Consider the following 57,671-nt stretch of genomic DNA (forward strand, 5'->3'; position numbering starts at 1 on the left):
ATGGACGGGAATTTTTATTTATTCACAAAAAATAGAAGTAAGGGTTTTGACGGAACTTTTTTAGTTTTTCAGATTCCAAATAAAGAAGGAGATTTTGAAGCAAAACTGGTAGGTAAATTAAAGCTTGATGGCGGTTACAGTGATGCCGCAATTACTTCTGCAACCATTAACAGTACAAAAGATAAAATTGTTTTGCTTAATCACAAAAATATTCAGGTGCTAACCGGATTTTCACCGAATGATTTCAGTACAACAAAAATTCAGAAAATTTCACTGAATCACAATTCTCAAAAAGAAGCAATTGTTTTTCTTGATGATAAAACATTGCTGATCGCCGATGAAAAGGATAAAAAAACAGGAGGTAATGTCTATAAATTTTCTTTAGAGTAAAAAGCAAATCCGCAGAAAAATTTTCTGCGGATTTTTTGTACTAATTAAATATTTTAATTTGAATTTAAAACGTCATTCCCACACCTCCGGAAATTCTTCCGCCATCGGTTCCGTAGAAATAATTCAATCTTGCAGAGAACATTTCAACGATGCTTAGCCAAAATCCTGCCCCTACTGACTGATGCCATTTTCTGGAATCTTCATTGTCATTCCAAACTCTTCCAACATCGTAACCTAATAAAATTCCCATATTTGCAGGAACAATATTATTTTTTACTCTTCCGAAATCCCAACGAATTTCAGAGTTATTGGTAAAATATGATCTTCCCGAAAATCTTTCGTTTCTGAAAGCTCTCATTCCGTTGTTTCCACCAATTGCTGCTGCCTGATAGAATTCAAAATTATTATTGTTGATCCATCTTCCGTTACTGGAATTGGCAAATACAAAATTTCCTCTTTTATCCAATCTGTGATCTAAAGATAATGTTCCGCTCAAAATCAAAAAGTTTCTGTTGAAATCAGATAAATTCGTTTTCCAGTCGGCATTCACTTTAAATTCCATTCCTAAAGTAGGAAAAGCAGTATTATCTAAATTTTTATAGGCAAATGTGTAATTTGCTCCTCCAAACTGCTGATTGGTAAATACTTCAGGTCTCACGTCTGGAGACACATCCACAAAACGGTCGTCATTTCTCTGAACTTTATTATTTTCAAAAGTTAACTGAAATTGATTAAAAATATTCGACCAGCTCTTTTTGGAAATTGACGGTGCAAAATTGATTTTTGAAATCCTCGCTCTGTTATATTTTCTTTCTACCACTTCCTTATCATAGTCGCTCTCATTAGATAATCCAAAAAAGTTTTCTGCAAATCGTGGCGTAGTAAATCCTGCATCCATGTTAAAATCCCAGCTTCCGATCGCTTTCTTGAAAATTCCTTTATAAGCTGCATTGAAACCACCTGTCGCAGTATAAAAATTAACTTTTAAACTGTGTTTCTGAGTGTAAGGATCTCTGATGAAATTATTCACCGTAAAGTTTGCCAAAACTCCTAAAATTACCCCATCATCCGGATTGTAATCTGCATTCGGGTATCCTGCAAAGAAATTATATTTCGGATGTTTATAGTTATAGGTATTGATGTCATAATCGTCCGAAATATTTTTTGTGGCACCGTGTGTATTATAGGTGTTTTTTTGAGACTTGAAATCGTAAATTTTAATCTTACTTCCGCTCGCAACATTGTAAGTGTCATTATTATAACCTCCAATTAACCGAATATTCATCTTAGGTTTTCCGTCGCCCGAAACTTCATAAATATCGTCATCTTCAAGTCCATAGATCCAAAGTTCTTTTGTTTTGGAATCATCATATGTTTTTTCAAACACCAATTCAGGATTTTCCTGGTTTTTGTCTAATTTATATTGTTTTACATTCACTGTATTTCCTGTTTTTGTAATGACAAATTTGTCAGGATTTACCGTTCCGGCTAACGGAACTTTTTTCTGTAAAACATTATAATATTGAGAAGCGTATGTCTCTAATTTTGTTTTTCTTAATTTTAATTTTCTTTGAATATCTGCAATGGTTGCGTCCTGAACTTCCTTAGGTAAATTAGTGAATGCTTCATCTATATCTTTATCCGTCAGATGTTCCTGAATATATTTTGCCTGGGCAATCCATTCTTCTTCCGTCGCCCCTTTCAGGAAAACCAAATCCATAGGGTAAGGTTCCATCGCCAGCCATTTTACGCTTTTGATATCATCTTTAAAAGTTTTCATGTGGCGGATGGCCGGAATATTCATGATCACTTTGAAGGCAGCACCATCATATTTACTGAATGCCTGATCTCTGTCACGCGGAATCGGTTTGTAAATTGTTTTGTCACCATCCTTATATTCTGCCCATTTCCATTGGTCGGAATGTCTGTCCCAATCGCCAATCAGCATATCAAATATTCTCGCTCTGATATACGTTTCATGATCTACCGAATATTTGTAATTTTTATTAAAATTTTTCAGGACATCATCTGTTGAAACAATATCTTTTGCATTATCTAATGAAGCCAATGTTTTCGGATCAGAAGAAAAACGTTCCTCAATCATGTACATTTCGTCACCATAATTCAAATTATATTCGCCCAAAGCCTGTTGTTTAGGAATATAATACAATCTTGGATTACTGTGGAAAAGATTGATCTTATCTGCCATATTTCCAATCGCAAATGGTGTGAAAGGATGATTGGTGGTATAAAAATCTAATAGAAATTTTTCAGGGAATGTATTGTTAAGTTCATTTCCGAACGTACTTTTCTTGAAAGCCATATTGTTCAGGAAGCGGACAGCGCTTTTCTTAACTCCTCTCATCACAAATTCCTGTCCGTCCTGAGCTTTTAATCGTAAACTGTTTGACTGGTTTCCACCGCCTTCTCTGAATGGGGTATAACCACCGTCAAGAGTAGAAATATTGGCTGTCGGAGCATCGATCTGCATTCCGTAATATTTTCTATAATGCTCTCCCCAAAGCCATCTGTATACTTTTCCTTTTTCTGTTAATTTTTGAGTATAAATTGTTGATGAAACATTTGAAGGTAAAGAACTCGGGTAATTATTGATAAATTCTTTCGGTTTATCTGTCACCTGAATATGTGAAAGTTTTTCTAAATTATCATTCTTTGTCGAAAAATATTCAACATCAGAACTTTGGTCTTTTCTAATATTTAAAACGGCAAAACCGCTTCCTCCGTAGGAAAAATCGGTAGTATGATCTATCGTTGCAGGATCGGTTTTTGAGCCGGCTCCGCTGATAATTTGTCGGATATTTCTTTCCTGATGATATTGTAAATTATGATCGTGCCCCGAAACAAAAATAATATTCTCTTTTTCCTGAACAATACTTTTCAGTCTGTTGGCTAAATCTGCATAATGTTTATTGTTGATGTCTTCAGGATTCGCTCCCGACGCACTTCTTACTACATTAATTAAACTCGCAACACCTGGGACAGGAATTTTGCTTTTTAAAGGAAATAAATTTGACTTTGCAGAATTATAACCTGCGTGAGTTCCGCTGCTGATTACAGGATGATGAAATGCCACGATGATTCTTTTGTCCTGACTTTTATTAACCAAATCTTTAAATTCATCAAAAAAATCTTCACGGGTTTTGATGTCGCAATTTTTATTGATTCCGGGGTATTTATCCCAGTTTACCAACATCCATTCTGTATCAATGACAATCAGTTTGATGTCTTTTGTTAAATTAATATCATCAATCGGGCATGAGTTTTTCGGAAGAAAAGCTTTTTTGTCATTAAAATAATTGATGACAAACTCCTGCTGAGATTTTAAACCGTCTAACCCATTATACCAATCATGATTTCCGGGAATTACCAACGTTTTCCCCTTGAAGTTTTTGGTGATCGCCAATTGGTCTTCAAGCTTTTGTTTTGCTAAAGCATAGTTTTTATCATTCTCTTTCGGCATTCCTGAAGGGTAGATGTTATCTCCCAAAAAGATCAGCATAGAATTTTTGTCGGCAGACTCAAGCTGCTTTTGAAGAAGATCAAGAGTGTGCTGGGATTGTGGTTGATCTGCATTTCCTGCATCACCAATTAAGAAAACTTTAAAATCGGTCTCAGATTTGCCGTCAGAATTTTTTAATTCAGATAAGTTTTTACCCTTTTTTACGTTATATGTTGCGCAGGAATACAGAACTCCGGCAGACAATACTACTCTGAGGATAACAGAAGTATTTTTTAGATTAGTTTTAAAGGATAAATTCATAAATTTACATTAACTAAATTTCAGTGATGAGCATTTTACAAAAAGCCAAAGATTACGTTGAAACCTTATTCAAAGATAAGTTATCTTCAGTATATTTTTATCATAATTTTATACATACTACGTATACGGTGAACAAAGCTGAAGAAATTATGAAAAACACCCCTGTGTCTGGTGAGGATCAGGAAAAAGTCTTATTAGCACTTTGGTTTCACGATACAGGATACATAGAATGTGCCAAAGATCACGAAGAAAAAGGTGTCGATGTTTTGAAAAATTTTCTTCAAAATGAAAATTATTCTGAAAATTATATTGAAGACGTTTCTAAATTAATTCTGGCTACAAAAATCACGTATGAACCCAAGAATCTATTAGAGCAAATCGTAAAAGATGCCGATTGCAGCCACTTTGCGAGTCACGATTATAATGATATTTCTGATGCATTGAGAAAAGAATGGGAACTTACCAACGTAAGATGTTTCTCTAACGACGAATGGAATGAGGGCAATCTTGATATGCTGAAGAATAAGCACAAATTTTACACCGATTATGCTAAACAAAACTGGCAGCCGTTGAAAGAGAAAAATATTAAGAAGATCTCTAAAAAATTGGAAAAAGAAGAGGATAAAAAAGACTCTTCTGAAAATAAAAAAGAGAAAGAAAAGGAGGCAAAACCGGACAGAAGTGTTGACACATTGTTCAGAGTGACATTGAGCAATCATACCAGATTAAGCGATATTGCAGACAGTAAGGCGAATATTTTACTTTCTGTAAATGCAATTATAATCTCCGTTTGTCTTTCCGTTTTAGTTCCTAAGTTAGATACTCCGAAAAACTCACATTTAATTATTCCGAGTTTTATATTGTTGTTATCGGCTGTTTTAACGATCGTATTTGCGATTTTATCAACAAAACCTAATGTTACGAAAGCAAGATTTACGTTACAGGATGTTGCAGACAGAAAAGTAAATCTTTTGTTCTTTGGTAATTTTAATAGTATGTTATTCAGCGATTATCAGGATGCAATGAATATTTTGATTAAAGATCGTGATTATATTTACGATTCTATGGTAAAGGATTTATATTATCTTGGAAAAGTTTTAGACAGAAAATACAAACTTTTATCAATCACGTATCAGATTTTTATGGCGGGAATCATTATTTCGGTATTATCATTCGGATATGCATTTCTTTCACTTTAAACAGTAAACTTAAAATAAGAAAATGATTGTAAGACAGCGTACCAACTGGCTGAGAATGCTTTTTATATGGAAAGGTTCTGTATTAAAGAAAATTGTTGTTCAGCTTGTTACCATTACATTGTTTTCTTTGGCGATTTACTTTTTTAAAGGAAAAATATTTGATTATAAAGTACATCTTAATCCTACAATTTTCACATTAATCGGTTTGGCGTTGGCTATTTTCATGGGATTTTGCAATTTCAAATATTTCCGGTGGTTGCGAGAGAATTTATAATACGCCTTTGCCTTTTGCTTATAGCGTTTTGCTGCATCGAACGGTTTATCTTTATTGCTTTTGGCTGCCTTTTGGGTTAGTTGATTCTTTGGATTGGATGATGCCTTTGATTGTTCTTTTGATAAGCTACACTTTCATTGCGCTGGATGCAATTATTCAGGAGATTGCTGAACCTTTCGGGGAAGAAGACAATGATTTGGCACTTAACAGTATTTGCAGAACCATCGAATTTTCAATTTTTGAACAGGCGGAAATTCCACAGGGTGAACTTATTAAAAAACCGGATTCTTATTTTGTTGATTAATCTTATTAATTGAAACTCTTAATGCTAAAAGTCCTGTAATTCCCTGAAGATCTTCAACTTTTAAAAATTCAATATCATTCATAAGAATTTCTTTTTTCTGCAATTTGTTGATATAATCTAAATATTCTTTTTGATTTTCCATTCCGAAATAGACGATTGTAATTTTCCCAGGACAGGTAATTCTGTCGGTAGAATCTTTTACATGAGCTTTATCCAGACGTTTTTTGATGATTTCATAATAAGAATTATATGCTCCGTCTACATCAAAACGCTTTTCATCCATTCTGAAACGGATGTCTATTTTTTCATTGTAAACAAAAATTAAAGATGCAATATCCATCGCAATCGGAAGTGTTTTCTTAAAAGTCTGAAACTCACGTTCCATCGTGCAGATTGTTTTCAGTTGCCAATATCTCAGTTTATGAACGACCTTTGAATGATAATGAAGATCCGGGGCAATATTTTGTCCGGTATATAAATTGTGCTCCACACCGTCAGATTTAAATCTTTCATAATAATGCGGGAAAATCTGTTGGGCACTTACCTGACCTTCATCTAAAATATCTGCCAGTTTTCTGTTAACCAATGTAATAGAATCATCAAGGCTTTTTCTGTTGGCATAAAAAAGATCATTCTGGGTAAAAACCTGCATAAAGTAATCTTTGATTTTTGCTTTAATCTCACTGGAGGATTTAATTTCCAATTTTGCCTGCAGAAAAGGATGAATTTCATCTCTCAATAATCTTTGAAGGCGCTGTTCTGTATCGGCTTTAATTTCATTATTGAGTTCATTTTCAAAAATTTCCAGTGCGAGCAGATATTTTTCGGAATCAGAATTTATTAATGAAAAAATATTATGAAGACAGTCAATCTGCTGATTAAGATCTTCCAACATGAGGTTAAAACGTTTTTCAGAAGAGGCTCGAATATCGGAAAACCCAAACAGCGGAGTCAGATTTTTAAACAAAATCTGCTTTAAAGTATATATTTTTCTGCCTAAAGATGCGTTAAAATATTTTTCTGCCTCACTGCGGAATTTCCATACCACACTATCGTGAATCGTCGTATATTCCCTTTGAATAATAGCTTCAATCTGATTATTTCTTTCAAAACTAAATCGGTTAAGTGAAAAAATAATGATATCGGCAAAAAATTCCAGTTTCTTGAGTTTTAATCCGTTTAAACTGTTGGGTTCAGGAGATGTAAATTCCATAATAGCCAACAATTCGTTATCCCTCATAATAGGAATCACCATGAAACTGTTGATATTATTTTCTTTCAGAATGCTGAACGACGGCACTTTTTTTATCTCCGAATCTAGATGATCTACGTTTGAGACAACGATGGGGCGGGAATTATAATTGAAATTCTCGAAAGCGGTCTGACGAACTTCTTCATCAAAAGTATTGATCCAGAAATCAAGAATATGGTTGGTAAAAATATTTTCATAAATCGGAAGTTTTTCCAGTCTTTTGTCTTTTTTATTGAAAAACATCAATCCGAAATTAAGTTCGGCAACATCAAAATAAGATTTAAAAATTTCCGTTAAATTTCCGTCAGGAATGAGGTTTTCAGGATCAATTTTAATCATGCTCGATTTCAGATCTGATAAAGCTACTTCGGCAGTACAATCTACTAATGAAATAATGCTGAAACCACTCAAAATCCATGACTTTGACGGGAAATATTTTTTCCAAAGTTTAATGTCATCCAGGTTTTCCAACAGCATTTCCAGAATATCATCATCCGGAATTTTTGCATCTTCGGTAGGGTAGACATCACTGAAATCTGAATTTACCGTGATTTTATAATGCTTCATAATTCCCTGTTTATTGGGAATGTCATAATAAAACGGAATAAAAGTTTTGATGTCTTTTTTGAAATAAGCCTGTAAAATCAAACAGCAACAGAAAACATAAAATTCATCGTCGTCGATATTTCTTAATTCTATTTCAAAATCTTTTCCGGCATCTTTTAATATGTTTTTAAATCTTTCGGTGTAATTAAAAGTAATATTCGAAAGCGGAATACTTGCTGCTTTAATTTCGTTGTTGGTGAGGCCCGTAGGGAAAAGGTCTGCCAGTAAGAGTTTGATGAGGTCTTCATATTTATCCAACAGACTTAAATCCTGAAATCCATCTCTGAGCTCCTGGAAATTCTTTGTTTTGTCAATCAGAGATTTAGCATAATTTACACGATATTCTAAACGGTCGTTATATCGGATATGTTCCAACACATCCAAATACTTTTTGAATGAAATGTAAACCTGAAAGGGGGAGTCTCTTTTGTAGATATTCGACAAAACTAAAATTTCAAGTAAAGTTATGAAAAATGCGGGATTTTTGGCGATTCTTTTTACAGCTTATAGTTGAAAAATCGCAATTAAAGATGTAATTGCGATAGGAAGTGTCTGTATTTATTTGTATAAATTTATTATTTCCTTAATAATAAAGATTATTGTCTTGCATAATAACCTCTAATGATTCATCCAGATAACGAAGTGAATCTTTTTTAATAGTACCGTCAGGCTTTATACTCATTTCTAAGTATGAAATTATATTAACGGATTTTTCAAAATCTGATGGAAAATAATTTATTTGCCAAATTTTATTGTTTTTTTTATCAAAAAAAGATAAACAATTATATTTTTCGTAATTTTTGCCTGAAATATTTCTATAAAAACGGATAGAATCTATTTTCTTATTCTTATTAAATGTATAAAGGTTAATTTTTAAGTTGTCTTTACTGCTTAATTTTTCATTTATAATTTTTATTGAAATATCATTAGATAAACTAATTCTATTCTCATCATATGTAGAATAAAACTTTTTATACTTTTCGTTTTTTTTGTTTAAAATTGAATACGTATCTCCATGAACTAAGGTTTTAAAATAGTTTTTCTCGGATAAAGTAGAATCTCCTAAATAGCTATTTTGTTGATTAGAAAATACAGTTTTTTTTTTCTTAGTACAGCAAATATTAAAAATTGTTAATAAAATAACAGTTAAAAGTGAGTACTTAATTTTTTTGAAAAGTTCCATTATTTGAAATTTTATAAGAATTATATTTTGAGTTTTGGGTTGAAAGTTCATCAACGATAAAATCTTTTATGTAGATATTATTAGCATTATCTAGATAAAAGAATCTCTTGTAGCTTTGAATGTCGTCATAATTATTGTAATAAATAATTTTAAAATCTATAGGATTTTTAAATTTATCGAATGTTATTAAAGATAAATAATCAAATGATTTTTTATTATTTTCACCGACTAAAAATGATTTGTATTTATTGCCATTTTTATAAAGTTTCAAAGTAAAATTGGGTTTATTAGATAATGTACTAATATAATAAGCAGAATCCAATACTACAGAATTATCGTAAAGCTTTAACAAGCCATTAGTTTCTTTGTGAGGGAGTTTAATACTATGATTTGTTTTATCTAAAATTAAAGAATTGTAATACTGATTGGCGTTTTTTTCAATAAAATAAAACATTGAATCATATCCTGTCTTTGATATTTTGTTGATGGTAAAATGAGGATTTGTATCATCTAATTCTTGTAAATTATCCCATATCTCTGGAAAATCAAAATCTTTTATTTTTTCATCTCCAATTGGAAGGTGGGATATACTTGTAGAATCTTCAATCTCTTTTTTAGTTTGGAAGTTTTTTTTATTATAATCTTGTTGTATATCATCTTTTTTACAACAGTAATTAATCAATACAATCATTAAGTATATTAAACATTTTTTCATATTATTCTTTTATTATAATTACAATATTTGAGTCAAAGTCACCAGCGTGTAAATGATCCTCATGTCCTCTAGAATATTTTGTTCCAATCAAATTTGGATACCATCCTGAACCACCACGATAGATATTTTTAAAATTAAAACTTTTAAATGCATTTACTTTTTTTTGTTCTAAAGCTAAAGTTGGAAAATATGCAGTATCGGCACTGTCACCGTTAGGGTGAGTTACACTAGGATAACTTGTTGCATCTTCAAAGCACATTCCTGTACATAAAACATCAGTCCTATTAAGTGCTGCAAGGGCTCCTAGGAATGCTGCGTAGCTTTCAGGATTGCAATACCTCCTTTGTGAGTTTTTAAAGGAATAAAAAATTCTTACATTATCTTTTTCGTAACTTAAACTATCTTTCATTCTCACGAGTTCAACCTTTCCTATGCCTTTCGGATATTTTTTAAATCCATAACCCGTACCTTCTACGCAAATATCTCCATTTGCATAAACGTATGCTGTTCTTGCATTACCGCCTTGGGGATATGAGTATGTTTTAATATAACCTCTGGGGATTGAGTTAATAGTAGACCCATTTTGTCTTTTATTAACAGAAATAAAATCAACCATACAAATTTCATGTTCATTATTATTTATATCATAATATAAATATTTGTACATCCCTTCATATCCTGATTTAATATTTTTTGGTATATATTTCTCAATTTTACCGTTGTGATATATATTAAATGTTGCAATGTCTTGAGCATTTTTTGATTTCATGGCTTGGTTTCCATGAAATTTTTCATAAATGAAAAATCCTGTTTTTAATAATTTATAGTTAGCTTGTCTTTTTGCCCATCCATTTGGCATATCGGTATCTTTATTTCTCCCATTTAGAAGAACAGATATTAGCTCTAAATATTTATCTCCAAATTCAGCCAATTCATTAAGTGATTTTCCAGAAGTTTCTTTTCCCCATCGATCAACAGCCTCAGAAGGCGCATTTGGCATTTTCTTATTGACACTCCAAATCCAAGCTCCGCTATCAATGCAGTAATTAACATCATTAGCAACTATATTTGGATTTCTTACAATATTTTGATCGTTTTTATAATCAGCGTAATTTTGGTAGGGACCAGGATTATTGTATAATCCTGTATTATTTTTAATTCCCGTAAGTTGTAACAATCCTCTTCCTTTATAGATACTTTGACTGGAAGCATACTGTCCGGCTGTTTCTTCAGAAAGGCTGAATGTCCCTGTTTCTTCTGTTACTTGTGCCAGAAAATGCATCTTTTGAGCACAAGTATTTATTTTATATTTCTTAAAAGCAGAATTAAGAGCATTTGTTAATTTTGAAAAAGACTTATCGCTGATATTACATTCTGCCCTTCTTCCACCTCGTAATACCTGACCTTCCCAAATAATTTCAGAGCCTTTTAATAGCTTTACAAATTTTTTGACATCAGCTTCTGTAAAATCTTTATTACAGAAACATTTACTTTCTTTGTCCTTCAATATTTCCTGCTTCTTCACTCCCGCAGTACTCACCGCGGTTTTCAGTTTTGTTAAAATTGCATCGTCTCTCAAATTCAGGACAGAAGATTTTACACTTTGTGCCGAGTATTCAATTTCTATAAAATATTGCTGTCCGTAGAGATCGCCTCCTTTTTCCCGCATTTTATCTGTAATTGTAATCTTACACAAGCATACATCACTTGTTAAGGTTACATTTTGCTCATATACCAAATCATCAAAAGTGTCATCTTCAAAAAGGTTCAGTTTTACAGTTTTTCCTTTCATTCCCTGAGATCGTATCTTCGCATAGAAAGGAACTCCCATCTGTAGATATTGTATGGGCTGCTGAGCTAAATTTACGAAATGTGTACTTAATATTTTTCCTTTAGGATCCGGAGCTTTTGTTTTTGCACCGGCCGTTATCGGAGCTTTAAAAGTATCTTTTTTAGGTTTTACGGGAGGTGGGATAGGTCTTTTGTTGGGCTGTTGGGGTTTCTGTGGAACTCTTTCAGGATATTGAAGTTCATATGCTCTCTGGATTGGATTGTCATTTGGGTTTTTGATATTAATATTTTTACTTTCTCCGGCTATTTTTCCGTAATAATCTACGGTTACATAATATTCGTGGTTTTTACCTTCGCTTTTATCTCCTTTGGCGACCTGCATATCTGCAATTCTGGAAGCCATTATAAAGTGCCATATTAAATTTTACTTCGGCTTTTCCTTCCATAACAGTATTCGAAAGTGGAATAGGATTAATCTTGTTGATTTGATTAATCTCATCATGCCCTCCTCCAATTGCATCATCTTCCCAAAGTGTGAAATAAATTGTTTCTCCCTCCATATCATTGCAATGTGCTCTTGCGATGATGGTATCGGCATAGTTTAATGGTTTGGTGATTTTATTATAATTTTTATCAAATAACGAAACAGAATTTACTTTTGGATTTCCCGCCCGTTGAGGTTTAATAATAAGTTCTCCTTTGCTGTTTCCTCGTGTTACGACAATTTTTAAACCTTCTCTTGCGGCACTGCTTTGCTTGAAATTAAAAGAAACCGTATCACCGATTTTCGTGTTTCCATTGGTTTTTCTCCATCTTCTTTTTTCCAGAACAAGGATTTCCCAATGCGCTTTTTCAGTGGAAATAGGGGAGAGCGGATTCTGTATTACTGTATTAAGTCCTACAGGAAAAATACTGTAAAAAGTTTCTTTTCCAATGATGGGATTTGTGCTGCCTGAAATAACTAAGTTTATCATTTTTTGTATTTTTAAGAATATAAATCGTCTTCCTCAAGTCTGTTATTAAATTTTCGAAGATCCACCAGTGGATTTATATACCCGTGAATCTTCTCATCAACATTTTTAAAATTCTGTTTGCTCAGTTCAGATCGCTGCCCGTGATCCATTACCTTTATTTTTCCTCCGGCGGAGCATTGAAGTTCTGAGATTTCCGTAAGTAGAGCATTATCTAAAACTTTTACGTCTTTATAGATTTTCTTCCATTTTCCGGCTGCTGCAAAGGTGCAGGGTTGGTTATTCTGTAACGAGCAGTTTCCAAATGGAACCGCAGGAGGATTGAAAAGCACATCATTTTCCGTAACGGCAAGAAAATCATCCGAAGCATTTTCATTATTGATATAATGCTTCCTGTGACTGGTCACTTTAAATTGTGGGAATTTTGTGCCTTTATCACAAATGGCTTTTCCTTTCTGGATGACAAAAAGTTTTCCGTCATGTTCGTCTGCAGATTTTTCTTTGGATTCTTTTTGATCTTCTTCAGCGGTTTTTTCCTGCTCAGAATCCGGATTTTTATTTTCGAGCGAAAACTCTTTGATGTCTGCTTTTGTTTCTTCTGCCTTCTTTGCATACTCTGCGTACTCTGCATTGATGAGGTCTACCTCATGAGGTTCAGGGATTGTCAAAATTATTCCTTCTTTGATTTCATTTCCGATTCCTCTTTCAATCGGACCTTTGAAGTTGTGAAAAATTTTGAGGGAATAGGCATTGGGTAATCCTAATCCTTCGGCAAGGGAAGATAAAGTATCGCCTTTTTTAACTTGATATTCTTTCATTTGTGTTGTATGTTTTTCAAGTATTTAAATTATTTCATCTCTATTTTAATCTCTCTGCGGTCTTTCATGTTATATAAATATGATTCAAAAGTTACGTGAGCTTGACGCAGTATTTTATCATTTTTCTCTAAATTGTAACTGGCTGTAATTTCCGATTCCAATAATTCATTTTCATTGTGCTGATTTGAACTTGGTTTTATGTGATTGATGATTTCCTGCTGACTTCGGGAGTCTGTGCATTGAGAATGCTGATTAATACAAATTTTATGATCATCTACGCTGATAGAATATTGACTTTGAAATAATATCAGATGCTCTGTCAGCCTTTCATTGATTTCCACATTTCCCTGATGGAATTTTTTGAAATAAGAAGCAAAAATAAATTGTAGAAAGATATCTCTGTTAAAAGTTTCAATCAGTTCTTCCCGTACATCCATGGAATCATTTACATCATCAATATAATCTAAAGAATAAGAATCCTGGTACTCATGTTGTAGCTTTTGTCTGATTTTTTTCCAGTTATTCAGAATTTGTCTGTAATTGCTGAGGTTCCTGATCTTTCCTTTTTCATCAATTTCAAATTCAACAGGAAATAAACATTGTGTACATTTTGATGCGAGTTCATATATCTTTAGATCAGGTTGTTCTCCATTCACGGAAATTAGTTTTTTATGATACGAAAAAACATAATGCTGTTCTTGTTTTCCCAAATATTTCAAATGAACTTCAATATGGCTTTCATTATTAAGATCATCATCAGAAAAATCTTTAATATTAATAATGAAATGATGATTGATCTTTACAAAATGGGGAAGAAGTGTATTGTTCTCTATTAATGAATTGGCCAGGAAATTTTTTTCTTCAATACGTTGATTTCTGATTTGAAGGATTTTTTCAATCTCTTTCCGGTTGGGAACAAAAATTTCCTGTCCGGCTAAAAGAATTGTGTCCAAATGGTTGGCATTTTTAGGAACATTCTGATAATGATAATATTTTAAAATTTCAACATCTGGGATGTGGTACATTGCTGCGATTTGCTTCAATGTTTCCCCAGGTTTTACAATATGAGTCTGCAAAAAGAAGTTCATACGGTAAATATTTTCAATGAAGATGGTACAAAGACAGCAATAGAAATATTGCTAATTGGAAAGAAAAGAAAATCCTTCCGAGGGAAATTATTTTTCATTGTGTTGTGTTTTGTAAATCAAAATTAAAAAATTAAATCAGATATACAAGACGATATCACAAAAAAATGTTCAGGATTGGATATAATTAAATAAAAAAAGCACAACATTTCTGCTGTGCTTTATATTTTAAAATTCAAATTTTACAATCCGAAAACTGTCGAAAATAAATCAGGTGCAACACCTAAAATGATAAGAGAGGCGATAACGAAAACTCCAACAATATTGTAAGTTAATGTTACTTTTTCTGAAGATTTGAATGTCGTTTCTTTAAAGAAAAACATAGAGATAATTAATCTCAAATAGTAAGCAATTGAAATAGCAGATCCTAAAACAGCAACCAATACTAAGAAAGTACCGTTTGTAGATTTCATTGCCTGAGCAAATAAAGAGAATTTACCCATGAAACCAGCAGTTAACGGAACTCCCGCCATGGAAAGCATAGAGATTGCTGCTACCGTTGCCAATAAAGGTTCTGTTTTTGCCAATCCTTTAAATGCTCCGAAAGAAGTCTCTCTTTTTAGCTTTTCAACATAAATTAAACACATGAAAACGCCTATTGTTGATAAAGAATACGCAAATAAATAAAATGCTAAACTGTATGTAGAAAGGCTTGTCATTCCGAAGAAAACCAACCCGATATATCCTGCGTGAGAAACTGAAGAGTATGCCAACATTCTTTTCGCATTTGTCTGAGCAAGTCCCATTACGTTTGCCAAAAGCAATGTGATAATTAAAAATACTCCGAAAACATTGATCCATTCACTTGTAACTCCAGAGAACCCGATGGTCATTAATCTGAATAATGCGAAAAATCCTGAGATTTTCACCACACTTGCCATAAAAGCTGTGATTAATGAAGGCGCACCGAAATATACATCAGGACTCCACATATGGAAAGGTGCTAATGCCACTTTGAATGCCAATGCACAAAGAATTAATAAAACTCCCAAAATGAACATAACATTTTTAGGGTTTGAGACTCCGAAATTCTGAATGGTATATAAATCAAAACTTCCTACACTTCCGTAAATAAATGCAATACCAAACAACAGGAAACCTGTCGCAAATGCACCCATCAGGAAATATTTTATAGAAGCTTCGTTTGATCTAAGATCAGTTTTGTTAGCTCCCGCCATTACATATAGAGGAATAGAAAGAATTTCAACTCCCAGGAATAGCGTTACCATATTTTGGTATCCGAAAAGGATAATTCCGCCACAAAGCGCAAAAAGCATTAATGCGTATAATTCTGACTGGTGGCTTCTGTGGTTGCTGAATGCAAAACCTCCCAAAAAGAATAGTAATAATGTCGTTACGATGGATACTTTGGTAAACAAAGCCGTATTTGCTGTATATTCATACATATGTCTGTACTTTTCGAAAAAAGCAAGTTCTGGCATGAAACTTACACATAATGCGATGATTAATCCCAAAATTCCAATGTATCTTGCGAATTTCCCTTGTTCAAAAACTCCTGAAAATAACGCAACAACTGCCGTTAGGAAAACAATAATTAAAACACTCATAATATAGATTTGAGATGTGAGATTTGAGACATTAGATAAAAATTCTGATTGCTCATTTCCTAATCTGCTAATTTTTTAATTTTTAAATCTTTTAATTTTAACTGGCCATTGATAGGTAAATAAACTTCACAGAATTATGCACCATATCGATGATCGGCTGTGGAAAAATACCAAATACAATCACAAAAACCGCTAAACTTGCCAATACAGAGAATTCTACAGCAGATAAATCTTTTGCTGTACTTAATACTGCATCATCACCTTGCCCGAACATTGCTTTACCATAGAATCTCAATAGATAAACTGCGGCAAGAATAATAGTAAGGCCTGCAACTACTGCTGCCAATCCGTTAAAATCATATACAGCTTTCAACAAGATAAACTCTCCCACGAACCCGTTAGTCAATGGAACACCCATTGAACCTAATATAATGATTAAGAATAATACGGCAAACTTAGGAGCTACTTTTGCAAGACCTCCCATCTGTCTGATGTCTCTTGATTTAAATCTTTTGTATAAAATATCACAACAGTAGAATAGACCCACTACGTTGATACCGTGAGCGAAAGTCTGTACCAGCGCGCCTTCAGCACCTTCAAGATTGAAAGTTCCTCTTAAAGTAATCACTGCGGAAGCAAAAATACCTGCTACCATCAATCCAACGTGAGAAAAAGAAGAATACGCAATGATTCTCTTCATATCTGATTGGATGATCGCAATTAATGCACCGTGTACAATGCCTACAATTGCCAAAATAATTACAATCTGTCCCGAAATTCCTGCAATCGGAAGGGGAGTGATTGGTAATAGATAGCGCATAACGCCATATACTGCCATTTTCAACATGATCCCTGATAAAAGCATCGAACCTTGTGTCGGCGAATAGGTATAAGTATCCGGCTGCCAGGTATGGAAAGGAAATACCGGTAATTTCACTGCAAAAGCAAAGAAAATAAACCAGAATACCACAGTCTGTTGCGTTTCGTTTAGCTGAGCATTGTATAAATCAGTTAATGCAAATGATGCAGAGTGATTGTAAACATAAATCAATCCTGCTAACATGAATAATGATCCTACAAATGTATAGACAAAGAATTTCGTAGTGAATTCAAATCTTTTATTTTCCTGACCCCAAAGTCCGGCGATAAACCAGATCGGAATCAACGTTACTTCCCAGAAAATGTAGAATAATAATCCGTCAAGCGAAGTGAAAACGCCTATTAATCCGAACTGCATCAGCAATATCAAACCGTAGAACGTATTTCTGTAGCTTACATTTTCATTAAAAGAAGATAAAATAATGATTGGCGCCAGAATATTGGTCAACAATAACAGCAGCATACTCATCCCATCGATCCCGAAGTGAAGTGTACTTTTGATGAATTGCGACCAAGGGTAAGTGATTTCGTATTGCAGTTTACTGTCTACAGTCGGTTCAAAATTGAAATCCGAAAGAATGTAGAAAGTAAGAAGCATCTGTACCAATGCAATTACCAATGCCAAATATTTGCTGGAATTACTCTTCCATGCAAAAACTAATCCCGAACCTACTAGAGGTAATAGTAATAATGTTAATAATAAACCAGACATTATTGTAATATAAAGTTAACAATCAGTATAATTCCCACCGCTAAAGACATGATCAAAATGTAGTTCTCGACATTTCCGTTTTGAATACGCTTCATAGCTTTTCCGCTGTCTTCAGCGCCTTCACCTACGAAGTCTACAATACGATCAAGAACACCTTTATCAAACATCTTTCCTCCACGTCCTAATCCTTCAACAGTTTTTACAATTAATGCATTGTAAAGTTCGTCAATATATAATTTTTTAGCAGACAGTTTCTCCCATCCTGTGTACAGCTCTTCCGGTAACGCCTGTTTTTTCTTATTAACATACGTATTTTTAACAATGAACCAAACACAGAAGAACATTAAAACAGTTGCTCCTAAAAGTATCATTTCAGTACCAAACGGAACTCCTGAAAGAGTAGTCTCCATTTGATTAAAGCTTTCCTCGGTAAGAACCGGTTTCAACCACTCCATTAATTTTGCGTAATGACCGTGACCGATGAAGTGAGGAAGGTTAATTAAACCACCCAAAACAGAAAGAATAGCCAATACGATCAATGGTAATGTCATATTCGTTGGACTTTCGTGTAAATGGTGTTTTTGATCTTCAGTACCTCTGAACTCTCCGTGGAAAGTTAAATAGTATAATCTGAACATATAAGTTGCAGTTATTGCCGCTAGAATAAATAGCATTACCCAGTAGATAGGGTTTTTAGCGAAAGCTGCTACTAAAATTTCGTCTTTAGAAATCATCCCTGATAATAAAGGGAATCCTGAGATTGCCAATGTTCCGATTAGGAAAGTTGCGTGAGTAATTGGGATATATTTTTTCAAACCTCCCATGAAACGCATATCCTGCTCGTTGCTCATTGCGTGAATTACAGAACCCGCTCCCAAGAATAATAATGCTTTGAAGAAAGCGTGCGTCATTACGTGGAACATAGCTGTAGTATATGCTCCAAGACCTAAAGCGATGAACATAAATCCAAGTTGAGAAACCGTAGAATATGCCAATACTTTTTTGATATCGTTCTGACGTAATGCATAGAATCCTGCCAAAGCAGCCGTTAAGAATCCAATAAATAAAATTCCTCCCTGAACAGTTGGTGCCAACGTAAATAAGAAGTTTGATCTTACTACCAAATAGATACCCGCCGTTACCATCGTTGCCGCGTGAATTAATGCAGAAACAGGAGTTGGACCAGCCATCGCATCCGGTAGCCAAGTATATAATGGAACCTGGGCAGATTTACCCGTTGCACCAATAAATAAACTCGCCGTAATAAAGATAATTACACTTCCGTCTAATTCAAATTTTCCTGCGTTTTCTGCTACTGTAAGGTAATCAACAGCGTTAGTTTGTCCTGCTATCATAAAGATACCAATTAGCAACGCAAGGTCACCAATTCTGTTCATGATGAAAGCTTTTCTTGCTGCTTTACCATATTCTTCGTTGGTGTACCAGAATCCGATCAGTAAATAAGAACACAATCCTACACCTTCCCATCCGATGAATAAGATCAGGTAGTTGCTTCCCATTACCAATAGTAACATGGAGAAGATAAACAGATTTAAATAAGTAAAAAACTTAAAGAAACCTTTATCATGACTCATATATCCGATAGAGTACAGGTGAATTAAAGAACCAATACCTGTAATGATCATAATCATCATTAATGATAACTGATCGATCTGGAATCCGAAATTAATCTGAACACCATTTACTCTGAACCATTCAAAAGCTTTTACGATAACGGGCTGACTTTCAGAATCGAAATTCATAAAAATACTTACAGCAATACAGAAAGGTATAAATACCATTGCTGTCGCCAGACTTCCAACAACTATTTTTGGAAGGCTTTTCCCGAATAAACCGTTAATAAGAAACCCTAAAAGTGGTAAAAGTATTATTGCATATACTAAATTCTCCATTCTTATCCTCTTAATTTATTAAATATACTTACATCAACAGAACGGGTATTTCTATACAGCATCGCAATAATTGCCAAACCTACCGCTACTTCCGCAGCAGCCACCACCATAATGAAGAAAACTAAAAGTTGCCCGTCTCCGTTTCCTTTATACGCTGAAAATGCAGCCAATAAAAGGTTCGTAGAATTTAACATAAGCTCAACACAACCCAAAATAACAATAGCATTTTTTCTCAGCAATACGCCCAACACTCCCAAACAGAATAATACTGAAGAAAGAATGATGAAATAATTCAGAGGGATGCTTTGTATAAATGTATTTACTTCTCCCATAATTTATAAATCTTTTTTACCGATTAGTACCGCACCTACAATACCTGCCAAAATAAGGATGGATGCAAGCTCAAACGGCAAAACATATTCATTAAACAAAAGTCTACCCAGATTTTTCGTAAGACCAACACCGTTGTCTATATTTTCTAAGACAATCTGGTTATCACTTACTCCTCTGAATACGCCTAAAATACCAATTAATAAAAGACCTGCTGTAAAAACTCCAACAAATTTTAAAGTATTGTTCTTCTTACTTTCGTCTTGCTTATTAAGGTTAAGCATCATCAGGATATAAAGGAATAATACCATGATCGCTCCGGCGTAGACAATAATCTGGATAATCGCAAGGAATTGTGCATTCAGAAGAATGTACATGCCTGCTATAGAAAACATCGTAACAATTAATGACAAAATAGCATACAAAGGATTTCTCGCAAATACGAAATACACCGCACTTGCCACTGCTAAAAACGCCACCAAGAAAAATAAAAACTGATCCATTATTTTACCGCATTTTTTTGTTTCTCGGATTGTCTTTCTGTGATATCAATCCTTTGATTTATTTTTTCAACCAATTTATCTTTTCCATAGATGAAAGAACCTCTGTTGGTTTCTACGTCTACTAGTCTGTCGGTAAGGTAGATGGCAGATTTCGGACAAGCTTCTTCACACATACCGCAGAAAATACATCTTAGCATATTGATTTCATATACCGATGCATATTTTTCTTCTCTGTAAAGATCTTTTTCTTCTCTGGTTCTTTCAGCAGCAGTCATTGTAATTGCTTCTGCGGGGCAAGCCACCGCACAAAGTCCGCAAGCGGTACATCTTTCTCTGCCTTCCTCGTCTCTTTTCAAAACGTGCTGACCTCTCCAGATTTCTGCTCTCGGTTTCTGTACTTCCGGATACGAATATACTGCGGGAGCACCTTTCAATACCGTTCTTACAGCATGCTTAAATGTAATCCCCATTCCTGTAAAAATTGCAGGTAGGTAGATTTTTTCAGCAAGGGTCATTTCTTTGTTAGAAACAACTTTTGATCTGTTCGTAAGTTTCATTTATTTTAATTTTTTAGGCTGAACTTCTATTCAGCATTTAAAAATATATTCTTATCTCTTAGTTTGCAAACGCTAAAATTACAGCTCCTGTAATTAATAAGTTTACCAATGCCAGTGGAATTAAAGTTTTCCAACCTAGGTGCATCAATTGATCGTATCTGAATCTTGGCAGCGTCCATCTGATCCACATAAAAATCAAAATTCCGATTACCGTTTTAGTTAAAAATGCTACGATACTCAAAATACCTGCAATATTTTCACCCCAGTGCTGAGTTACCCATTCGATTCCCGGGTAGTTGTAACCTCCGAAGAAAAGAACGACCATGAAAGCATTAGAAATAAACATATTCACATACTCACCAAACATATATAAACCCAACTTCATGGATGAATATTCTGTAGAATATCCTGTTACCAATTCAGATTCACATTCAGGTAAATCGAAAGGGTGTCTGTTGGTTTCTGCTAAAGCAGCCACAAAGAAAATAAGGAATGCAAAAGGCTGGTAGAAAATGTTCCAATTCAAACCAGAAATCCAAGGAATGAATCCCCATAATTTTCCGGTTGTCTGGCTTTGTGTAATTTCTTTTAAATCTAAACTTCCCGTCATCATAATGATAGAAAGTAAAGCTAATCCCATCGCCAATTCATAAGAAATCATCTGAGAAGAAGCACGGATAGCACCTAATAATGAATATTTATTGTTCGAAGCCCAACCGCCGATCATAATTCCGTAAACACCGATTGAAGCCATTCCGATAATGAAAAGTACTCCAACATCTATATTGGCTACCTGTAAATCGTAAGAAACTCCACTAAAATTCAAGGTTTTACCCCAAGGAATAACTGCTCCTGTAATTAATGAAATAAACATTACCAAAGCCGGTCCCAATACGAAAAGGAATTTTTCTGCATTGGCTGGTGTAAAATCTTCTTTAAAGAAAAACTTTCCACCATCAGCAAGAGGCTGCAGCAATCCGAAAGGTCCGGCTCTGTTGGGACCAATTCTATCCTGCATGATAGAGGCAACTTTTCTTTCTGCCCAAGTAGAGTAGGCTGCAATCGTTAACGAAAGCAAGAAAAGTGCTAATACAAGTATCAATTTAAATGTAAGTAAATCCATTTTATTTTTGTAGATGTTAGATATTAGAATTTAGAAGTTAGATTTAAATCTGTTTCTAAAATCTTCAATCTTATTAAATTTATTTTTCGTCTTTTTCACTTATTTCTTTAGCCATCGGATTGTCTAAAACTCTTAGCTCATCCTTTGGTTTTTCGTAGTGATTCAATGAAATAACTGAATGTCTGTCGATATGTCTAGGACCTTCGATGTTCCAGTCTGACAAAGATTTTCTTTCGAAACGGCAAGTATCGCAGATGAATTCTTCAACTTCTCCCCATTGATCTTTTCTTGCTGTAACTCTCGAAATTTCATCACCTTTCATCCAAACCGTAGCTTTTCCAGAACATTTATCACACTTACAAGTAGCATTCATTGGCTTTGTAAACCAAACTCTGCTTGCAAAACGTGAAGTTCTGTCTGTTAAAGCTCCCACAGGACAAACGTCGATTACGTTTCCGATAAAGTCATTATCCAAAGCTTTATTTAAATAAGTAGAAATTTCAGCGTGATCTCCTCTGAACAAAATTCCGTGCTCTCTTTCACCAGTCAATTGATTGGCGGCTAATACGCATCTTGCGCAAAGAATACAACGGTTCATATTCAATTTAATATGAGGACCAAGATCGTCTGCTTCGTACGTATTTCTTTCAAACTCAGTTCTTGTCTGAAGATTTCCGTGCTCGTACCCAAGATCCTGAAGGTGACATTCACCAGCCTGATCACAAACAGGGCAGTCTAACGGGTGATTTACCAATAAAAACTCGGTAACGGCTTTTCTGCCTTCCTGAGCTTTATCAGAAGTAAGATTTTTTACTTCCATTCCGTCCATCACATTAGTTCTGCAGCTTGCAACTAATTTTGGCATAGGGCGAGGATCCGCTTCAGACCCTTTAGAAACTTCTACCAAGCAAGTTCTACATCTCCCTCCACTGGTTTCCAATTTGCTGTAGTAGCACATTGCAGGAGGTACAGATTTTCCGCCGATCTGTCTTGCTGCTTCCAAAATAGAAGTACCAGGCAAAACTTCGGTAGTCTGTCCGTCTATAGTTATCGTGAATTTTTTAACCTCTTCGCTCATATTCTATGCTTTTCGCTTATGCTTTTAAGGCGGTAAGCTATATTTTAATTATACTTCTTCGTGTTAAATGTATATCCGATTCCGGCAAGCACCTGCCCGAAAACAAAATCCTGACGAGCTTTATCGGGTTTATTATTTAATGTAGTTTTAATATCCCACATATTAATATAACCTGCTTTTGCTTCTGCTCTCAGCATCCAGTTTTTCCAGAAAACCATGTTTAAACTTGATCTAAGATCGGTTCCCATTCCGGCAACATGAAAACGGTCGCTTCTTTCATTTCCAAAAAGTCTGATATTACTTTTAGGAAACATTACTCCGATTCCGGCTCCGTAAGACCATACTAAATCTATGTTTTTCTTATGAATAAGGTTTTTGTATTTCTCTAAACCCAAATTCTCATAATTAAGTCCGTCTGTATGCTCGAAAGTAAGAAACTGTTCATCAGCTAAATTTACCTGTCCGTTCTGAACCATTGCTGCATATTTAGGATCTGAAATGGTACCTGAAAAATCAACCGTCTGGTTTTGTTTCATCACATATTTCATGTGATCTATCCCTAAAACAAGGGCTAAATTATCTTTAATAAAATATCCCAATCTGAAATTATACTGCGTTACGGTAAACCAGCTTGGATCGATATACACAATCCCAAATTTAGTAGGTTTGTCTCTTGCTGCAACATTATTCAGCTGAAAATCATAACCGTTTCCACTGAAATGAATATCAGAGTTACTAAAAGCTCCTCTGTTCCAGCCAAAGAAAACGAAAACCTGTCCTTTTTTGCTCAATGGTAAAGGTTTTTCTTTCCTTTCAGCTTTATAAGGAGTTACCTCTAACTTATATTCCTTATCTAATGTATCTTTTTTGACTTGTCCAAAGGCAAAACCCGACATCATTAAGCTTATTGCCAATAATTTTTTCATTTTAAGCATTATTTTCCACCGCAGGAATTGGATCTGCATAATTTGCTAACCCGTAGTTTTGTGTCTGAGACAATTCAGGGTTTTTAATGTGCCATTCAAACTCATCTCTGAAGTGACGAATCGCTGCTGCAACAGGCCAAGCTGCTGCATCTCCCAACGGACAAATCGTATTTCCTTCGATTTTTCTTTGGATGTCCCAAAGCAAATCAATGTCTTCCATTTTTCCTTCTCCTTTCTCGATTTTCTTTAAAATCTTGTACATCCATCCCGTTCCTTCACGGCAAGGAGTACATTGTCCGCAACTTTCGTGATTGTAAAATCTCGCTAAAGTCATGGTATGTTCTACCACACATTGGTCTTCATCCAACACGATAAAACCTCCTGAACCCATCATCGTTCCGGTAGCGAAGCCACCATCTGCTAATGATTCATAGTTCATATATCTTGGTTCGCCGTTGACGGTTTTCAATAATAAATTTGCAGGAACAATTGGCACAGAGCTTCCTCCGGGAATACAAGCTTTAAGCCTTTTCCCGTTTGGAATACCACCGCAATATTCTTCAGAATAGATGAACTCTTCTACGGTAATTGTCATATCGATTTCGTAAACTCCAGGTTTGTTGATGTTTCCACAAGCAGAAATTAATTTTGTACCTGTAGATCTTCCTACTCCGATTTTTGCATATTCAGCACCTGTAATATCAATGATAGGGACGATTGCTGCGATAGATTCAACGTTATTTACAACCGTTGGTCTTTCCCAAAGTCCTTTTACAGCCGGGAATGGCGGTTTTAATCTTGGATTTCCTCTCTTACCTTCAAGAGATTCAAGCAATGCCGTTTCTTCACCGCAGATATAGGCTCCACCACCTCTTTGAACGTAGATTTCACAATCGAAACCTGTTCCTAAAATGTTTTTACCTAAAAATCCTGCTGCTTTAGCTTCTTCAATGGCTTCTTCTAAAATATCAGGAATCCACGAATATTCTCCACGGATATAAATGTAAGAAACATTTGAACCTAATGTATAAGATGAAATAAGCATTCCTTCTATCAATAAATGAGGAAGAAATTCCATCAGATATCTGTCTTTGAAAGTTCCAGGTTCAGATTCATCAGCATTTACGACTAAGTGTCTTGGGACACCTTCCGGTTTTGCTAAAAAGCTCCATTTCATCCCTGTTGGGAATCCTGCTCCACCACGTCCACGAAGTCCGGAAACCTTTACTTCTTCCAAAATTTCTTCGGGTGTCATTTTCAAGGCTTTTTCAGCTGCCGTGTAACCTCCCTGTTTACGGTATGTTTCAAAGTAGCGAATACCTTCTATATGTGCGTCTTTAAGTAAAAGTTTTTTACTCATTGTTATATGCTTTTAGCGAATGGCTTTTAGCGAATGGCTATTTGCTGTGCGCCTTTTTTAATTAGTTTAAAATTTATTTAGCCCAAATCAACCTGTCCTTCTCTGCAAAGATCAAGGATTTCGTCGACTTTTTCTATCGTTAAATTTTCATGAAAGAATTTACCTAACTGCATCATTGGTGCATATCCACAAGCTCCAAGACATTCAGCAGGTTTTAATGTAAACATTCCATCTTCAGTTGTCTGTCCGTCTTTAATGTTCAGTTTGGTTCTGATATGATCAAGAATTTTTTCGCTTCCACGAACCATACAAGGTCCCGTTCTGCAAACTTCCAAAACATATTTACCAACCGGTTTCATATTGAACATGGTATAAAAAGTTGCCACTTCATATACTTCAATTGGCTTAATACTCAATACTTCAGCAACATAATCCATCACAGGAACGTCTAACCATCCTCCGAATTCTTTCTGTGCTATGTGTAGAACAGGAAGAAGGGCAGATTTTTGTCTACCTTCAGGATATCTCGCAATAATTTTGTGTACCTGTGCTAAACTTTCCGGTTTAAAAGCTATTGTTTCGCTCATTTTTTATCTAAGATTTCAGATGCCAGATTTCAGACATCAGATTTTAAATTTATATATAAAGGAAGAGTCTAACATCTGAAATCTGACGTCTGACATCTTCATTTTTATGCGTCTAATTCTCCCGCAATAATATTCATACTACACATCGTAACGATCGCATCAGAAATTACAGAACCTGTAATCATCTCCGGATATGCCTGATAGTAGATAAAACAAGGTCTTCTGAAATGCAGTCTGTAAGGACTTCTTCCACCATCACTTACCAGATAGAAGCCTAATTCTCCGTTTCCACCTTCTACAGCGTGGTATACTTCACCTTTAGGTACATCCGTTTCTCCCATTACAATTTTGAAATGGTAAATTAACGCTTCCATTTTTTGATAAACATCAGCCTTTTCAGGAAGATAAAAATCAGGAACATCCGCATGGAAAGGTCCTTCAGGAAGATTGTCGTATGCTTGATTGATAATTTTAAGTGATTCCCAGATTTCCTGCTGACGAACCATGAAACGGTCGTATGTATCACCAGAAGTTCCTACCGGAATGATGAAATCGAAATCTTCATAAGAAGAATAAGGTTCTGCAACTCTTACATCATAATCTACGCCTGTTGCACGTAAATTCGGACCAGTGAAACCATAGCTTAATGCTCTTTCCGCAGAAATTGCTCCTGCTCCGATGGTTCTGTCCATGAAAATTCTGTTTCTTTCTAATAAAGTACCGAATTCTTTAAATCTAGCCGGGAAAGTTTTAAGAAAATCCTTTAATAACTCATGGAATTTTGGGGTGAAATCTCTTTCAAAACCTCCGATTCTTCCCATATTAGTTGTCATTCTTGCCCCGCAAATCTGCTCATACATATCATAAATACGTTCTCTTTCGATGAACATATAGGTAAGACCTGTAATTGCTCCTGCATCCATTCCGGTTACTCCGTTACAGATCAGGTGGTCACCGATTCTTGCCAATTCCATTAAAATAACACGCATATAATCTACACGCTTTGGAACTTTAACGCCAATCAGTTTCTCTACCGTCATGTGCCAACCGATATTGTTGATTGGTGCAGAACAGTAATTCATACGGTCGGTAAGGGTAGTGATCTGAGAGTAGTTTCTTCTTTCAGAAATTTTCTCAAATGCTCTGTGGATATATCCAACAGTCTGCTCAGCGTGAAGGATTCTTTCTCCGTCCATCGTTAAGACATTCTGGAAAATCCCATGCGTTGCAGGGTGAGTTGGTCCTAAATTGAGAGTATATAACTGACCGTCAATCTGCTCCTTACTGTCGTACTGGTTTAGTATATTAGATAATGAGTTATCTTTCATAATTTAAATGCTTTAGGCTTTAGGCTTTAAGCTTATTGCTTACTGCTTATTTGCATTAATTTTATCTTCCGAACATTGCATCGTCCTTATCGGTTCTTGTTCCGTCTTCCAAACGATATTCTTTCAACATAGGGTGGTATCCAAGATCTTCCATATTTAAGATAGCTCTAAGATCCGGATGTCCTTTAAATTTGATTCCGTAGAAATCAAAAGTTTCTCTCTCCATCCAGTTGGCTCCGGCGTATAATTCTACAAGAGAATCAACCTCGATATTTTCTCTGGACATAAAGATTTTAAGTCGCAATCTGAAGTTTGTCATCATATTTTGTAAATGATAAACCACTCCGATTTCTTTCTCCGGGAATTCTGGGTAATGGATTCCGCAAATATCTGTAAGGAAATTAATTTCCAAAGATGAGTCTTTAAGATAATGAATAATCTTCTTAATATCTTCTTTTTTCACCTCAATCGTCAGCATTCCATAAGGCTCTGAACTTGAAATTACAGACTCCGGAAATTCTCTCGTGATTGCTTCTAATACAAATTCGTTCGTCATTCCGTTAGTTGCTTATATTGTAAGAATCCAATAGTTTTTGATATTCAGGCATATCTCTTCTTCTAAGACTTTCACTTTCTGTAAGAGCCTGAACCTGCATTACACCCTCGATAATCTGCTCCGGTCTTGGAGGACATCCTGGAACGTAAACATCAACCGGGATAATTTTATCAATTCCCTGCAATACAGAATAAGTATCAAAAATACCACCGCTGGAAGCACAAGCTCCCACTGCAACTACCCATTTAGGCTCTGCCATCTGAGTGTACACTTCTTTTAGGACAGGTCCTAATTTTTTAGATATAGTTCCGCAAACCATTAATAAATCTGCCTGTCTTGGTGAGAAAGAGTTTCTTTCCATACCAAATCTTGAAGCATCATACGTTGGGTTTAGGGTTGCCATAAACTCGATGCCACAACAAGAGGTTGCAAAAGGTAAAGGCCAAAGTGAAAACTTTCTTGCCATTCCTATTACACTGCTCAGTTTCGTTGCGAAAAACCCTTCTCCTTCAAATCCTTCCGGAGCAGGTGCATCTGTTCTTATTACTGGTTTATTGTCTGACATTTTGTTGATTTAAGATTTACTTTTTAGATTAAAAACCGATGGTAATGTTAGCTTTACAAAGATTCTTACTGTCTAAAACTCTTATTTAAAATTTCTATTCCGTTCTATTTATCCCAATCCAGTGCACCGCGTTTCCAGACATAGAAAAATGCCATGAAGAAAATTGCTACAAAGGTAAGTACTGCCAAGAATCCTTCCATTCCGAATTCTCTGAAGTTTACAGCGTAAGGATAAAAAAATACGATTTCAATATCGAATAGTACGAATAATACCGCCGTCAAAAAGTATTTAATTGAAAACGGTGTTCTTGCATTTCCTTCTACCGGGATTCCACATTCCCAGCTTTGGTTTTTCACAGAATCTCCTTTTTTCTGTTTTGGTCCTAAAAAATGCGCTCCAAGCAAAGAAACTGCTACGAATGCTATCGCAACACCTGCCTGTAATAGGATTGGAATATAACTTTCAGGTAAATTCATTTTTGCATTATTATCTCAATTTGCAAATTTAGCGAATAAACAAGAAAGCATGAAATTAATCGGCTTAAATGTGGGTCAAAAATGAGTAAAATCAGTAATTTAGAATCAATAAAAATTAGCTTTTGATGATGATTTTTTTAGTGCGGGTTTCCCCTTTTTTAGTAGCAACTGTTAACAAGTAGATTCCGTCAGAAATATTTGAAATGTCTAATCTTTCAAGATTGTTTTGAGTTGAAAAATCCTTGATTAATCTTGCTGAATTGTCATAGAGACGAATTTGAGTTATTTCTTGTCTGTCAATATTGGTTTTACAGATGATATTGTTTTTAGCCGGGTTAACCACATCAAAATACAATTCATCTTTTATGTTTTCCTGTGTACTAAGAGGATTCAATGAACATATCGAATTGGTTGAAGTTACATTATAATAGGTTGCGGCTCCATTAATTCGATGATTGTATATTCTTATAGGATTGCTCAATTGCTTGGTAATCATGTCTAATTCATATAGAAAAAAACCACTTGGGATTGGATTTGTAGGATCAAGAGGAATGGGATTAGCGCTTAAGATATATGCCTTTGAATAAGTTCCGTAATTAATTGAAAATGCTGAATATGCACTTATGATATTTAGAGTTGCAAAATGACAGCTCTGTGAAGGATTTATCATATTAATTTCAAGTATACCATCTCCGATGGTAAGAAAAAGCTTGTTTTCATAAAAGAAAAGATCTCCTGCTGGATAGTAAGCATTAGGAATATTCCCCATATTTGTAATTATACCTGAATTGATATCGAATCTGAATAATGTTTTATTCTGCCCTATTGCATAAATGTAATTTCCGGAGTCTGCAACCAATGAATTTATGAATGTATTGAATGTTCCTACAAATTCGCAATTCGAAGTACTCATATCTTTTTTATGTAGTGCTCCATTACTTGCTACATAAAATAAATGGTTTGTACTGCTAATAGCAATGTCTGTGTATGCTTCGTTATTATATGTGGGTGGCGGGCAAATTGCTTCAGAATCTTCAGAAGGATTTGAAATGTTAAACTTAAATATCTGGCTACTGGGAACACCTATATCATTTGTATTTACATAAAATTCCTGTGAAGATAGTTTTACAGAAATTAAAAAAGATATAAAAAAGAATTTTCCAATTAGTGTTTTCATTGAATATTATTAGTTGGTAGCAAAAATAAATAATTATTTCAGTGAAGCCTAATTAATCTTTTTTAATTTTACTTCTTCATTTTTCTGATTAAAGAATATGCCATAAAAGAAATATAAGCAAAAAGAATACTTGAATAAATTATATTAACAGCAGTATTTGATCTCTCATCTTTTAATTGAAAAAATAAATTAAAAATAACAAATCCGGCGATTAAAATTCCAAAAATGATCAGTTGTGGTTTCATATATTAACTTATAGATAAGTCTAATTTATTGGTGTCGAGAATTATTGAATTTCCAAAGAATATGTTCTTCTCCTTTTATGGTTTACCGGATTATAATCCTGCCAAAGAACCTGAACACTTTTATTTTCTTCTAATTCAGGGTTGGTTTCGGCAAATTCAATACCCATACTTGTGAAACGTTCATAAATTTCTTTAAAAATAACTGCCGTTACACCACGTCGCTGATATTCTGGGTGAATACCGATCAGATAAAAATTGGCGCGGTCATTTTTTCTTTCAGCCTGCATAAAATGCCACCATCCGAAAGGTAAAAGTTTCCCTTTTGATTTTTGCAACGCTTTAGAATAGGAAGGCATTGTGATAGCGAAAGAAACCAGCTCATCATTTTCATCAACTACACAGATCACATAATTTTTTGCAATCAGCGGAAAGAATTTTTCACGGTAAGTCTGTATCTGTTCTTTCGAGATAGGAGTGTAAGTAGAAAGTGTCTTATACGTTTCGTCAAGCAATTTAAACATCGGCTCTACATAAGGTAGAATTTCCTCTTTGCTATTGAATTTAAGAACTCTTAATTTATATTTCTCAGCAATCAGTTTACTGAATTTTTCCACTCTCGGAGGTAAAATTTTTGGGAAATTCATTTCAAATTCTACCCATTCTTTTTCTTTTACAAGACCTAACTCCTCAATATGTTGCGGATAGTATTCGTGGTTGTAGATCCCGATCATGGTAGCGATCTTTTGAAAACCAAAAGTCAGCATTCCGGCTTTATCAAGATTGGTAAAACCCATTGGCCCTTCAATTTTATTGATCTGATGATCCTTAGCATAATTAATAACTGTATCAATTAATGCTTTAGAAACTTCTTTATCATCAATAAAATCTATCCAGCCAAAGCGAACTTTTTTGATGCCTAATTCTTTTTCTTCTTTATGATTAATAATTACCGCGATTCTGCCAACAATTTTGTTGTCTTTTTTAGCAATAAACTGTTTGGCTTCAGAATAATTTAATGCAGGATTTTCTTTAGGATCCCATACATTCATTTCATCTTTAATAAAAGAAGGAACATAATACGGATTGTTTTTATAAAGATCCATCGGAAATCTTACAAATTGTTTTAATTCGCTTTGATTTTTTACTTCAATAACTGAAACTTCAGACATAGTGGCAGGGATAATTTAATAGCAAATATAAATAATAAAATGTAAAACTTTGGCATAGTTTTTACATCTTAAAGGGTGAAAATATACAATTAAATCTTATAAAATGGGTGGCTATTACTTAATAATTATAATTTCAATGCTTGCGAGCTGGTATGTCTCGTGGAAATTGAAATCAAAGTTCCAATATTATTCAAATGTTCACTTAAGAAATGGATTATCAGGTAAAGAAGTGGCAGAGAAAATGTTAAGAGATAACGGAATCAATGATGTGCAGGTAATTTCTGTTCCCGGGCAGTTGACAGATCATTATAATCCTGAAAATAAAACAGTTAATCTTTCTGAATCGGTTTATATGCAGAGAAATGCTGCTGCTGCTGCAGTGGCTGCTCACGAATGTGGTCACGCTGTGCAGCATGCAGTTGGATATTCCATGCTTCAGCTTCGTTCTAAGTTAGTTCCTGTGGTGAGTATCAGTTCAAACTTAATGCAGTTTGTTCTTATTGCGGGTATCATCATCATGGGAATGACGAGAAGTATAGAAAATCCTAACGGAAATACAATTGTTTTAGCAATTGGTGTTATTATGTTCGCGGCAACTACTTTGTTTGCTTTTATAACACTTCCTGTTGAATATGACGCCAGTAACAGAGCAATGAAATGGCTAAAAGATACCGGAACGGTAACTTCAGAAGAGTATGTTGGTGTACAGGATAGTTTAAAATGGGCAGCGAGAACTTATTTGGTAGCCGCTATCGGATCATTGGCACAACTTATTTACTGGGCATCTATATTGTTAGGAAGCCGACGATAATTTAATCTTTAAATTCAAAAGAAATATATTGCATCTCGGAAAGTTTTTCTGAGATGTTTTCTTTTTGTGTCAATTTTAAAGAGGCTGTAACGATACAATTTTCGTTAGCATCAAAATTCAAAACTTTTGCATCAAACTTCGACAATAAAGTAAAAATAAGATTTTGTTGATTAAAATTAAACCGAATTTCAATTTCTGTTTCTAATTCTTTTGTGATGATATTAGCTTCTTCTAAAGTAATTTTTGCCGATTCTTTATAAGCTTTTACCAAACCGGAAACTCCCAGTTTTGTTCCTCCATAATATCTGACAGAAATTACCAATACATTGGTAATTTCATGGGCTAATAATTGATTATAAATTGGTAATCCTGCACTTCCTGATGGTTCGCCATCATCATTAGCGCGATAATTCTCACCTTGTAATCCCATTCTGAAAGCATAACAGTGGTGTGTCGCTTTTGGATGCTCTGATCTTACTTTCTCCAAAGCTTTCTTCAGCTCACTTTCATTATGTATCGGAAAGGCAAATCCTATAAACTTACTTCCTTTTTCTTTTAATAAAGTATTTTCTACAGGATTTGAGATTGTTTTATATTCAAACATTCTGCAAAGGTAAAATTTCAACTATTTGAAAACAAAAAAGAGAACTATAAAGTTCCCTTATCATTTTATTAGCACGGAAAGCTTCCTTCCAGCCAAGGTGGTGGGCAACTCATACTTGATGGTGTCGCGCAGCATCTTTGCAAATTGGCAGGATAGTAAGAACAACATTGTGGAGCTATTCCGCCCGCAACATTTTTTAATTCTTCTCGAAGTAGTTTCTTTAGATTTTTCATAATACACTATTTTAAAGTTCAATACCAGGTGTGGCACAGGCCTGAGTAAGTGGTACGCATACTCCATTGCAATTGTAATGAGTATGAATGTTGCAAGGGCAATACCATGTTCCGTTAGCTAAATAATGACATTTATCAATACCTCCTTGAATTGCTTTTAATTCTCTGTTTGATAGTTTTTTTAGATTTTTCATGATGTAGGTTTTAAATTCATCATGAAGTTAGATAATTAATTTCAACAAATAGTGAAAAATGATAAAAAATTTATTATGTTAAGTTTTTGATTGCTATGATTTTATAATGTAGTTGACTGATAGAATTCAAGAATGTTATCTCTGAAAATTTCAGTTTTCTTTGGTGTAAAAGGAAACTCAGGAGCTTTTGTTCCGTTTTCCAGTTTCAGATTTTCATTTTTAATGATAATAGCTCCGTCCCAAAGATCAGCGTCAATAAATTGCTGCAAAGTAAATTTTCCACCTTCAATAATAACAGACTGAATTTGTTCTTTATACAAAGCATCCATTACATTAGACAAGAAATTATCTTTGTTAATTTTGATGAAATTAATATTATCCTGAATTTCGTCTTTTACAGAATTAAAAACCAACGTTTTTGCTTCCTTATTATAAATGTTGAAATCTTGTGGAACTTTTAATTCAAAATCAATTAAAATTCTAACAGGATTTATACCTTCTACATTTCTTACTGTCAAACTCGGATTGTCATTCAAAGCAGTTTGTGTTCCAACTAAAATGGCATGTTCATTGGCTCTCAATTGATGAACAAACTGATTCGCCAGAGAATTTGAAATAGAAGTAGGTTTAAAATCTTTATCTAAAAATCCGTCACCGGATTCTGCCCATTTCAGAATAATGTAAGGCCTTTTCTTTTCATGATAAGTAAAGAATCTTTTGTTCAATTCAATGCATTCTTTTTCCAAAACTCCAGAAATGGCTTCAATTCCAGCATCCTGAATGATTTTTTTTCCTTTTCCATTCACTTTGTCATGGGAATCCATTGCGCCAATTACCACTTTTTTAAAGCCAAGTTCTTTAATTTTCAAGGCACATGGCGGTGTTTTTCCAAAATGGGCACAAGGTTCTAAAGAAACATAGATAGTTGATTCCGGAATCAGGCTTTTATCTTTAACAGAGTTGATGGCATTGATTTCCGCATGATTTTCTCCCGCTTTATGATGATAACCTTCACCGATGATTTCTCCGTTATGTACGATAACACTTCCAACCAAAGGATTGGGATAGGTTTTTCCGATGGCTTTCTGGGCCAATTCGATGCATCTTTTTAAATAAAATTCGTCTTGCATAAGAAAGAAAAAAGCGAAGACAAATTGCTTTGCTCCGCCTTTTTTAGATTTAATAAATATTTTATTCTCCGGAAATAATGTTGTGGAGATTTTGTTTTAAAGTTTCCAGATGAGCCTTTTTCTCGTCGATGGTATTAAATGTATCTTTAAGTAAAGGATTGTCTTTTGAAGGATTTTTGAAGAAAGATAAATTATTCTCTAATTTTACAATTTCAGACTCTAAATCAGAAATTTGACTCTTGATTTTTCTTGCTTTGTCTGTTAATTGATTTTCAGACAAACCTTCTTCTTTTAATTCTAACTCGTTGATTTTGTTTAGTTTCAACTTCTCTCTCAATGTTTTGTTGAATTCAGAGTTGATTGAAATTTTATCTCTAGGTACTTTTCCTATATTGTTCCAAGCAGTTTTAATTGCTTCAATTTTTTCGATACTTCCTTCTTCATTAGTGACAGTTTTTAAATCATCAAGAATTGCTTTTTTATTCTTGTAATTTTCTTTCCAGTTATCAGTAGAAGCATTGCTTTTTTCTCTGTAATTATTGAAAAAAGCGTTGCATGCATCACGGAATTCGTCCCAGATTTTATTCGTCATGCTCTTTGGAACGTGTCCGATTTTCTTCCAGTCTTCCTGAAGTTTTTTAAACAACGGAACAGCGATATCCCATTCTTCATTGCCAGCATTGTCCTGTGCAGTCTGAATTAATTTTAATTTTTCTTCCAGATTTGCCTGCTGAGAACCTTTTAATGATTTGTAATACGTATTTTTAGTCGTATTGAATGATCTTAAAATTGTTTTAAACTCATTCCAGTTTTGGTTCGAAAGTTTTCTGGGAACACTTCCTGTTTTCAGGAATTCGGAACGTAAATCTTCAACTTTTTTGATTGAATTTTGCCAATAATTATGGTTAGGCGTTTCAGAAGGCTCAGTCAATTTTTTGATTTCAGCAATAATCTGATTTTTCTTTTCAAGATTTGCAGCCTGTTCAGTTTCAATAGCAGCAGAAAGTTCAGATTTTCTTTCGTGGATTTTATTGGAAATCTCTTTAAATTCTTCCCATGTTTTTTCACGGAATTCTTCGGCAACCGGCTCAGATTCTTCTTTCCAGAGTTTATGAAGATATTGTAATTCGTTTAATGCTTTTTGAATTACAGGTTCATTTTCCAGCTGTTTTGCACGCTCGATAATGTGCTGTCTCTTTTCAAGATTGTGGCTGTATTCCTGCTCCAAAAATTCTTTATTAAGATCCAGCATTTGATAAAATTGATTCAAATGGTGGAAATAATTGTTATTAAGAATTTTAAATTCAGATTTCGGAACCTGCCCAGCATGTGACCATTCTTCTTTAACCTCACGAATAGATTTAAATAGATTGATTCCCGGTTCAGAATTCGTATAAAGGTTTTTAAGTCTTTCGATAATACTTTGGCGGTGATCAAGATTTTTCTTTTGTTCTTCCTCCTGGCCTTTTTGGTAAGTATCGTGTTTTTCTCTGAAGATATTCACCAAAGCAGAAAACTTTGCCTGTGAAGGATGTTCAAAACTGAAATTTTCAGCAGCGTTTCCGGCTTCTACATATTCATGTTTCTTATCTTCCACCTCATCATGGATGTAATGACTTGCTTTTTCCTTCAGCTGATTGAATTTTTTTGAATTTTCACCGGCATGGGGATCGTTGATAATCTTCTCCATTTCTTTCAAAGTATCAGCTAAAGAAAGATCCACTTCTTCGTGCTCTTCTTCATGTTCAGCATCGTCAACGTGTACGTTTTCTTCTTTAGGTACAGGGTTTTCCGATGTTTCTTCCTGAGATACTTCGATAGGATTCTTCTGTTCTTCGTTTTCAGAAATATTGTTTTCTGTAGTCATAGCAAATCGTTTATGTGAGTGGCGTTAATATCTTTTAAATATAACCAAAAAGCCAAATAAAGTACTAATTTATGTTATTTTTTTTGAAAATTCCAAATTTCCCAGGCTTTTTCTGCCTGCTGTTCGAGCATATAATATCCATTCACGGTTTTTGCTCCTTTTTCGGATGCTTTAAGGATAAATTGAGTGTAATTTGGGTTGTAAATTAAATCTATAATTAAATGATCTTTAGACAATCCTTCAAAAGGAAAGTGTAAACAATCTTCTACATTAGGAAAAGTACCGACCGGCGTACACTGAATAATTAATTTGTTGTTTTCAACAGTTTTTTTATCTAAAATATCAAAAGTAATTTCAGATTTTCTGGAAATGATTGTTGAAGAAATTCCGTTTTTATCTAAAGCATATTGTACTGCTTTTGCTGCACCGCCAGCTCCTAAAATTAGGGCAGAAGTATGATGGGGTTTTTTATGAAGGAGCAATGTTTTTTCAAAACCAAAAGCGTCGGTATTATAGCCGATTTTTTTACCATCTTGAATTAGAACGCAGTTGACGGCACCAATTTTTTCAGCTTCATCACTCAGTTCATCCAAATAATCGATGATTTTTTCTTTGTAAGGAATCGTTACGTTTAAACCCAAAAGTCCCGATGTAGAAAAAAGATTTTCCACTTCATGAATTTCATTGAGATCAAAAATGCTGTACGAATAATCTTGCAGCATCAATTTTTGAAATTTGTTTTCAAAGAATTTTTTTGAAAAAGAATAGGAAATATTTCTTCCTATCAGGCCTAATTTTTTATGAGAATTCATACAATCAAAAATAAAAAAAAGACCGAAAACAATCGATCTTTTTTATGAATATTTTTAAACTCTTAATCTACGATGAATTTTGTAGAGAAAGCGTCTGTTTTAAGGATGTAATTTCCTTTTACCAAACCTTTAAGATTAATCTTATTAGTATGTTTGAAAGGGTTTTCAATCGTCTCAACTAATTTTCCCGAAAGATCATAAATCTGAGCTTTTGAGATTTTATTTAAGTTTTCACCTTTTACAAAAAGTTCGTTATTTCTTACAGGATTTGGGTATACTGTGAAACCTGCTTTGTCTTTTGATGCTTCAACGGTTGCTAATGTTCCACTGTAGCAAGTCCATGATAGATCGTCGATAGCAACTCTATTTCCTGAAACAGGATTTATTAGTTTTATAATAACGTTTCCACTTACGTTAATATTATTAATTGTAGTAGGCGTTGCAGTTGTTGCAGTGTAAGGAATTGTTCCTACCACGGTGCCGTTAATTTCAACATTTAAACTGCTGTCACTACCTGCGAATTTTAACTGTGCGGTTACTGTAAGGCTTTGAATTCCACCTGAAACTGTAGAACTTGTAAGATTTCCGTTTCTGATAGTTATTGCTTTACCGTTTATGGTTTGATCAGTTCTTGCATCAGTTGCAACCCAAGTGATGTTATTATTAGTCCATTGTCTTTCGGCATATCCACTCGAAGAGGCAGTAGGGATATTTGTAAAGTCTTCTGTTCCGCAAGATCCACCAGGCTGTCCACCAGCCAGAGTTGTTCCTTGAGCAATGTTGCTTGCAGTAGAAGGATTTCCTGCTGCGTCTTTAGCAATTACATAGAAATTGTATGTTGTAGAAGAAGCTAATCCTGAAACTGTTGCGGTAGTTCCTGTAACAGTAGTATAGAAAACACCATCCTTATAAATATCATAACCTATAACACCAATATTATCTGTAGAAGCTGTCCAGCTTAGTGAAATTGTATTTGAACTAGGATTGTTTGTAGCTAAATTTGTAGGAACAGTCGGAGCTTCTGTATCAACTACAGGAGTTCCCCAGATTTGATTTACATATTCAGGATGATCAATGTAAGGGTTTCTGTTTCCTTGGTAAGTATAAGAAGCATTGTTTCTTCCTATTTCCATGGGTGAGACAGGATCAGCGGCATTCCATGTTAATAATTGTGCCAGTTCCCAAGATTGTAATCCCGGAAAAGCAGAATTGCCCAACATATTTCCTGTACTAAAAGTAGAAAGTTTGCTTTCGTATCTTGTGACAAAATACAAAATCATTCTTGCAACATCACCTTTAAAAGCATCGATTGGTTCAAAAACAGTTCCTGAATATCCTGCAGAAGCAGAATTTCCAAGTTTCGATCCGTTTAAAGAAGTAAATGAAGCTGAAGCTACTTTTCCAAATGGGAAATTAGATCTCATCCCGTTTACTTTTCCGTCTGTAGCTCTGATAAAATGAATATCTGAAACCATTGGTGATGCCTCACTAAATAAACTCTGAGGTACAATATGTTCTCTGTTATAGCAATTACCTTCTGTGGTATAGTTCCCACATTGATTTGTACCCACATTGAAATTGTATGGATCCTGACCATTTGGATTTTCAGAATAAATATCTAAAATAGTTCCGTCGTTTTCGTAGTAGTAATCACGATCTGTAGTCTGGTAGGCAGTCCATAAACCATTATAACTTCCAGCTTGATGACCGTTTGTGATAATCTGGCTAAGTTTGGTTTTTAAAGCAGCTCCGGTAAGACCTGCAGTTCCGTCGTAATATCCCGTAGGAATTTGAGCAAATGCACTTAAGAATGCAAAACTCATTAAAAAAGAGAGTAAAGTCCGTTTCATTATAAAAAAATTGGGGCGTAAAGGTACAAAAAAATGAAAGCTAAATGTATTAACTTTTAGTAATATAGTCTTTGCTGATCTTTGAAAATACCCATGAAATAATGAAGCCAAAAAGGGATGCCGTGATGGCAACGGTTAAGTAATTTTTGCCAACAATTTTTACAGGAAACGGCAATGTTTCGTTGGCTTTAAAAAATTCTGTATACTGCTGGAAATAGCAAAGTGCTGTTCCTAATAGTAAACCGGAAATAATTCCCGAAATAACAATTAGAACTCCAGTGTAGAAATAAATTCTTCGTAAATGACTAAGCGGGAATCCTAATGAAATAAGGGATTTTGCCTGCTCTTTTTTATCCAATTGTAAAATAATAATTGCGCCAGCCAAATTGAAAGTTGTAATAAAAATAACTAAAGCGAAAATTAAGTAAATAAATAATTTTTCGGTATTAATCATTTTCCAGAATGCTGCATTTTCTTCTTCTTTTGTTTTAACATTAACATCTTTTCCGAGCGAAGAAATAAGCTGTTGTTTTACGGAGTCTGTATTTTCAGGATTTTTTAATTTAATAACAATTTGATAGGCGGAATGTTTTGGTAGATTAAGCAATTCTTCAGTTAATTCAATAGGAGAGATGATGTAATTGTCTAATTGGTCTTTTCCGGGAAATACACCTGTAACCAGAATTTCTTTTTTATTGTAAATATCTTCTTCTTTATTAATGATTCCTGTCCCCGGCTTAGGCATAAAAATTGTTGCATAATCGGAATTTGAAGTTACAGGAACAGCTAATCTGTTATCCAGAGAATTTTCCATTAAGACTTCATTCGAATATTTAAAGCTAGGATACATTCCGTAGAAAACGTCTTTGTTGATGGGATTTACCTTTGTATAAGCAGAATCAACACCTCTTAAATAAGCAATGTCACCTTTTCCGTTGTAATTAATATAAACCTTTTCTTCAATGACTCTAGAAAAATGACTGATTTCTTTGTTACTCTTTAAAACAGCATCAATTTTATTGAAATCTTTTAATGTTTTTCCGGAATTACTTTTAATCGTAAGATCAGCATGAAGATTTGAAATAAGGTCTTTATTAAGATCTTCAAGCCCAGAAAAAACAGAGATAATTACAAACATTGCAGTAACGGCAACCGTCATAGCTCCCACCGCCAGCCACGTAATAAACGTAACGGCAGTACTGCCTTTTTTCGACAAGATATATCTTGAAGCTATGTAAAATGCAATGTTCTTCAAAATCTGTTACAAAATAGGATTGTCGCCTTCGCCTCTTAATTCTTTTTCTAATTTTTCAACATCATCAAGAGCGGTATCCAAATAGAAATTAAGATTAGGAATGATACGAACTTGTTTAGCCATTTTCTGACCAATGAAATTTCTATACTGCGCTTTATTCTCTTCAATCTCTTTCATCACTGCAGAACGGAATTCCTGTGGGAATATGCTTAAATAAATTTTAGCAATACCAAGATCTGCACTTATTTTCACATCAGAAACTGATACCAAAATATTTTGTTTACTTTCCGAAGCCTGCTTGCGGAAAAGCTCTGCGAAATCTTCCTGAATAATCTGAGCTACTTTTCTTTGTCTGTTACTTTCCATAATTTATGCAAATTTAGTACTTTTGTTTGAATTGATACTTTGAAATTTAAGCACTGTATCAAATTTACTGTTTAATTTACAGAATTAATTTATGAAATTAGAACATATCGGCATTGCAGTAAAATCTTTGGGGATTTCTGATGACCTTTTCACAAAACTTTTAGGAAAACAATCGTACAAGCAAGAGTCCGTAGAGAGGGAAGGGGTAATTACATCATTTTATGCTACTGGAGAAAGTAAAATTGAGTTATTAGAAGCAAGTAAAGAGGCAAGTCCGATCTCAAAATTTATCAATAAGAAAGGAGAAGGCATCCATCATTTAGCTTTTGGCGTTGAAAATATCTACCAAGAGATAGAAAGATTAAAAAAAGAGGGATTTATTTTTATCTCAGAAGAGCCGAAAGAAGGTGCTGATAATAAATTAGTTGTCTTCCTGCATCCCAAGTCTACAAACGGAGTGTTGGTAGAACTTTGTCAAGAAAAGGCATAAAAAGTTTTGTGGAGACAGAAATTTTACTATTTTTGCAATCACAAAATTTAACCAAATTTTGAGGTCCTATAGCTCAGTTGGTTAGAGCACCTGACTCATAATCAGGTGGTCCCTGGTTCGAGCCCAGGTGGGACCACAACATTCAAGACATTAACATCACTGTTAGTGTCTTTTTATTTACAGTATTAACAAAATTAAAAACCTCATTGATTTCTAAATTTTAATAAAATGGAGATGGCTAGCAGTTGGCTATCGAAGAGTAATATCAATAGGTCAATCAATACTAACTGACAGGTTTCCGACAATTTTTTGTTTAAAAAATAAACGAATCTGTATCATTAATGTGCAGGTTTTTCCTTGTTGAAATTATTTTATTAAAAATTTTGATCCCCTTTCCAACCTTTATGATACTTAATGCATCTTTATTAAAAGAAGACGTTAAATATTAAATATTCTCTTATGAAAAATGTATATATCAAATTGTTGCTGTTCTTTCCTGTTTTGTATTTGGCGCAGATTCCGGTTGTGGAAACTCCTGATAACAAAGGTAATTTCAGTAGGAATGGTGAAGTTGTGTTAAAGAAAATCAATATTGAAACCAAAATTACGGGTACAATTTCTACGAATACTGTGACGATGGTTTTTAAGAATAATTCGAACAGACTGAGACAGGGAAGAGTTACTTTTCCGCTTCCTGAGGGCGTAAATGTCAGTGGTTATGCGTTGGATATCAACGGAAAACTTCGAAATGCTGTTCCGGTAGAAAAGGAAAAAGCAAAAGAAGTTTATGAGTCGATTAAGAAAAGAAATGTAGATCCCGGAATTTTAGAAAAAGTGGAAGGAAATAATTTCCGTACAATCATTTATCCGATCAGTGCCAACGGTGGCGAAAGAACGATTCAGGTGACTTATAATTATGAACTTAAAAAAACACAAAACAATTATCAATACTTTTTGCCACTAAATTATTCTGAAGAAATTCCTGAATTTTCGATCAAAACAACAGTTTTCCAGAATGCAATTTCTCCGCAATTACAGGAAAAACCCGACGGAAGTTTTGATTTTGTTAAAAACGGAAATGTTTGGGTGGCAGAAATTCATAAAACAAAATATAAGCCTACTAATAATTTAAGGATTAATTTTCCCCAGAATGAAAAATCCCAAAGTGTTTTGATGCAAAATGCGTCGAATAATTCATCCTATTTTCTGGCAAGTTTAGATATTAATTCTGCCGAAAGAGCAAAAAAACTTCTCAATAAGATTGCCATTGTCTGGGATAATTCTTTGAGCGGACAGAAAAGGGATCATTCCAAAGAATTCATGTTGCTTGAAGAATATTTTAAATCCAATAAAGATCTTACGGTAAAAGCATATTTCATTAACAATACATTTGAGGATGGGAAAAGTTTTAAAATTAGTAATGGAAATTGGAACGAACTGAAAGAATATTTGTCCCAAATTACCTACGATGGCGGGACAGATTTCGGACAGTTGAAGACAATAAAAGAAGATGAAATTCTGTTTTTTACAGATGGAATTTCTTCTTTCGGAGATCTGAAATTAAATTGGAATCAGCCTGTTTACACAATCTCTTCATCAAATAATGTAAATTTTAATCAACTGAAATTTATCAGCAATAAAACAAGTGGTGAATTTTTAAATTTAAATGAAAATGATCCAAAAAAAGAAGTTAGAAAATTATTATATCAGCCGTTAAAATTCTTAGGAATAGAACAAAATTCTTCGTTATCAGAAGTGTATCCATCTATTAAACAGACGATTTCTCAGGACTTTGTATTGACAGGAATTGTATCAGGAAAACAAACGACGGTTAAAGCAAACTTCGGATATGGAAATGAAGTAACACAGACAAAAACATTGGTTTTAAACGCCAGCGAACAGTCTGTAAAAGATTGGGATATTTCAAAATTCTGGGCACAGAGAAAATTAAATGAACTTGAAATTTTTGAAAAGAAAAACAAAGAAGAGATCAAGGATTTAAGCAAACAATTTGGGTTGGTGAGCAATAATATGAGTTTGATGGTATTGGAAAATGTAGCAGATTATGTGCGATATGAAATTAATCCGCCTTCAGAATTGCAGGCAGAGTTTAATCAGATTGTAAAAAGCAAAATGCAGCAGAAAGATGAAAGAGTAAAAGATCTGATGACAAATGCAGAAACAATGACTGAAAATCTAAAAAAATGGTGGAATAAAGATTTTGAAAATAATAAAGTCAAAAAGTATCCAGAGCCCACTTATACAAGAGGTTATTCAAGAACTGATACGGCAAGAGTTTCTGATATTCAGGAAGTTGTTGTTACGGAAGCCTTGGGGATTAGAAGAGAGCCAAATGCCATCATAAGTTCTAATAGAATTATGGAGGAAAGAGAAGTGAGAGATATGAGCATACGGGCAATGTCTTCAAAATCGGAGATGTCAATAGCATCTAATAATGTAGTTCAAGCTCTTCAGAGCAGGGTTCCGGGAGTACGAATTTCAGGATGGACAGAAGATAGTGATGAATCGATAAATATCAACAGCGGACGCATTCTTACAATTGATGTAAAATCAAGTGCTGAATATATGAAGCTTTTCAGTTCGGCTAAAACTTCGGAAGCGATATATGGAATTTATCTAAAAAATAGAAAAGACTATCAGGATTTACCGCAGTTTTATTTCGATATTTCTCAGTTATTGTTTAAAAATAATGATAAAAAAGCGGGGTTGAAAGTGTTAAGTTCTATTGCAGATCTTGATCTTGAAAATGAAGAATTATATAAATTATTAGCCTATAAATTAAAACAGGCTGAGGTTTATGATAAAGAACTTTGGGCAAGTACAAAAGTGCTGGAATGGAGACCATTTGATCCTCAAAGTTATCGTGATTATGCATTGGCACTGGAAGATAATCAGCAATATCAGTCGGCTTTGGATAATTTGTATAAAGTTTTGACACAATCATACACAAAAGAATTGGCAAATCGAGACAGTGGCATTGAGGAAACAATTATTATGGAAATCAACGAGCTGATCAGCAAATACAGAAATCAATTAAATTTAAAAAATATCAATCCTAAAATTATAGCAGATTTTCCGGTAAACATAAGGGTTGTCATTAACTGGAATAAAGATGATACCGATATCGATCTTTGGGTAATAGATCCTAATAAAGAACAGTGCATGTATTCTCACAAAGAAACAGCCATCGGCGGAAGGTTAAGTAATGACTTCACAAGAGGCTTCGGTCCTGAGCAGTTTTTGTTGAAAAAAGCAATCAAAGGAAAATATCAGATCAAAACCAATTTCTTTGGTGAAACTCAGGTGGGAGTTGCAGGACCAACGGCAATTATGGCAGAGATTTACATTAATTATGCTACCGGAAAACAGGAAAGAAAAGTGGTGGTTTTTCAAAACCAAAAAGAAAATAGCAATCGGAATGAAGAAGGAATTCTGATTGGTGAATTTGAGTTTTAGTTGTTAGCAAAATCTTCGGAAAATCTTAATCAGTGTAAGAAAAAACAAAGACAAAAAATGAATATGAAGTGAATGTATGATTGATGTATTGAAGAAGATAGAGTGAGCGCTTGCAGAAATGCAGGCGTTTTTATTTGATTTTTTTTCGTAATTATTTCAATCAGATGAATTTTTCTTTGGTGAATGATTTATGATATTCTGATTTTTAAGAAACTTTTAAGGACAATAATGGTTTGTGTTCAGCGATTTATCTTTACTTTTGGTAAATTAACTCAACAAAATAAATTATGTTAACAGTTAAAAAATCGGTCTTAACTCTAATTTGCGTAATCGGTTGCGCAAATGCGAATAATCTATCTGCTCAAAAGACTTTTGAGGTGAAAAATGCACTGGATTTTTCAAGAAGTGAGATTGTTTCAATTCCAATTGATAAACTGAAGAAGTTTTTAGGTAAAACCAAAGAAGCCGATATCAGAATAAAAAATAAAAGCGGAAAGTTAGTGCCAATTCAGTGGATCGATTATGATAATGACGGGAAGAATGATGAGTTGTTATTTCAGACAATTATTGATGCGAAGACTACCAATATATATACCATGTTCGCAGACGGAAAAACTCCGGTTCCTACACCTAAAGTTTCCACGTATTCAAGATTAGTTCCTGAAAGGGTAGATGACTATGCCTGGGAAAATGATAAAGTAGCGTTCAGAGTGTACGGTCCAAAAGGTCAGAAAGAAGCTGAGCAGGGAATAAAGGGAAGCACGCTTTCCAGTGGTGTCGATATTTGGTTTAAAAGTACAGATCGACTGATTATTAACAAATGGTACAAAGGATATTTGACCGATCCGATGTATTACCACAAAGATACAAGAGGCGAAGGTTACGATCCTTATTACGTTGGAGACAGTCGCGGAACGGGAGGAATCGGAATCTGGGTGAATGACAAGCTGCAGGTTTCAAAGAATTTTATCGCTTCAAGAACAATTTCCGAAGGTCCTCTGAGAACTGTTTTCGAACTAACCTATTTTCCGTGGAGTGATTATAAAGTAAAAGAAACAAAAATTATTTCATTGGATATTGGTTCTAATTTTTCCAGATTCGAATCTACTTTTGAGTCTGAAAAACCTGTTCCAAACTATACGATCGGAATTAGTCTTCACAAAAACGAAGGGCTTTCAAAAATCAATGACAGACAGGGATATTATCTTCATTGGGAGAAAATTGATGATGCTTTTGTTGGAGAAGGAGTGGTGGTAAATCCTAATATTGTTCAAAAATCAATTTCCCACAGAACAGAAACTCCGGATCAGAGCAATTTGCTCATTATTACCCGACCTCAGAAAAAGCTCACGTATTATGCAGGATTTGCCTGGCAGAAAAGCGGCCAGATTCAAAATCAGGATGATTGGGAAAAAATGTTGGAAAAGCAGGCTAAAATTGTCGCCAGCCCTTTAGAAGTAGAATTTAAATAGATTATTGAAGATATGAATTTTAAAATATACACGCTCGCATTCGGGCTCATTGCCATTAATTTTTCGGCTCAGGTAAAGGATACTCTGGCTGAAAAGATGTTGCAATATCAGCTTCCGAACGGTGGTTGGGGAAAACAGCTTGAAGATAAATCTGTGGTAAATTACAATCTGCCGATCGATAAAGATCTTCTGAGAAAAATAAAAGCAACAGGTGATGATCATGCAACGATTGATAATAATGCAACTTCAAGAGAAATCAATGGTTTAATAAAAGCCTATTCAACCACAAAAAATCCTGAATACCTAAAATCTGCGGAGAAAGGAATCAGCTATCTTTTGCTAATGCAGTATAAAAACGGTGGATTTCCTCAATACTATCCGAATAAAGGATTATACCGAAAACAAGTGACGTACAATGATAATGCAATGATTAATGCGATGACAGTTTTGTACAATGTGGCAGAAGGAAAGAATGATTTTGATGTTGTTGACTCCAAACTGAAAGAAAAATCAAAAATTGCCGTACAAAAAGGTATTGAATGTATTTTGAAAACTCAAGTCCTGCAAAAAGGAGTGCCATCGATTTGGGGAGATCAGTATAATGAAATTACCCTTCAGCCCGATAAAGCAAGAGCTTTTGAACCGATTTCTTTAGCTACTGCAGAATCCGTGGGAATTGTAAGGTTTTTAATGTTACAACCCGTAACTCCGGAAATTGAGAAATCGGTTAAATCAGCAATAAAATGGTTTAAAGCAAATGATATTGAAGGTTATAGCTACAATGTGGCTAAGCAAAACGGAAAAACAGTAAGAGTGCTGGCAGAAGATAAAAATTCTGTAATCTGGGCAAGATTTTATGATATTGTCACGAATAAACCTCTGTTTGGAGATCGTGACGGAAGCGTGAAATACAACTATTACGAAGTTTCTGAAGAAAGAAGGAACGGATACAGCTGGTACGGAGATTTTGCGGATAAGTTAATCAACAAAGAATATCCAAAATGGCTGGAAAAAAATAAAATTTCTGATCAATAGATTATTTCAGATTCACAAATTGTTAGGTAATGTAGTGAAACTTTATTTTCAAGAAAAAAGACTGAGAATTTCTCAGTCTTTCTTGCTTTATAAGATTTAATTATAATGAATTACAGATATTCCCCGTTAAGGTAGCTCCTGCATTTGATGTCACATCAGATTTTACAGAAGATAAAGAAAGAGTAGGGATAGTGTAAGGCGGAGTAAATGCTGTACCACTTCCTACTTTGTTTCCGGTAACATTGGTAAATGTGTTGTTTGAAGTCACTGTAACTGCAGTGTAACCACTCATTAAGTTAATCGGTTCATTCACATTTTCAAATACATTTCCATCTACACGAATATTCGCCTGAACGCCTGCTGCAATACATTTGTTGCTTACAGGACTGTTGAAATAGCTATTCAAAATATGGATTTTTCCGAATCTCACTCTTGGCATGCGCTCTTTGCATCCAGGTGCCCACCAGCAACGAACAAACGTTACATTCAGTTTTCCTGCATCAGCTGTTGCACCGTCGCTTGAGCCGATAAGGTTTGAGAATCTGTGGTCATCAGTTCCACCAGAACCTCCAGCTTTTGCCGGTTTCAAATAATGGAATTTAGTGTAAGAAACCGTAACAAAATCAGATTTATTCTTGATGTCAAAATTTCCGTCTACACCGTCTCTGAATTCACAATGATCAATCCAGACATTTCTACAATCATCCAGAATCGCATTGTCCCAACCGTCTGTATCATAAGCTCCCGGTCCTTCAAAAATCAGGTTTCTTACCACAATATTGTTACATCTTTTAATGTTGATAATTCCGGAACCGTCTTTCGTCTGATTTGTTGAAACTAATTTTGCACCGCTTGTCCCGTAAATTGTTTTTCCGGTTTGATCCTGAAGAGATAAACGAGTCGTGATGGTAATTGTTCCTGTAACCTTAATAACTTTTACAGCCGTATTTTCAATCGCTGATTTTAATTGAGCATACGTTGTGACAGTTGTTTCAGCAGCTGTTCCGCCTCCGGTGGTTCCTCCGTTTTGTGAAGCCCAGCCTGGAGCAACGCAATTAGCCAAAGGTACCACAGTCTTGGAAGCAAGAGAGTTACTTTTACCCTGATTTTGGCTTTCGGTTAGGTCTGTTTTCATGTCATCCTGACCGCAGCTGATCAATGCAAAAGAAGAAGTTAAAACTGCTGCAAATAAGGCAGATTTGATTTTTAATTTCATAGTAGAATATAATTTTTGATTAACATGATCAAAATTATATAATTTGTATTGATTTGTTTTATATGTTGAGGTATTAATATTTATATAATTATAATGTTGAATATTTATTTGATTCAATCGGTTACATTTTATATTATGCATAAAATAATATATTCGCTTAAAGTTTAAATAAAAAATCTCCCAAAGATTTTATAAACTTGACAGAACTTCTGCGTAATCTATAAAATCTGCGGGAGATTAATTTTTATGCCGAAATAAATTTATTTCACTTTAAAAGAGTATGATTTACCTGCTTTCGTTTCAAAATCAAAAATTTTGGTTTCGGGAACGGCATAACCTTTCAATTCTGCTTTTTCAGAAATAAGTGGAGTTTTAATGGAATTCACCTGATAATATTCGTTAGGATTTTCTCCGTTTGCCTCCGCTAATTCTGGATTAGATTTAAATTGAATATCTTTTGCAATTCTGATTCTTGCGTTGCCTCCCAAAGTAGATTTTATGACTAATTTTGTCAGTTTAGAATCTTCCCAATCCATATCAATTTCAAAACCTCCTCTTGCTTTCAGTCCTGTAACAGAACCATTGAGTAAAGCATCAGGAAGTGCCGGCAAAATGTAAATATAACCATCATAACTTTGCAGTAACATTTCTGCGATTCCCGATGTACATCCGAAATTTCCATCAATCTGAAACGGTGGATGTGCATCCAGAAGATTAGGATAAGTTCCTCCGGACTGACCTTGCGTTTCCATCGGAGCAGGCGTTAATTGATCTGAAATTAATTTAAAAGCACGGTTTCCATCCAGTAATCTTGCCCACCAGTTCACTTTCCAGCCCATCGACCAACCTGTTGATTTATCACCTCTGTACGTCATAGAGTTTTTTGCAGCTTCCGTTAAATCAGGATTTCTAAACGGCGAAATCTGACCGGCAGGAAACAATCCGTACAAATGAGAAATATGTCTGTGTTGATCGGTTGTTTTATCCATATCTGTCAGCCATTCCTGCAATTGTGCATGTTGCCCGATCTGCATTGGCGGAAGTTGGTCTAAAGCAGTTTTTACCTCATCAGACAATTCCTGATCTTCATTGAGAATTTTTGAAGCATTAATGAAATTATTAAACACATCAAAAACCAATTGATTATCCATTGTCGTTCCTGCAGTAATTCCGATACCTTTTAAATAGGTGTTTTCCGGTGACATCGAAGGGGAAACAACCAGATAATTTCCTGACGGCTCCGGCTGAAGAGTATCTACATAAAATAATGCAACTCCTTTTAAAGCGTTATAATATTTCTTTAAAAATTCTTTATCTCCGGTGTACAAATAGTGATTCCAAAGATGCTGAGTCAGCCACGCACCACCCATCGGCCACATTCCGTAGAAACCACCGTCTACGATTCCGGTAATTCTCCACAAATCGGTATTGTGATGCATATTCCAGCCTCTTGCGTGGTACATTTCTCTGGCAGATTCCTGTCCGGTCACCGATAAATCCTCAATCATGTCAAACAAAGGCTCGTGCATTTCGCTGAGGTTGGTATTTTCCGCCGGCCAATAATTCATTTCTGTATTAATGTTCACCGTGTATTTGCTGTCCCAAGCGGGATTCAGCTGATAATTCCAGATTCCCTGGAGATTGGCAGGCTGCGTTCCCTGTTGTGAAGACGAAATCAAAAGATAACGGCCAAACTGGAAATATAAAGCCACCAAATCAGGATCGCTTGAAGTTCCGAATTCTTTAATTCTGATGTCGGTTGTTTTTTTCGACTGTTCGGTAGTTCCTAAATCTAAACTGACACGCTTAAAATAGGTCTGATATTTTTCAATATGAGCTTTTAACTCATCCTGATATTTTTTCTTTATAGCATTATTTAAATATTCCGTAACTTTTGCATGAGGATTTCCCGAAAGATCATCATATTTCTTGAAATTGGTAGCAATAGAAACATACAGTATCACTTCATTTGATCCGGAAATGTTGATTTTATTTTTTGTTGAGCTTATTTTCCCCCCTCTTATCACAGGCACAGCTACGGTCTTGAATTTAATTTTTCCAATTTTATTATCAACAGAACCACTTGTTCCATTGATGATCAGCTGATTACTCTGCGTGAAAACAGACTGTATTTTGTGTGGAGTAGAAGCACTGATAGAAAAATTAAGGCTTCCGTTTTTACTGGAAGTTAGTCTGATGATAACCACATTATCCACAAAAGAAGAGAAAATTTCACGTTTGTAAGTCACCCCTTTTACTTTATAAGAAACGGTGCTTACTGCTTTATCAATATCTAATGTTCTGCTGTAATTTTTAAAATTTTCATGACCTTTAAAATCCAGAAACAAATCTCCCATGGTCTGATACGGCATTCCATAATTCAGATCTTTAGGGGCTTGTCTCGGATAGGTTTTGTTGGAAAGATTTTGTGCTTCCTCAAATTTATCGGCATTCAGGAGTTTCCTGATCTTCTGAATACTGTCGAATGTATTTTTAGGGACATTATTTCCCGGTTCACCTGCCCAGATTGTTTCTTCATTAAGTTGAAGATGTTCCTGAGCAACTCCTCCAAAAACCATAGCTCCTAATCTTCCGTTTCCGATGGGAAGTGCTTCGTTCCAGTTTTCTGCTGGTTTATCGTAGGTTAATTTTAAATTTTTTTGAGCCTGTAGCGAAACAGAAACTAATATTCCGCAAGCCAGTAACAAAATTTTATGTTGAATAATTTTAAGCATATTACTTTAAATTTTATAAAAACTTCAAGTAATTACATGGAGCAATTACTTCTTGCTGATGGTTTTCAACCAATCGCTGCAAACTTCTTTCCAATGGTCTGTTAATTCAGATTTATTGGAAATTCCAATGTTATGTTCGCCTTCAGGAAAAATAAATAGAGCACCTTTTACTTTATTTTTAATCATCGCTTCGTAATACATCATGCTATTAATTACAGGAACTGCAGGATCATTCTGTGCATGGAATAAAATGGTTGGCGGCGTTTTTTCCGTTACCCGATTCTGCATAGAATATTCTTTAATTTTTTCTGCTGATGCATTTTCACCCAACAAATTATCCCGACTTCCTTTGTGGGCAAATTCTCCAAGATCAATTACTGGAGAAACGAGTATTGCAAAATTAGGAATTGTGGAGATAGCAGACAAATCACCTTTTAATTCTGTATAATCTTTAGAAATATTGCTTGCCATCGCCGCTAAATGTCCGCCTGCTGAAGTTCCCAACACTCCGATCTGGTCGGGTGAAATTCCATATTGGGAAGCATTTTTCCTGATTAATTTTATGGCAGCCTGAATATCCTGCAACGGTCCGATTTCTCTTTGCTTTAAATCTAGAGAAGTCGGTAAACGATAATTCAAAACAAAAGCTGAGATCCCCAATGTATTCAACCATTTTGCATAAGAATATCCCCCCAGATCATAGGTTAAATGATGATAACCTCCACCAGGAATGATGATTACAGCCATAGGCTTTCGCTCTTCTTTTGCCGGTAAAAAAGCAAACAGCTCAGCTTCCTGAATTTGGGTAATTCTGCCTTCTTTTTCTTCAAGGATATTTAATTTTAACCCTTTAGAATTGGGCATTTCACCTTTTGGCCAAACGGTAATTTTCTGTTGAGCGAATAATTGTATTCCGATAAAAATGCTGAAAATTAAGATGAATTTTTTCATTGCTAAAAATGTATTACTCATTACCAATTATTTATTACTTATCGTTTTAAGCCAGTCTGAGCATAATTTTTTCCAGTTTTCAGTCAATTCACTTTTATTGGTAATTGAAAAACGGTGACCGCCTTCAGGAAAAATAAATAAAGCTCCTTTTACTTTATTTTGTGTCATTGCTTTGAAATATAACATACTGTTCATCGGTGGAACTGCCGTGTCATCCTGATTATGAAATAAAATCGTTGGCGGTGTTTTTGGGGTCACTCTGTTTTGCATAGAATATTCCTTGATTTTTTCTGCTGAAGCGTTTTCTCCAAGCAAGCTGTCCCGACTTCCCTTGTGGGCAAATTCACCGAAATCAATAACCGGACAAAATAAAACGGCAAAGTCGGGAATGGTTGAAATACTTTCCCAATCGTCTTTTAATTGGGTATAATCTGTGGTAATATTGCTTACACTTGTTGCTAAATGCCCACCGGCTGAAGTTCCAACTACGCCTACAAGATTGGGCGAAATTCCCCATTGAGTAGCATTTTTACGAATATATTTAATAGAAGCCTGAATATCCTGTAATGGAGCAATTTCTCTCTGAACTAAATCTGATGAGGTTGGCAATCTGTAGTTTAACACAAAAGCGGAAATTCCTTGCGTATTCATCCATTTCGCAATTTGAAAAGCACCTTCATCGTACGTCAGTTTAGAATATCCGCCCCCGGGAATAATAATCACCGACATTTGCTTTCTTTCTTTCATTGGAGGCAAAAAAACAAAAAGTTCAGGTTCTTTTAATTCTGCGAGTTCCTTTTTCTTCTTGGTTTTCGATGTCAAAATTTTGGAATTGGGCATTTCACCTTTTGGCCAAAACATGAGTTTTTCCTGTGCGGAAAATTGAATGAATAGGAAAGTAAGTACTATGAAAACTGTTTTTTTCATGTTTTAATTTTTAATGTCAAAAAACATATTATTAAAAAACCTCACAGGCTTTTGTAATCTGTGAGGTTTAATATTTTAAAATTTAATCTTTTAAGAAATCCTCTCGGAAAGGAGTAAAGGCATCAATCAACTGCCCTGCTTCCAAACATTTTACACCATGGAAAATATTGGGTTGGGTAAAAAATCCGTCGCCTTTTTGTAAAACTTTGGTTTCTCCGTCAACAGTAACTTCAAATTTCCCTTCTGCAACGTAAGTGATCTGAGAATGGAAATGCTGGTGTAATGCGCCAACGGCATCTTTTTCAAACTTCACAATTACCATCATTACCTGAGAATTGTACCCTACAAATTGTCTGGAAACTCCGCTTCCTAAATCTTCCCATTCGGAATTACCATCAAAGAATGGTTCTTTTTTGAAATTCATTTTTATTTGATTTTGAATTTTTTACGCTACATTTATGCATATTGTCATTCTGAACGAAATGAAGTATAGTGAAGAATCTATTCTTATAAATTGAAATTCCTTCTTAGTCAGAATGAAAAAATTGCGTTAAAACTTATTTAATATATTTCTCCAACCCTGTTTTCAGAGGCTTCAAAGATTTTACCGCCAATTTTGCAACAGATTCTGCTCCCAATTTTGATAAATGGGTATCATCTGCTTTATCTTTATCATAATACGCATTTTCGCCTGCTTTAAAATGTAAATGTAGTAGTTTTGATTTTTCCGGACCGTAAGCAATTTCAAGTTGTTCAGTTAATAACTGCATATCCACAAACGGAACTTTCATATCATTGGCAACCATTCTTACCACCAACGGATATTCTTTGTGAGTATCTATTAATACTCCGTTTTCATTGAAATTTCTTCTGGTAATGGAAGTCATCAGAATTGGTGTTGCCCCTTTTGCTCTGGCTTCATTCACATATCTTTCCAGATTGGCTCTATATTGTGTATAAGGATTGGTGAATTTCGTGGAATCTTTGAACTTCTGATCGTTATGACCAAACTGGATAATCACAAAATCTCCTTTTTTCAGTTGTTTTTCTACTTTGTCCCATCTTCCTTCTGTTCTGAAACTTTTTGAGCTTCTTCCGTTCATCGCATGATTCTGAATTTCAATTCCCGTTGTGAAAAATTGTGCCAAGACTTGTCCCCAGCCATGTTCCGGATTTTTATCTGGATTTTCCTTGTTTGCCATGGTGGAATCACCGATTAAGAAAAGTGTAGGTTTTTGTTGAGCAAGGAATAAAGTGGAAATTGTAATGCTTATTATTAAAAGTATCTTTTTCATTTTAAAATTTATTTCATTATTTATTTGGATTCCAATTATTAAAAATCTTTTCTAATGTGTAATTCTTTAAATCTTTTTTGACCAATTGATGTGACCAGCTTACCCGTTTTGAGGTATTTCCGCCATCACCTTTGCTTCCGAATTCTGCATAATAAACTGTTTTTTCTTTATCAGGGAACATTTTATCACCTTTCCAAGGATTCCAGCCTTCCGGGAGAATGTGTTTTCCCATTTCAGTATTGATGAAAACTGTTTTTGCGAAAGGTCGCCACGGTCTTCCTAAATATACTTTGGTAATGCCTTCTTTGGCAACTAATTTACAGTCGAAAAAGATAAAACCATATTGTCTGTCGGGTTCCGTTGCTGCTGCAGTGATGTAAGAATCGGCCAAACTTTTAATCGTACAATTCTTAAAAACAACCGTTGCCTGCCCGAAAATGAAATCTGTTGTTCCTTCAATATAACAGTTTTCAAAATATTGTCTGCTGTGGTTGGTCGCTGCATAAACGGTATCCTGACAACCCAAAATATTTGAGTTTTTGATCACAAAACGGTCGCCTTCCACATGGAGAGAAACTGCCTGTCCTTCGTTACATGAAGAATTTTGAATAGTCAGATTACTGATTTTAACATCATCGCCCATCACCAGTAAAGTATAGGAATTGAAGGTCGTCATTTTTTCGTTAGACGAATCCAATTTCCCTGAAAAATCATTGTTGGTAATGATGGTATTGTCTTTATTTTCGCCTTCTAACGTGATTTTATGTTTTGAAGACGAAATAACTACTTTTTCATTATATGTTCCGGATTTAATAAAAACCAATGCTTCCGCTGGTCCCAAATCTCTTATGGAATTAATCGCCTTCTGAATCGATGTAAAATCTCCGCTTCCGTCTTTGGCAACCGTAATTTTAATATAAGGATCATTACCTGCAAACATAAAATTTGCTATCGAAATAAAGAGAATCAAAAATAATTTTTTCATAAAACTTATTTTAAAACTTTATCTAAAAAATCAACTGTTAAATTCAATGTTTCTGTAAACCAAGGTTCAGCTGACCAGAATGAGTGTGGCGTATCTTTAATTTCATGAAACTCAGTTGGAATATTATAACTCTTTAATTTTTTCATCATATCGTCTCTACCTGCATGAAATCTTGGTTGCGAACTGTTGATGAAAAGGGTAGGAGGTGTGTTTTTATCAACATATTCAAGAGGTGAAGCTTCCTTCCAGATTTTCGGATTGTCTTTTTGCTGATAACCCAGCCAATAAGCATCGTACGTTCCTTCTTTCCCGGACTCTTCATGAACAAAAGAAACAACGCCATCGACATTCACGATAGCCTGAATTTTATTCTTTTTCTTTACACCGACCAAAGTTGCAATCTGCGCACCTGCAGATTCACCTAAAACCACCATTTTCTTTTTGTTTAAAGAATATTTTTGATGATTTTTCTTTAACCATTCAATTCCGGTTTCAATATCTTCAACTCCGGCGGGATATTTTGCTACATCAGCCAATCGATAACCGATAGCGATCACAACATAACCTTTTGAGGCTAGTTCCATCGCCATGAATTTCTCATTTTCCTTGCTTCCCGAAATCCAGCCGCCGCCGTGAACCATTGCAATTCCCGGATATTTTTTTGATTTATCTGAAGGATAATAAATATCTGCTTTTAACGAAAGTCCATTGATATTTGCATATTCAACATCTTTATCTATTTTGATATTTTGCGGAACTGCCCGTTCGATGGAAGTGACAAATGGATATTTCTTCTTGAATTTTTCAAATGTACCTTCAGTCGTGTAAGGAGTGGCATTCGGTCGATTAACCTGTCCGAATGCCATTGTCCCTACAAAAAAAATAGAAATATAAGTATGTTTTCTGTTAAAAATCATTCGCTTATGGAATTTTTATTTAACTGCATTTTTCGTTACATCTGTCCCGATAGAAAGTAAATTTTTATCAGACATTACTTCTTTTGGTAATAATACCGATCCTGTTTTATTTCCTAAAACTTTCACAACAGGTTTATTTGCAGATTCAAATTTTACCGTTGAAAGATTGATATTTTTACTGTTGTAAATGGTTGCCCCCGCTCCTTCAGTATATTTCAGCTTTACATTTTTCAATTGAATGCCATCTGCATCAATGATTGTCATTGCCTTTTTTGTATCAAACTGAGAATCTTCAATGACGATGTTTTTGAGATTCATTTCTGCTAAACCGAACAATGTAATTGCTTCATAAGAATTCACTGCGTTGATGTTTTTGAAGAAAATATTTCTAAAAACTGGAGTTTCCTCTGTTACGGGATATACTTTTTCCGGTGCTTTGTTGCCTTCCTGTTTCTGTCCGTCCTCCAACACAGGAGATGCTCCTTCATAGAACATATTGAATCCAATTACCTGTGTCGGAATGTTGATCATATCAATATTTTTGATGTAAATATTTTCAACAATTCCACCTCTTCCACGGGTTGTTTTGAAACGAAGACCAATATCGGTTCCGATGAAAGTACAATCTGACACATGAATATTTCTTGCGCCACCAGACATTTCACTTCCTATCACAAAACCTCCGTGACCGTGATACACGACATTATTTTTAATGATGACATTTTCAGTTGGCATTCCTCTTTTTCTGCCGTCCTGATCTTTTCCTGATTTAATACAAATCGCATCATCACCAACGTCGAACGTATTATCGTAAATCAACACATTTTTACAAGATTCTAAATCTACACCGTCACCATTCTGAGAAAACCAGGGATTTCTAACCGTAAGATTTCTTAAAATAACGTTCGAACACATCAATGGATGCAGGTTCCATGCCGGTGAATTCTGGAAAGTAGGTCCGTCTAACAACACTTTGTCGCAACCCACCAAACTTACCATTACGGGACGAAGAAAATCTTTAACTGTTACCAGTTCTTCCTTAGAAATTTTATCAGGAACATTGAAACTTGAACTGCTTTCAAATCCTTTTTTATAACTTTCTGAAGGATACCAGTTTTTACCGTCAGCAGATAAAATTCCACCAGATTTTACAATTTCTTTCCATTCAGATTCTGCAACTTTGCTTTTTTTAATGGCTCTCCAGGCATCACCGCTTCCATCGATTACTCCTTTTCCTGTGATGGCAATGTTAGTTGCGTTTTTTGCTGAAATCGGAGACTGACAACGGATGGTATTTAATCCTTCAAAACTTACATCAACCAAAGGATAATCTGCTTTATCTTTACTGAAAATGATGAAAGCACCTTCTTCGATATGAAGATTGATGTTGCTTTTTAATACAATTGGACCTGTTAGCCACATTCCTCTCGGAACAACTAATTTTCCGCCGCCTTTTTTGCTTAAATCGTCGATTGCTTTTTTGAAAGCTTCTGTATTTTTTATATTTCCTCCTGCAACACCACCGTATTGAGTGATGGAAACTGTGTTCGCTGCAAAAGAAGTTTCCG

53 protein-coding genes and 1 tRNA gene (2 of these 54 cut by a window edge) are annotated in these 57,671 nt (G+C 34.7%); 10 read left to right on the forward strand and 44 right to left on the reverse strand.

All coding sequences use genetic code 11. The annotated features are described in order from the left end of the window. Nucleotides 1–390, forward strand: the final stretch of a protein-coding gene (locus tag ASG22_RS06425) for an SdiA-regulated domain-containing protein (RefSeq protein WP_055982264.1). It extends 483 nt beyond the left edge of the window; the window shows 390 of its 873 coding nt (coding positions 484–873); its start codon lies beyond the left edge, outside the window; the stop codon is at nt 388–390. A 64-nt stretch (nt 391–454) separates the two neighbouring features. Here the strand turns inward: ASG22_RS06425 and ASG22_RS06430 are convergent, their stop codons facing one another. Beyond that, nucleotides 455–4,171, reverse strand: a complete 3,717-nt coding sequence (locus ASG22_RS06430; RefSeq protein ID WP_055982267.1) for a metallophosphoesterase — start codon at nt 4,169–4,171, stop codon at nt 455–457. Nucleotides 4,172–4,197: 26 nt separating this feature from the next. On the opposite strand from ASG22_RS06430, the gene ASG22_RS06435 reads away from it, so the two are divergent. The 3 genes from ASG22_RS06435 to ASG22_RS21555 are packed head-to-tail and all read left to right on the forward strand — an operon-like array spanning nt 4,198 to nt 5,948. Beyond that, the gene (locus ASG22_RS06435) at nt 4,198–5,370 is read left to right on the forward strand and encodes a Pycsar system effector family protein (protein ID WP_055982271.1); all 1,173 of its coding nucleotides are present in this window, start codon (nt 4,198–4,200) and stop codon (nt 5,368–5,370) included. A gap of 22 nt (nt 5,371–5,392) precedes the next feature. Next, on the forward strand, nt 5,393–5,644 hold the full coding sequence (locus ASG22_RS21550) for a bestrophin family ion channel (protein ID WP_055982274.1): 252 nt from the start codon (nt 5,393–5,395) through the stop codon (nt 5,642–5,644). A 7-nt stretch (nt 5,645–5,651) separates the two neighbouring features. Then, a complete protein-coding gene (locus ASG22_RS21555) occupies nt 5,652–5,948 on the forward strand; it encodes a bestrophin family ion channel (protein WP_317038852.1) in 297 nt (98 codons plus the stop codon). Here the strand turns inward: ASG22_RS21555 and ASG22_RS06450 are convergent. The 24 genes from ASG22_RS06450 to ASG22_RS06565 form a co-directional block, all read right to left on the reverse strand. Beyond that, nucleotides 5,917–8,250, reverse strand: a complete 2,334-nt coding sequence (locus tag ASG22_RS06450; protein WP_055982280.1) for a GAF domain-containing protein — start codon at nt 8,248–8,250, stop codon at nt 5,917–5,919. The genes ASG22_RS21555 and ASG22_RS06450 overlap by 32 nt on opposite strands. Before the next feature lie 139 nt (nt 8,251–8,389). Then, on the reverse strand, nt 8,390–8,989 hold the full coding sequence (locus ASG22_RS06455) for a hypothetical protein (protein ID WP_055982283.1): 600 nt from the start codon (nt 8,987–8,989) through the stop codon (nt 8,390–8,392). Then, nucleotides 8,967–9,704, reverse strand: coding sequence for a hypothetical protein (locus tag ASG22_RS06460; RefSeq protein WP_055982285.1), 738 nt, complete (start codon nt 9,702–9,704; stop codon nt 8,967–8,969). Before ASG22_RS06460 ends, ASG22_RS06455 begins: the two co-directional genes overlap by 23 nt. Before the next feature lies 1 nt (nt 9,705). Further along, the gene (locus ASG22_RS06465; RefSeq protein ID WP_055982288.1) at nt 9,706–11,898 is read right to left on the reverse strand and encodes a hypothetical protein; all 2,193 of its coding nucleotides are present in this window, start codon (nt 11,896–11,898) and stop codon (nt 9,706–9,708) included. After that, nucleotides 11,855–12,469 (reverse strand): hypothetical protein, encoded by a 615-nt coding sequence (locus ASG22_RS06470; protein WP_055982292.1) that lies wholly within the window; start codon nt 12,467–12,469, stop codon nt 11,855–11,857. The genes ASG22_RS06465 and ASG22_RS06470 overlap by 44 nt, the downstream gene beginning before the upstream one ends. An 11-nt stretch (nt 12,470–12,480) precedes the next feature. Next, nucleotides 12,481–13,284, reverse strand: coding sequence for a DUF4280 domain-containing protein (locus tag ASG22_RS20715; protein WP_082504960.1), 804 nt, complete (start codon nt 13,282–13,284; stop codon nt 12,481–12,483). Nucleotides 13,285–13,313: 29 nt separating this feature from the next. Further along, nucleotides 13,314–14,372, reverse strand: coding sequence for a LysM peptidoglycan-binding domain-containing protein (locus ASG22_RS06480; RefSeq protein ID WP_055982296.1), 1,059 nt, complete (start codon nt 14,370–14,372; stop codon nt 13,314–13,316). Nucleotides 14,373–14,611: 239 nt separating this feature from the next. Then, complete coding sequence (locus ASG22_RS06485; protein WP_055982299.1) at nt 14,612–15,997, reverse strand: NADH-quinone oxidoreductase subunit N; 1,386 nt, start codon at nt 15,995–15,997, stop codon at nt 14,612–14,614. 97 nt (nt 15,998–16,094) lie between these two features. Then, complete coding sequence (locus ASG22_RS06490) at nt 16,095–17,588, reverse strand: NuoM family protein (RefSeq protein ID WP_055982302.1); 1,494 nt, start codon at nt 17,586–17,588, stop codon at nt 16,095–16,097. After that, nucleotides 17,588–19,501, reverse strand: a complete 1,914-nt coding sequence (gene nuoL, locus ASG22_RS06495) for an NADH-quinone oxidoreductase subunit L (RefSeq protein WP_055982305.1) — start codon at nt 19,499–19,501, stop codon at nt 17,588–17,590. The genes ASG22_RS06490 and nuoL overlap by 1 nt, the downstream gene beginning before the upstream one ends. Before the next feature lie 2 nt (nt 19,502–19,503). Then, nucleotides 19,504–19,833, reverse strand: coding sequence for an NADH-quinone oxidoreductase subunit NuoK (gene nuoK, locus ASG22_RS06500; RefSeq protein WP_055982308.1), 330 nt, complete (start codon nt 19,831–19,833; stop codon nt 19,504–19,506). Between the two features lie 3 nt (nt 19,834–19,836). Continuing rightward, nucleotides 19,837–20,334: an NADH-quinone oxidoreductase subunit J gene (locus ASG22_RS06505; RefSeq protein ID WP_055982310.1), complete on the reverse strand. Its 498-nt coding sequence runs from the start codon at nt 20,332–20,334 to the stop codon at nt 19,837–19,839. Next, a complete protein-coding gene (locus tag ASG22_RS06510) occupies nt 20,334–20,891 on the reverse strand; it encodes a NuoI/complex I 23 kDa subunit family protein (RefSeq protein WP_055982312.1) in 558 nt (185 codons plus the stop codon). The genes ASG22_RS06505 and ASG22_RS06510 overlap by 1 nt, the downstream gene beginning before the upstream one ends. 58 nt (nt 20,892–20,949) lie before the next feature. Continuing rightward, nucleotides 20,950–22,014 (reverse strand): NADH-quinone oxidoreductase subunit NuoH, encoded by a 1,065-nt coding sequence (nuoH, locus tag ASG22_RS06515; protein ID WP_055982314.1) that lies wholly within the window; start codon nt 22,012–22,014, stop codon nt 20,950–20,952. 79 nt (nt 22,015–22,093) lie between these two features. Continuing rightward, a complete protein-coding gene (locus ASG22_RS06520; protein ID WP_055982316.1) occupies nt 22,094–23,092 on the reverse strand; it encodes a 2Fe-2S iron-sulfur cluster-binding protein in 999 nt (332 codons plus the stop codon). 44 nt (nt 23,093–23,136) lie between these two features. Next, nucleotides 23,137–24,018 carry a hypothetical protein gene (locus tag ASG22_RS06525; protein WP_055983447.1) on the reverse strand — a complete coding sequence of 294 codons (882 nt, stop codon included), beginning with the start codon at nt 24,016–24,018 and terminating at the stop codon, nt 23,137–23,139. A 1-nt stretch (nt 24,019) separates the two neighbouring features. Next, a complete protein-coding gene (gene nuoF, locus ASG22_RS06530) occupies nt 24,020–25,378 on the reverse strand; it encodes an NADH-quinone oxidoreductase subunit NuoF (protein ID WP_055982319.1) in 1,359 nt (452 codons plus the stop codon). 77 nt (nt 25,379–25,455) lie between these two features. Further along, on the reverse strand, nt 25,456–25,965 hold the full coding sequence (gene nuoE, locus ASG22_RS06535) for a complex I 24 kDa subunit family protein (RefSeq protein ID WP_055982322.1): 510 nt from the start codon (nt 25,963–25,965) through the stop codon (nt 25,456–25,458). A gap of 104 nt (nt 25,966–26,069) precedes the next feature. Then, the gene (gene nuoD / locus ASG22_RS06540) at nt 26,070–27,293 is read right to left on the reverse strand and encodes an NADH dehydrogenase (quinone) subunit D (protein ID WP_055982325.1); all 1,224 of its coding nucleotides are present in this window, start codon (nt 27,291–27,293) and stop codon (nt 26,070–26,072) included. Between the two features lie 61 nt (nt 27,294–27,354). Next, complete coding sequence (locus ASG22_RS06545; protein WP_055982328.1) at nt 27,355–27,849, reverse strand: NADH-quinone oxidoreductase subunit C; 495 nt, start codon at nt 27,847–27,849, stop codon at nt 27,355–27,357. 4 nt (nt 27,850–27,853) lie between these two features. After that, entirely contained in the window at nt 27,854–28,414 is a 561-nt protein-coding gene (locus tag ASG22_RS06550; protein WP_055982331.1) for an NADH-quinone oxidoreductase subunit B, read from the reverse strand. A 104-nt stretch (nt 28,415–28,518) separates the two neighbouring features. Next, on the reverse strand, nt 28,519–28,890 hold the full coding sequence (locus tag ASG22_RS06555) for an NADH-quinone oxidoreductase subunit A (RefSeq protein ID WP_055982332.1): 372 nt from the start codon (nt 28,888–28,890) through the stop codon (nt 28,519–28,521). A 115-nt stretch (nt 28,891–29,005) separates the two neighbouring features. Then, nucleotides 29,006–30,067 carry a T9SS type A sorting domain-containing protein gene (locus ASG22_RS06560; protein WP_055982336.1) on the reverse strand — a complete coding sequence of 354 codons (1,062 nt, stop codon included), beginning with the start codon at nt 30,065–30,067 and terminating at the stop codon, nt 29,006–29,008. A 286-nt stretch (nt 30,068–30,353) separates the two neighbouring features. Continuing rightward, entirely contained in the window at nt 30,354–31,481 is a 1,128-nt protein-coding gene (locus ASG22_RS06565) for a GNAT family N-acetyltransferase (RefSeq protein ID WP_055982339.1), read from the reverse strand. A gap of 103 nt (nt 31,482–31,584) precedes the next feature. On the opposite strand from ASG22_RS06565, the gene ASG22_RS06570 reads away from it, so the two are divergent. Then, a complete protein-coding gene (locus ASG22_RS06570) occupies nt 31,585–32,292 on the forward strand; it encodes a zinc metallopeptidase (protein ID WP_055982342.1) in 708 nt (235 codons plus the stop codon). A gap of 1 nt (nt 32,293) precedes the next feature. Here ASG22_RS06570 and ASG22_RS06575 read toward each other — a convergent pair whose 3' ends face one another. The 9 genes from ASG22_RS06575 to rbfA form a co-directional block, all read right to left on the reverse strand. Beyond that, nucleotides 32,294–32,896, reverse strand: a complete 603-nt coding sequence (locus tag ASG22_RS06575; protein ID WP_055982345.1) for an IMPACT family protein — start codon at nt 32,894–32,896, stop codon at nt 32,294–32,296. Nucleotides 32,897–32,964: 68 nt separating this feature from the next. Next, the gene (locus ASG22_RS21625) at nt 32,965–33,129 is read right to left on the reverse strand and encodes a bacteriocin-like protein (RefSeq protein ID WP_409991365.1); all 165 of its coding nucleotides are present in this window, start codon (nt 33,127–33,129) and stop codon (nt 32,965–32,967) included. Between the two features lie 11 nt (nt 33,130–33,140). Continuing rightward, the gene (locus tag ASG22_RS21630) at nt 33,141–33,323 is read right to left on the reverse strand and encodes a bacteriocin-like protein (protein ID WP_409991366.1); all 183 of its coding nucleotides are present in this window, start codon (nt 33,321–33,323) and stop codon (nt 33,141–33,143) included. Nucleotides 33,324–33,424: 101 nt separating this feature from the next. Beyond that, nucleotides 33,425–34,453 (reverse strand): bifunctional diaminohydroxyphosphoribosylaminopyrimidine deaminase/5-amino-6-(5-phosphoribosylamino)uracil reductase RibD, encoded by a 1,029-nt coding sequence (gene ribD / locus ASG22_RS06580; RefSeq protein WP_055982348.1) that lies wholly within the window; start codon nt 34,451–34,453, stop codon nt 33,425–33,427. A gap of 61 nt (nt 34,454–34,514) precedes the next feature. Next, nucleotides 34,515–36,320, reverse strand: coding sequence for a DUF349 domain-containing protein (locus ASG22_RS06585; RefSeq protein ID WP_055982351.1), 1,806 nt, complete (start codon nt 36,318–36,320; stop codon nt 34,515–34,517). Between the two features lie 74 nt (nt 36,321–36,394). Then, nucleotides 36,395–37,132 (reverse strand): shikimate dehydrogenase family protein, encoded by a 738-nt coding sequence (locus tag ASG22_RS06590; RefSeq protein WP_055982353.1) that lies wholly within the window; start codon nt 37,130–37,132, stop codon nt 36,395–36,397. Nucleotides 37,133–37,194: 62 nt separating this feature from the next. Beyond that, complete coding sequence (locus tag ASG22_RS06595; protein WP_055982355.1) at nt 37,195–38,982, reverse strand: endonuclease; 1,788 nt, start codon at nt 38,980–38,982, stop codon at nt 37,195–37,197. 49 nt (nt 38,983–39,031) lie between these two features. Continuing rightward, the gene (locus tag ASG22_RS06600; RefSeq protein WP_055982357.1) at nt 39,032–40,237 is read right to left on the reverse strand and encodes an ABC transporter permease; all 1,206 of its coding nucleotides are present in this window, start codon (nt 40,235–40,237) and stop codon (nt 39,032–39,034) included. Nucleotides 40,238–40,243: 6 nt separating this feature from the next. After that, a complete protein-coding gene (rbfA, locus tag ASG22_RS06605; protein ID WP_055982359.1) occupies nt 40,244–40,603 on the reverse strand; it encodes a 30S ribosome-binding factor RbfA in 360 nt (119 codons plus the stop codon). Between the two features lie 91 nt (nt 40,604–40,694). Here rbfA and mce point away from each other — a divergent pair, with 91 nt between their 5' ends. The 3 genes from mce (at nt 40,695) to ASG22_RS06620 (ending at nt 44,570) form a co-directional block, all read left to right on the forward strand. After that, on the forward strand, nt 40,695–41,093 hold the full coding sequence (mce, locus tag ASG22_RS06610; RefSeq protein WP_055982362.1) for a methylmalonyl-CoA epimerase: 399 nt from the start codon (nt 40,695–40,697) through the stop codon (nt 41,091–41,093). A gap of 62 nt (nt 41,094–41,155) precedes the next feature. Further along, nucleotides 41,156–41,229 (forward strand) — tRNA-Ile (locus ASG22_RS06615). Between the two features lie 323 nt (nt 41,230–41,552). Then, on the forward strand, nt 41,553–44,570 hold the full coding sequence (locus ASG22_RS06620) for a VIT domain-containing protein (RefSeq protein WP_055982364.1): 3,018 nt from the start codon (nt 41,553–41,555) through the stop codon (nt 44,568–44,570). A gap of 29 nt (nt 44,571–44,599) precedes the next feature. Here the strand turns inward: ASG22_RS06620 and ASG22_RS21635 are convergent, their stop codons facing one another. Beyond that, a complete protein-coding gene (locus ASG22_RS21635) occupies nt 44,600–44,758 on the reverse strand; it encodes a helix-turn-helix domain-containing protein (protein WP_117590788.1) in 159 nt (52 codons plus the stop codon). A 99-nt stretch (nt 44,759–44,857) separates the two neighbouring features. Between ASG22_RS21635 and ASG22_RS06625 the strand changes: the two genes are divergently transcribed. After that, on the forward strand, nt 44,858–46,042 hold the full coding sequence (locus ASG22_RS06625; RefSeq protein WP_055982366.1) for a DUF4861 family protein: 1,185 nt from the start codon (nt 44,858–44,860) through the stop codon (nt 46,040–46,042). A 12-nt stretch (nt 46,043–46,054) separates the two neighbouring features. Next, on the forward strand, nt 46,055–47,077 hold the full coding sequence (pelA, locus tag ASG22_RS06630; RefSeq protein WP_055982368.1) for a pectate lyase: 1,023 nt from the start codon (nt 46,055–46,057) through the stop codon (nt 47,075–47,077). A gap of 100 nt (nt 47,078–47,177) precedes the next feature. Here pelA and ASG22_RS06635 read toward each other — a convergent pair whose 3' ends face one another. From ASG22_RS06635 to ASG22_RS06675, 9 genes are all read right to left on the reverse strand, one after another. After that, complete coding sequence (locus ASG22_RS06635; protein ID WP_055982370.1) at nt 47,178–48,293, reverse strand: polysaccharide lyase family 1 protein; 1,116 nt, start codon at nt 48,291–48,293, stop codon at nt 47,178–47,180. A 260-nt stretch (nt 48,294–48,553) separates the two neighbouring features. Then, nucleotides 48,554–51,028, reverse strand: coding sequence for a glycosyl hydrolase family 95 catalytic domain-containing protein (locus ASG22_RS06640; RefSeq protein ID WP_055982372.1), 2,475 nt, complete (start codon nt 51,026–51,028; stop codon nt 48,554–48,556). A gap of 45 nt (nt 51,029–51,073) precedes the next feature. Next, nucleotides 51,074–52,000: an alpha/beta hydrolase gene (locus ASG22_RS06645; protein WP_082504961.1), complete on the reverse strand. Its 927-nt coding sequence runs from the start codon at nt 51,998–52,000 to the stop codon at nt 51,074–51,076. Between the two features lie 6 nt (nt 52,001–52,006). Beyond that, nucleotides 52,007–52,906 (reverse strand): alpha/beta hydrolase, encoded by a 900-nt coding sequence (locus ASG22_RS06650; RefSeq protein WP_055982375.1) that lies wholly within the window; start codon nt 52,904–52,906, stop codon nt 52,007–52,009. Between the two features lie 82 nt (nt 52,907–52,988). Next, complete coding sequence (locus ASG22_RS06655; RefSeq protein WP_055982376.1) at nt 52,989–53,330, reverse strand: cupin domain-containing protein; 342 nt, start codon at nt 53,328–53,330, stop codon at nt 52,989–52,991. Nucleotides 53,331–53,463: 133 nt separating this feature from the next. After that, a complete protein-coding gene (locus tag ASG22_RS06660) occupies nt 53,464–54,201 on the reverse strand; it encodes a rhamnogalacturonan acetylesterase (protein WP_055982378.1) in 738 nt (245 codons plus the stop codon). Nucleotides 54,202–54,217: 16 nt separating this feature from the next. Next, nucleotides 54,218–55,186, reverse strand: coding sequence for a pectinesterase family protein (locus ASG22_RS06665; protein WP_055982380.1), 969 nt, complete (start codon nt 55,184–55,186; stop codon nt 54,218–54,220). 5 nt (nt 55,187–55,191) lie between these two features. Next, nucleotides 55,192–56,103: an alpha/beta hydrolase gene (locus ASG22_RS06670; RefSeq protein WP_082504962.1), complete on the reverse strand. Its 912-nt coding sequence runs from the start codon at nt 56,101–56,103 to the stop codon at nt 55,192–55,194. A 15-nt stretch (nt 56,104–56,118) separates the two neighbouring features. Beyond that, nucleotides 56,119–57,671, reverse strand: partial view of a glycoside hydrolase family 28 protein gene (locus ASG22_RS06675; protein ID WP_055983450.1) — the 3' portion only. Its footprint extends 115 nt past the window's final position; 1,553 of the gene's 1,668 nt are visible here — the last part of the coding sequence; its start codon lies off the right edge, out of view — the gene reads right to left on this strand; its stop codon occupies nt 56,119–56,121.

The organism is Chryseobacterium sp. Leaf405, from assembly GCF_001425355.1.
GTDB lineage: Bacteria > Bacteroidota > Bacteroidia > Flavobacteriales > Weeksellaceae > Chryseobacterium.

Coding starts and splice junctions, on each gene's coding strand:
- ASG22_RS06430 (WP_055982267.1), bottom strand. CDS start 4,171: ATGAATTTATCCTTTAAAACTAATCTAAAAAATACTTCTGTTATCCTC.
- ASG22_RS06435 (WP_055982271.1), top strand. CDS start 4,198: ATGAGCATTTTACAAAAAGCCAAAGATTACGTTGAAACCTTATTCAAA.
- ASG22_RS21550 (WP_055982274.1), top strand. CDS start 5,393: ATGATTGTAAGACAGCGTACCAACTGGCTGAGAATGCTTTTTATATGG.
- ASG22_RS06455 (WP_055982283.1), bottom strand. CDS start 8,989: ATGGAACTTTTCAAAAAAATTAAGTACTCACTTTTAACTGTTATTTTA.
- ASG22_RS06460 (WP_055982285.1), bottom strand. CDS start 9,704: ATGAAAAAATGTTTAATATACTTAATGATTGTATTGATTAATTACTGT.
- ASG22_RS06465 (WP_055982288.1), bottom strand. CDS start 11,898: ATGGCTTCCAGAATTGCAGATATGCAGGTCGCCAAAGGAGATAAAAGC.
- ASG22_RS06470 (WP_055982292.1), bottom strand. CDS start 12,469: ATGATAAACTTAGTTATTTCAGGCAGCACAAATCCCATCATTGGAAAA.
- ASG22_RS20715 (WP_082504960.1), bottom strand. CDS start 13,284: ATGAAAGAATATCAAGTTAAAAAAGGCGATACTTTATCTTCCCTTGCC.
- ASG22_RS06480 (WP_055982296.1), bottom strand. CDS start 14,372: ATGAACTTCTTTTTGCAGACTCATATTGTAAAACCTGGGGAAACATTG.
- ASG22_RS06485 (WP_055982299.1), bottom strand. CDS start 15,997: ATGAGTGTTTTAATTATTGTTTTCCTAACGGCAGTTGTTGCGTTATTT.
- ASG22_RS06490 (WP_055982302.1), bottom strand. CDS start 17,588: ATGTCTGGTTTATTATTAACATTATTACTATTACCTCTAGTAGGTTCG.
- nuoL (WP_055982305.1), bottom strand. CDS start 19,501: ATGGAGAATTTAGTATATGCAATAATACTTTTACCACTTTTAGGGTTT.
- nuoK (WP_055982308.1), bottom strand. CDS start 19,833: ATGGGAGAAGTAAATACATTTATACAAAGCATCCCTCTGAATTATTTC.
- ASG22_RS06505 (WP_055982310.1), bottom strand. CDS start 20,334: ATGGATCAGTTTTTATTTTTCTTGGTGGCGTTTTTAGCAGTGGCAAGT.
- ASG22_RS06510 (WP_055982312.1), bottom strand. CDS start 20,891: ATGAAACTTACGAACAGATCAAAAGTTGTTTCTAACAAAGAAATGACC.
- nuoH (WP_055982314.1), bottom strand. CDS start 22,014: ATGGATTTACTTACATTTAAATTGATACTTGTATTAGCACTTTTCTTG.
- ASG22_RS06520 (WP_055982316.1), bottom strand. CDS start 23,092: ATGAGCGAAGAGGTTAAAAAATTCACGATAACTATAGACGGACAGACT.
- ASG22_RS06525 (WP_055983447.1), bottom strand. CDS start 24,018: ATGAAAAAATTATTGGCAATAAGCTTAATGATGTCGGGTTTTGCCTTT.
- nuoF (WP_055982319.1), bottom strand. CDS start 25,378: ATGAGTAAAAAACTTTTACTTAAAGACGCACATATAGAAGGTATTCGC.
- nuoE (WP_055982322.1), bottom strand. CDS start 25,965: ATGAGCGAAACAATAGCTTTTAAACCGGAAAGTTTAGCACAGGTACAC.
- nuoD (WP_055982325.1), bottom strand. CDS start 27,293: ATGAAAGATAACTCATTATCTAATATACTAAACCAGTACGACAGTAAG.
- ASG22_RS06545 (WP_055982328.1), bottom strand. CDS start 27,849: ATGACGAACGAATTTGTATTAGAAGCAATCACGAGAGAATTTCCGGAG.
- ASG22_RS06550 (WP_055982331.1), bottom strand. CDS start 28,414: ATGTCAGACAATAAACCAGTAATAAGAACAGATGCACCTGCTCCGGAA.
- ASG22_RS06555 (WP_055982332.1), bottom strand. CDS start 28,890: ATGAATTTACCTGAAAGTTATATTCCAATCCTATTACAGGCAGGTGTT.
- ASG22_RS06560 (WP_055982336.1), bottom strand. CDS start 30,067: ATGAAAACACTAATTGGAAAATTCTTTTTTATATCTTTTTTAATTTCT.
- ASG22_RS06565 (WP_055982339.1), bottom strand. CDS start 31,481: ATGTCTGAAGTTTCAGTTATTGAAGTAAAAAATCAAAGCGAATTAAAA.
- ASG22_RS06570 (WP_055982342.1), top strand. CDS start 31,585: ATGGGTGGCTATTACTTAATAATTATAATTTCAATGCTTGCGAGCTGG.
- ASG22_RS06575 (WP_055982345.1), bottom strand. CDS start 32,896: ATGTTTGAATATAAAACAATCTCAAATCCTGTAGAAAATACTTTATTA.
- ASG22_RS21625 (WP_409991365.1), bottom strand. CDS start 33,129: ATGAAAAATCTAAAGAAACTACTTCGAGAAGAATTAAAAAATGTTGCG.
- ASG22_RS21630 (WP_409991366.1), bottom strand. CDS start 33,323: ATGAAAAATCTAAAAAAACTATCAAACAGAGAATTAAAAGCAATTCAA.
- ribD (WP_055982348.1), bottom strand. CDS start 34,453: ATGCAAGACGAATTTTATTTAAAAAGATGCATCGAATTGGCCCAGAAA.
- ASG22_RS06585 (WP_055982351.1), bottom strand. CDS start 36,320: ATGACTACAGAAAACAATATTTCTGAAAACGAAGAACAGAAGAATCCT.
- ASG22_RS06590 (WP_055982353.1), bottom strand. CDS start 37,132: ATGAATTCTCATAAAAAATTAGGCCTGATAGGAAGAAATATTTCCTAT.
- ASG22_RS06595 (WP_055982355.1), bottom strand. CDS start 38,982: ATGAAACGGACTTTACTCTCTTTTTTAATGAGTTTTGCATTCTTAAGT.
- rbfA (WP_055982359.1), bottom strand. CDS start 40,603: ATGGAAAGTAACAGACAAAGAAAAGTAGCTCAGATTATTCAGGAAGAT.
- mce (WP_055982362.1), top strand. CDS start 40,695: ATGAAATTAGAACATATCGGCATTGCAGTAAAATCTTTGGGGATTTCT.
- ASG22_RS06620 (WP_055982364.1), top strand. CDS start 41,553: ATGAAAAATGTATATATCAAATTGTTGCTGTTCTTTCCTGTTTTGTAT.
- ASG22_RS06625 (WP_055982366.1), top strand. CDS start 44,858: ATGTTAACAGTTAAAAAATCGGTCTTAACTCTAATTTGCGTAATCGGT.
- pelA (WP_055982368.1), top strand. CDS start 46,055: ATGAATTTTAAAATATACACGCTCGCATTCGGGCTCATTGCCATTAAT.
- ASG22_RS06635 (WP_055982370.1), bottom strand. CDS start 48,293: ATGAAATTAAAAATCAAATCTGCCTTATTTGCAGCAGTTTTAACTTCT.
- ASG22_RS06640 (WP_055982372.1), bottom strand. CDS start 51,028: ATGCTTAAAATTATTCAACATAAAATTTTGTTACTGGCTTGCGGAATA.
- ASG22_RS06645 (WP_082504961.1), bottom strand. CDS start 52,000: ATGAGTAATACATTTTTAGCAATGAAAAAATTCATCTTAATTTTCAGC.
- ASG22_RS06650 (WP_055982375.1), bottom strand. CDS start 52,906: ATGAAAAAAACAGTTTTCATAGTACTTACTTTCCTATTCATTCAATTT.
- ASG22_RS06655 (WP_055982376.1), bottom strand. CDS start 53,330: ATGAATTTCAAAAAAGAACCATTCTTTGATGGTAATTCCGAATGGGAA.
- ASG22_RS06660 (WP_055982378.1), bottom strand. CDS start 54,201: ATGAAAAAGATACTTTTAATAATAAGCATTACAATTTCCACTTTATTC.
- ASG22_RS06665 (WP_055982380.1), bottom strand. CDS start 55,186: ATGAAAAAATTATTTTTGATTCTCTTTATTTCGATAGCAAATTTTATG.
- ASG22_RS06670 (WP_082504962.1), bottom strand. CDS start 56,103: ATGATTTTTAACAGAAAACATACTTATATTTCTATTTTTTTTGTAGGG.